Here is a 57,671-nt window from a genome sequence, read left to right as displayed (position 1 = left end):
GCCGATGTTGGCATCTATGCAGCGCCAATGGTTGACCAGATCGTCAGTTACCAGGCGCAGATCGTCGCACTTGCGGAAAAGAACCCCGCACTGATTGCTATAGGATTCCAATCAGAAGTTCTATTTGCTGAAAAAGCAAAGAGCTTGTTAGGTTATGTTGCGGGGCTGATACTCTCCTATGGGGATATCAACCAGATGAAGGCCTCCGACCGCAAAATGCTTTTTGACTACGTGATTTCCCAACTGAGCAACTTACAGCAGCTCTCCGGAAACATGGTCAATATGATGCAATACTCCAGCCTGGCCTCTTTGCTGAAAGCGGCTAATCCCTTTCAGAATTTCATTAATGCCGATAAGTCTATCAGCAAAAGCATCATTCAAAACGCAAAATACCTGAAATGAAACGAATAATTATACTGCTGTTTTTCGCCTCGAAAATGGCAACAGCACAGGAAGTCGTATTTGACCCGCAGCATTTCGTTTCGGTGACTGAAAATGGCGTGGTTAGAAGCTCAGCCGAATCGACACATGACCAATATCTTGGAAAGATCAATACGAATATCAATGACCTCAATACTAATGTTGGTTCTGTGGTGTTGGCCCAAACTATCATTTATAACGGGCTGGCTAATGTCAATTCTGCTTTAAAAGACGGCCTTGAAGTGAAGTACATGGCGGTGATCGTTGCAGATATGACCTCTTATATTGACCAGGCCCTTGAACTGGCAAAAGCGCAGCCCTACCTGTTACTTTTCGCGGATAATATCGCCTCGGAAATGAAGCAGCATGCCTTAATGCTTGTTACCGACATTTCCGGGTATGTGTTAAAAGAAGGGAACAACGTCCTTGCCGATTATAATGCCCGTGATCAGCTCATGCGGAAAGTTACCCAGCAATTACAGCTACTGGACAGCCTGGCCTACGGCGCGTGGCGCGCTATGTATTGGGCAAAGGAACGCGGGATTATTGCCTCCTTAGACCCTTACGCCAATTTTATCAACAGGGACAAAGCAATTGTCTCCCGGATTATTCAAAACGCTAAATACCTACAACAATGAAAAGATTATTATTTCTAATAACGATTTGTCTGTTGCTTTTTGCCCGCGCAAATGCGCAGGAAGAAATCAACGACCAGAGCCTCAGGTACCAGGAACAACGAATGGTGTTCCAGCAATGGGACCAGAATAAATTCACCCCAACATCCGGCTTTCTTGGCCTCAACCCTTATTACTGGCTAACCTGGGGCTGGTTTTATCCAAATTACCACAAAACTGATTTGCGGCCGCTAAGTGCAACCGGGCCTCAAACCCAAAGGCTGGCGCTGGTGGGCACCATGAATAGCATCGATAACAGCTATAAATTACAGTCTGATACCGTAAGGAATACGGCGCTGTCACAGATAGCTAACCAGTCTGGCGCAATAACCGATGCTGACCCGCTTTGGCTTTTATATTATGACGATGAATTTAAACCGGTGCTCAATTATTCAATGGCTACAATCCTTGCCGGGCTCTCCCCGCAGGTAAGCGCCAAACTGATCTCCGAAGGAACTTACACCTGGTACACTAATGAGTTGTCCAGATTAAAGCAGCGAATACAAGGAGCACATACTACCGATATGGATAGGGGAGCAAGGATCATGGCTTACTTCCGGCTATTGCAGGATTACAAAAAGATTTCAGGGGTATGGGCTATCCGTACCGCATCTGCCCAAAGCACGCTCAATATGGCCGCTCAACAACAAAAACTGCAAAACGGGCAGGTAACCATTACCGGCTGGACCCCTCATACCGATGTCGCCATAGCCAATAAAGTATTACAGCACCTCCAATGAAAAAGAAAATTATATTAATGTTCCTGCTGTTGCTCGGAGTAACGGCAGGATTCGCGCAGACTACACCGGCCCCCATTGATACCGCAAGCAGCAACAAAACCCTTGAATTTCTCCAGGGGGACGGGGTTTATGAAAATGGCGTTATGGTTTTTCTCCAGGGGCTTAAAGATTCCATCTGGACACATTTTGACCTTTTTATTGTCGATGCCCAGGCCCTTGCCGCCATTTTTATGATTATCTACTTCGCCATCAAGAGCTATGAAATGATGGTAGGGGATAAAAAAATGGAGATTATGCCCCTGTTAAGGCCTTTTGGCCTGGCCATGATTATTTTATGGTGGGGCACCTTTGTAAAGATGGTTGCATTTCCTACCGATTTGGTTGCAGCTCAAACTGACCAGATGTACGAGAGTGAGCAGGTAAATGTAGATAACCTGCGGCTTACCCGCGCAAACTTAATGCTGGCCGTAGCCAATTCCCTTTATACCTTCCAGGCGCAAACCGATGTGGCCGAAAAAGAAAGTGACACATGGTACGGACAGGCATGGGATGCCGTGACAAGTACCGTCAAACAAGGTATCAGCGCCGTGGTTTCACCCCTGATCGAGCTGAAAAACAGGCTGACGGTTGGGATGCAGTTGCTCTTTACGCAGATGCTGGAATTGCTCGGTATCTGGATATTACGGATTGCGGTTTATATTATTTTTATGCTGCAAATCATTTATTCCTCGATACTGGTCATTCTTGGGCCGTTTGCCGTTTCGGTGAGTATTCTCCCGGCATTCCGGGATAGCTTCAGTACCTGGATTGCCCGATTTGTTTCTGTAAACCTGTATTCAGGAATTGCTTACCTGATCATGTACCTCTGTGGCTTAATGCAGGAATACGCGATGACTTCCGAAATCAGCAAATATCAGGAACTGGTTGGACAGAATGGCACCACCGCCAACCTTGAACAAATGGCATGGTTTGCAGGCAACGGTATCCTTTCATTTGGAACGGTGATTATCGTTTTCCTGATTGGTGCCATTTGCATGTTTACCGTGCCCAGTATTTCAACGTGGATCATTTCTACCTCCGGTATCAGTTCCGCCACTTCTACATTCGGCAGAAGCGCGGGAACGGTAACAGCCGTTGCCAGAAGGGCTGCGGGTAGTTTTTTCTGATAAACCCTTTTTCTTTCCCCTGACTCCGGGCTGCATGGTGATCTGTGCGGCCCTTTTTTAACCCTCAATTTTATGATCATAAAAAACATTGAAGCCAAAATCAGGCTGGCCACTTTTATTGCGTTCGGCAGCCTTTTAACAGCGCTCGCCATCGTAGGGACAACCTGTTTCTTTTGCTACCGGCTGGTCTCCAATTCACAAAAAAGCATTTACCTGCTGGATAACAATATCCCCATACTGGCCCGGCAAACAGACCTCCAAATGAACAGGCCCGCAGAATACCGGGCTGACGTTGACCTTTTTCATTCGCTGTTTTTTTCATTAACGCCCGACGATAAGTTCATGGAATACCAAATGAAAAAGGCGATGTACCTGGTAGATGAATCCGGTATGCAGCAATACAATGACCTGAAGGAAAAAGGGTTTTTTAATTCTATCCTTTCATCAAGCTCTGTGCTGACGCTGCAAACCGATTCCATCGCCCTGGATATACCGAAAAGGTATTTCCGCTATTATGGCAAATTGAAGATCGACCGCCGAAGTTCGACGGTAATCCGCTCCCTGATAACAGAAGGCTATCTGCAGGATATACCGCGCAGTGACAACAACCCGCATGGCGTGTTGATCACCAACTGGAAAACACTAGAAAATAAGGACCTGCAAGATGTGGAGAAAAATTCATTCTAATCGTGATCCCAGGGACACGATTTATAGCGAACTCAAAAAGGAGTTCAGCCCCTATTTTGGAAAGGCAAACAGTGCCGGTAAAAATCTTTTGCAGCGTTATCCCAAATTCTTTTTTGGGTGCATGGTCACGCTGATGGCAGTTTCATTGGCACTGAGCTTTACTGTTTTCAGGCATCATGAGCCGGTCAAAGCGCAAATGCCAACCAAAACACAATCCAGTCCGATTCAGGATGGGTTTACGCAGATCATGGTGACCGCCGGGGAGATCAAACAAACACTAAAACTGAAACAACTGGTTGACAGCATTACCGCCAAAAAACAACTTACCCAGGCGGATAGTACATCGCTGGACAGCGCACTAAGCCAATTGCAGCGAATTCACAATCACCAAAATAAAAATAGGTGACCCACAAAGGGATCTCATTTCAAACAAAATCAAAAAACATGAAAATTAACTTTAAACAGCCCAAATATGTGCTGCCACTCATCGTTTTGCCTTTTTTGTGCCTGTTCTTTTTTGTCTGGCACAGCGGTTTCTCTAAACCAAAAAAGGAGGTTAAACAGGTCGTCGGCCTTAATGGAAGTGTAGGCAATGTTTCGGCCGATGTACGCAAAAAAGATCTTGCAGATAAGCTTGATGCTTACAGAAACACCTTTAAGCAATCCGATGGCCTTACCGCAGTAAACGCGATTCAAAAAGAGCCTACCAGTAATGCCTCCTTTCATGACAACTATTCCGACAAGGAAAAGAAAACGCTGGATTCAATTAACCAGGCCATGAAAGCGAAATTTAGCCAGCCCCAAACGGTTAGCAAAACCAGGGCCGTCAATCATGACCAGGAACTGGCCAACGCGATTTCCGGAATGGCAAACAGGCAAAAGCAACAGCCGCGTCCCGCAGAGCCGAAGGAGAAAGACCCGATGGAGATGTTTAAGGCACAGATGGCCTACATGGACAGCATCCAAAAACAAAACGACCCGGCTTACAAAGCCGAACGCCTGAAAAAACTGGCCGCCGAAAAAGCGGCGCAGGAAAAGGCATCCGAAGTAAACTATACAGTGGTAAAAGCTGCTACGGCCTCAGACGACTTTAATACGATAAAACCACCAACTGACGACAAATTCATTATGGCCACCATAGATGAAAATGAAACCGGTTATGCGGGATCAAGATTGCGGCTAAGGTTACTCGAGGACATCAAAGCCGGTGCCAACCTGATCCCCAAAGGAACATACATATATGCCCTCATAAGCGGGTTCTCGGAACAAAGGGTAAAGCTGTCCATTACGTCCATTTTGTCGAACGGGAAAATCTTACCGGTCAAACTGGAAATCTACGACCTGGACGGAATGCCCGGCCTGTATGTTCCATCATCCGCATTCCGGGATTTCACAAAAGACCTCGGCAGCAATACGGTGCAGGGCGTTTCCATCGATGGAAATTCAACCAGCTTCATTATGAGTTCCGTTGACAAAATGTTTCAGTCCACCTCATCTGCAATCGCAGAACTGGTACGGAAGAACAAAGCCAAGCTTAAATACAATTCCTATATCTACCTGATAGATAAGGACGCTTTAAAAAGCGCCCAAAAATCTTATTAAACCGGCAGTTAATGCCGATAACCATTCCATTTAATTCAAAAAATAATCCGATGAAAAAATTATTGTTTTATATCACTATGCTGATTTCAGTTACCGTTCATGCTCAGGACAGCCTGCCGACCGTGCAGCTACCAAAAAACCTGACCGTCCATTTCATTTCGCCCGAGCCGGTACAATACGTAGATATTTCCAGCAAGGCGCTTGCCGGGGACTTGCCGCTCAAAAACGTGGTAAGGATCAAACTGAAAGATTCCACCAAAAACTTTGAAGATGCCGTTATCACCATAGCCGGTGAGACATTCATAGCACAATACCATATTGTTCCCGGCGGCGCTGCTGCACCTACAGAAATAAACATTATGCCGGCCGATACCCGGCCACTGGATATTGCGGGTATCGGCTTTTCAAAAAATCAGTTAAAGGCAATGACCCTGAACCTAATGGCCGAAAAACCTGGCGGCAGCGTTGAAAAAGTCAGTGCATTTGGGATCAAAGGACAACTGAACCATGTTTATACCCTGGGAGATTATATCTTTTTGGATGTCAGTTATAAAAATAAGACGCGGCTTAAATATGATATAGATGAGTTCCGCTTTAAGGTGGAGGACAAAAAAATCACCAAAGCCTCTAACGTGCAATCGGTGGAACTCAAGCCGGAATATATCCTGGTGGAAACGCCGTCTTTTGAAAAGTATTACCGCAACGTCTTTGTCTTTAAAAAGCTCACATTCCCAGGAAACAAAGTCCTGCATGTTGAGCTGAGCGAACAGCAGATATCAGGGCGGATTATTACGCTCAATATCTCCTACAAGGATATCCTTAACGCCGATACCCTCCCTAACTAACCTACCATTTCTTTTTTATGACTGATTCCATAGCCTATGATTATGTAAAACTGGTGCTGGAGGAAGAGTTTTTGGCGACGTATCTGCGCTTTTCCAACCACGGCATTTTACACTATGAACTGACCAATATCCTCGAAGTATGCTCGCCTTTGATCAGGGGGCTTGACGAGGACGACCGCTTCCTGAAGTATGAAGTGATCGGCACCATCGCAGCTTATTTACAGGAGGTTTAATATGGCATTTAATCCTGTAAGGAAGATGGCAGACAATATCGCAGCCATCCGGATCGCGCTGGATTTTTCCGGCCAGCAGCTATCTGAAGCAGAATTGGAAACGTTAAGAAAATATGCCGGTTTCGGCGGCCTCAAAGCGGTATTATTTCCACCGGGAAACCAGGAGGAATGGGTTAATCTCAATGCTTCGCAGGCTGACCTGAAACTATATCCGCAGGTCATGGAATTGCATAGCCTTTTGCAGGAAAAATTAACCGTAAAGGATTATAAGACGGCCATAGATGCTGTAAAGAGCAGCTCACAAACCGCTTATTATACACCGGGATTTTTGGTGGAAGCCATCTATTCGGCGATGCAGTCAAGCAATATATTTCCCAAGCGGTTATATGAGCCGAGCGCCGGTGCAGGCATCTTTGTCGATGAAGCAATCAAAGCATTTGATAAAATTGAACAGGTAACCGCAGTTGAAAAGGATATCCTGACCGGGAAAATACTGAAAGCCATTTGCTCGGCACACCCGGTACCGGTTGATGTCCAGATCAAAAAGCTGGAGGAAACCAGCGCCACTGAAAAGGCGCAATCGGATATCGTTATCAGTAATATCCCTTTCGGGAAAATTGCGGTACACGACCCGGCCTATAACAAAAGCGGCATCTCCGCAAAGGTGCATACCTATTTTTTTGCTAAAGGGCTGGACAAGATAAAGGACGGCGGCATCCTGGCTTACATTGTCACCGATGCCTTTTTAAACAATCCGTCCAATGAAACCGCTCGAAAGTATTTATTTACCTCAGCCGACCTGTTAAGCGTAGCTGTGCTGCCGGCTAACCTGATGAAGGAAAACGCCAACGTGGAAGTGGGTATGCACCTGATCCTGGTGCAAAAAAACGATAGTAAGGAAATGCTGACTGAAGCTGAAAGCCAATTGATCGAAACCGTTGAAAAGGAAAACACTTTTGGCAAATACTACCTGAATGCCTGGCTGGCTGATAAAAGCGAACTCGTTTATGCCGATGAGATCATCGAAGGCACAAACGCCAGGGGGAAAGCTTCAAGGCTTGCCTGGCAAAACGGGAACATCGAAGAGATTGTTCCCATGCTAAAGGAACAGCTCATCGCGGGGTTTGCAAACTTAGACTTCGCCAAATGGGAAGCAATTTCCTTTGATAAAAAGGAAGGTCCGCTAAGGCAATTCACCTTCCTGCCGGTTCCGGTTATTGAAAAAAAGCAGGAAAAACCGGGCTTAAACTTCGGGCAATTGGGCTTGTTTGATGCGCCACCAGCCGGTGAGAATAAAGCTTTGGCCTATTTGGACGATCTTGACAAGCAATTCATTGATGCAGCATCGGCCCGGCTGATCAGTACCATTCGCACTACGGCCAAACCGCTGCATGACAGCATCGTCCTGCTAACGGCACAAGCGAAAGGCAATAACCGTTTCATCTATAAGCTTTATAGCAACCTCGGGGAAATTGCTTTTCCGGCCAAATGGTTAAACGGGGCGGGCCTTGGGCATGAGTTAGATGCGCTTTCTGCGAAACTGAAACATTACGGCCATGATTACCGCTATGAGGGCGATGCTACCCTGGAGCCTGCTTTTAAACTTTTACCCGACAGGCCCAAAGCTTTTACCAACCTAAAGCCGTTTTACCAAAAAGATACTCTTGTCATTTTTAATGGTAAGCTTGGACTAATAGGCGAACCGCAGAATTTTGAGGCGAAATTTGAACCCCTCGAGCAGCAGCCGGAGTTGCCGTTTTATGAGGACTACCTCGTTCTTAGGGATATTTACCTGGAGCTTTCTGAAAATGAAACTGAACACAAAATACAGTTCCCGGAATTACGCCAATCGCTGAATGTTTATTACGAAGGCTTTGTTGCCAAATATGGCGAACTCAATAAAAACAGCAACCGCAACCGGATTTTTAATGACGCCGCTTTAGGTTTTAAGATCCTTTCTTCCCTTGAAATAAAGGAACAGGATAAATTCGTGAGGTCGGATATATTTTACGGCCCGCTTTTTCAGCAAAAGGAATTGCTGAAAACGGATAATCCCTCGGAAGCGCTGGCCCGGTGCCTGAATGACCTGGGCAGGGTTGACCTTTCCATGATTACACAGGCCACCGGGTTGACCGAAGACGAAGCTATCCTTCAACTGGATAAACAAATACTGCTAAACCCGAAAACGCTGGCATGGGAAACCACGGACAATTATTTATCGGGAAACGTAGTTGAAAAGTTAAAGATCGCTGAAACAGCTGGGGAAGCAGAACCGGAAAACCTGCAATTTGCCCGAAGCCTGGCGGCTATCCGCCGTGTTCAACCAGAAAAAATCCCTTTCGAGTTACTGGATTTCAACCTCGGCGAGCGGTGGGTACCTGTTGAGTTTTACCAGCGTTTTGCCTCTGATCTTTTTAAGCTGGATACTAAAGTCAATTTCTTTGGTTCCATTGATACCTATAAGGTCAGCTATGCAAAAAAGGGAAATACGGTTACCAACGAAGAGTTTTCGGTAAGCCCGAAGGAAAGCCCGAAAGTCACCGGAAGGGGTTTGCTGGAATATGCACTGCTAAATACCAACCCTCATTTTACTTATGAGGTGGATATGGGTGACAAAACCGTTCGGGTGCCGGACACCGAAGCTATCCAAACCGCGCATCGCAAAATTGACAATATCCGCGCTCGCTACCTCCTTTGGTTATTAGAACTGCCTAATGAGGATAAACAGCACTTAGAAAAGCTGTACAATGATACCTACAACTGTTACCGGCTAAGGGAGTATGACGGCAGCCACCTGACGTTTCCGGGGCTGGATTTACCAGCGCTTAAAATTCCGGCGTTATTCAGCTCACAAAGGGATGCCGCCTGGCGGGTCATCCAAAACAACGGCGGCTTAATAGACCATGAGGTCGGACTCGGCAAAACTTTGACGATGATCATTGCCGCAATGGAAATGAAGCGGCTTGGAATTGTCCACAAACCAATGATCCTGGCGCTGAAAGCCAATATCCAGCAGATTACAGATACGTTCCGGCTGGCTTACCCAAAAGCGAAATTGCTCGCTCCGGGCGAAAATGATTTTGAACCTGCTAAACGCAAGCGGATTTTTCACGAGATAAAAAATAATAATTGGGACTGCATCATTTTAACGCACGACCAATTTGGGAAAATCCCGCAGGCCCCGGAAATACAGCGTCAAATACTGCAAATAGAGTTGGACAATACGGAACTTGATCTATTTGCGGTTCAAAATTCCGGTGATGAAATTACCCGCGAAATGCTGAAAGGTTTGGAAATCCGTAAGGAAAACCTGGAAGCGAAGTTGCAGGGTATCATCGAAGCAATTGATCAGCGAAAGGACACAGGCATCAATTTCAGGGAACTGAATATCGACCACCTGTTCATTGATGAATCGCATAAGTTCAAGAACCTCACCTTTACCACCCGGCATACACGCGTCGCAGGATTAGGAAATCTTTTGGGCAGTCAAAAAGCGCTCAACATGCTTTTTGCCATTCGCACTTTACAGGACCGCCAGGATAACGACCTATGTGCTACCTTTCTGTCCGGCACACCGATTTCCAACAGCCTGACGGAAATGTATTTGATCTTCAAATACCTCCGTCCCCGCGAACTCGAAAGGCAACAGATTTCAAACTTCGATGCCTGGGCAGCGGTTTACGCCCGGAAAACGGTCGATTTTGAGTTTACGGTAACCAATGAGATAAGGGCGAAGGAACGTTTTCGACACTTTATCAAAGTGCCTGAACTGGCGCTGTTTTATAACCAGATAACGGATTATAAAACGGCCAAACATATCAATTTGGATAAACCCGAAATTGATGAGGTACTGGTAAATATCAAGCCGACCACAGACCAGCAGGAATTTATCAAAAAGTTGATGGGTTTCGCCAAATCCGGTGATGCCACGCTTATTGGCAGACGGCCGCTGACCAGGCAGGAAGACAAAGGCCGGATGCTCATCGCCACCAACTATGCCAAAAAAATGGCGGTGGATATGCGCCTGGTCGACCCCCAAAAATATGGGGACGACCCCGGCAACAAGGTAAATATCTGTGCAAAGAACGTTGCGGAAATTTATCACGAAAGTGCACTTCACAAAGGTACGCAGATCATCTTCAGCGATATCGGAACGCCTAAGACCGATGAATTTAACGTTTACGATGCCCTGCGGGATAAATTAGTTAACGAGTTTGGAGTTCCGGCAAACCAGGTAACCTTTATCCACAACTGGTCAACGGATAAACAGCGCAAAGAGCTATTTAAAAAAATGAATGCCGGGGAGATCAGGATTCTGATTGGCAGCACAGAAAAAGCAGGTACGGGTTTAAATGTACAGGAACGGATCGTAGCCATGCACCATCTTGATATACCCTGGAAACCATCGGAGCTGGAACAGCGCGACGGAAGGGGTGCAAGGCAGGGTAACTGGCTGGCCAAAATGTTTTACGGCAACAAGGTCCGCAACTTTATTTATGCGGTAGAACAATCACTGGATAATTATAAGTTCAACCTGTTAAAGAACAAACAGATCTTCATTAGCCAGATGAAAAATAATGAACTGGCCGTCCGCACCCTCGATGAAGGCGCGATGGACGAGCAAAGCGGCATGAATTTTTCGGAATACATCGCCATTTTATCAGGTGACACTTCTCTACTGGAAAAAACTCGCGTCGAAAAAAAAGTAGCGGAACTGGAGGGTTATAAATCAGCCCATTTTAAGGAAGTTGCCCGAAGCCGATACCTGCTGGAAGACCTGGAAAAGAAAAGCCGTGATACCCGGTCAACCCTTGATATGGTTCATACGGATGAATCGGCTTACAAAAAGGTGCTAAAATATGACGGGGATGGCACCAAGCTGAACCCGTTAAAGCTGAAAGATATGCCGCAGGCAGATGCGGTAGCCATAGGGCAAAAACTAATTGACCTTTATACCAACTGGTCGCCGGAAGATTACAACAAGCCGGAACTCCATATAGGTGAGCTGTATGGTTTTGACCTTTATATCAGACGGAAATTGCAGACAATAGAAGGCGTTTTGTCGGGACGTATAGACTTTGTGACCTCGATGTACGCGGAAAGCCGTGCGACAGGGATAAAATACATGCAGAACGGCGGCGCGCCTACTATTGATAATCCGAAACTGGCCGCACGATACTTTCTAAGCTCCATTGACCGGGTAATCGGTATGGCCGAGCGCTATGAAAAAGAGCTGACCGACCTCAATAAGCAAATCCCTGAAATCCTTGAACTCACCAAACGGCAATTCGACCAGGAATTTGAGTTGGCTGCGCTGAAAAAAGAACTGGATAAACTGGAACTGGAAATCAGCCGCAAGATCGCTGAAAAGGATAAAGAACAGGCAGGAAAGCAAATTTTTGATGAACAGGAAGTTTCGGAAGAAACAGATGAAGAAAACCTTGAAATAGCAACCAGCCAGTTAAAACGTTAAAAAACAAACTCGATTTTATGAAAAAAGTATGCACCTACGCAAGGCCGCGCCCGGTTATTGAATTGGAAGGAACAGCCTTTTACATTGATGCCGACAACCGGAAATTGATACAGGTCGGCGATCCTGAAAATGAAATGGACTGTCTTGAAATGCGGTCCTGTGGCGACCACCTTGAATTGTGGTATGACCCCTTAATAAAGAATATATATAGAGGCGATCACGGTGAAACACCGCCCGAACATATTCAGGTATATTGGTTCGATTCCATCGATGCCCTTGACCCAGCCGGCGCATCCCGAAGGCTCGACGAATTGAACCCGGACTGGCGTTCCGAGCTACCCAACAATGTTAAGGGGATTGATATTGCCGGGAGACAGTTTTTTGTGGATAAAGAAGATGGCTGCTTTCGCGAGATCAACAACCTATGGAATTCAATAGGCTTTTACCATATCATGCGTAAAAACAAACGGTTTGGGCTTTATATCAATTTAGATAACCACAACGTTGCTTTCTCCTACGACCTTCCGCTCAAACACTCCCTGGACGAATTGCCCGGTCATATTGTATTTGCAAAACTTCCCAAGAGCGCAAAACTTAAAAAGGTTATCAAACGGTATATACGCCAAACCAAAAAGGAGCCTAAATACATTTAGCTAATGTCTTCCATTAGCTTGATCCGCCCGTAAGCCACTGGCGGGGATTTTACCAAATATTCTTTTATCGTGGAAGAACGGCGAAGCCCTCCTTCCAGCCATTAAAAAACAAATATTATGGAAGAAACGCGTGAGCAGCAAAAACTGCACGGCTTTTTGCAATGCGCCATCTATTTTTCAATAATTATAGAAGCGGCCATTTTTATCTACCCCAATGCCCCTTTCTGGGGCATTTTTATTTCACCGCTTCACAAGCTTAGTCACCTGCTGATTTACTCGAAACTGGTTTATAGCAAATTGGCGACGTTTGGCCTCATCTGCCTGGTCAGTATAGGTACGCTGGCAAAAAAGAAAACAGACCTCGACCCCAAAAACCATATCGTCTATCCGCTGGCGCTCGGTCTGTTTTTATTTTTCGGCAGTATAGCTTGCCAGGGACGGGCCTCACCGCTTGCATTTGATTATACGAGCTGGTATAACCTGCTTTATATGGTCTGCTCCTTTATCGGCGCGCTCATGGTGAGCGTTTCGATGGACAATATCTCCAAGTTCATCAGGTCGGGGCTGGGCAAGGACAAATGGAATACAGAAGCAGAGAGCTTTATGCAGCCGGTCAAACGATTGGATACGCCGTATTCAGTCAATATTCCGATGCTGTTCTACTATAAAGGCAAAGTAAGGAATGGCTGGATAAATATCTGTAATGTATTTCGCGGCACGATGGTTATCGGCACCCCCGGATCGGGTAAAAGCTTTTCTATCATCAACCCATTTATCCGGCAATTAATCGCCAAAGAGTTTGCGGTTTGCTTATACGATTTCAAATTTCCCGACCTCGGACAAATTGCTTATTACCATTACCTCCTTGCCAAGCAAAACGGTAAACTGAATGGATTTACCTTTCATGTCATCAACCTGAACGATATTGAAAAAAGCCGCCGCATCAATCCCTGGCGGGCAGACTATATCCGTTCATTGGCGGATGCCGCCGAGACAGCCGAAGCATTAGTGGAAGCTTTAAAAAAAGGAGACCGCTCCGGGGGAAGTGACCAGTTCTTTACGCAATCAGCGGTTAATTTCCTTGCCTCCTGCGTTTACTTTATGAGTAAATACAAGGATGGTAAGTATTCAAGTTTTCCACATGTGCTTGCCCTGCTGAACCGTTCCTACGAGGAAATTTTTAATGCCCTCACCTCCGAACCGGAACTTAGGTCTTTGCTGTCTCCTTTTATGACTGCCTATAACGCAAAGGCGTTTGATCAATTAGAAGGGCAAATAGGCACGCTGAAAATATTTATCAGCCGGCTGGCCACTAAAGAAACATTTTGGGTATTCTCTGGAAATGATTTCGATTTAAAAATATCAGCCAAAGAAAATCCGGGAATGCTCGTACTGGCCAATGACCCGAGTACACAGAATATCAATTCTGCCTGCTATTCCATCGTGCTTAACAGGCTCACTAAGCTGATCAATTCCAAAGGGAATCTGCCGTCTGCCCTTATCATCGACGAAATTCCTACAATTTTTACTCATAAGGCGGAAAATTTAATAGCAACCGCGAGGAGCAATAAAGTCGCCTTTGTAATGGGTTTACAGGAGTTGCCGCAATTGCAGCAACAATATGGTAAAGATACCGCAGCTACTATTACCGCCGTAGTCGGTAATGTATTGGCAGGTTCTGTCCGCAACAAAGACACATTGGAATGGTTGGAGCGCCTTTTCGGAAAATCTAAACAATTGGGTGAGGGTTTATCCATAGACCGCAATAAAACATCCACTTCCCTTAATGAAAAGCTGGAAGCGCTGATCCCGGCAGGTAAAATTGCGTCCCTTAATTCCGGTGAAATGGTCGGCGTTATTGCCGCAGATGCGCAGGAGAAATTTACCGGGGCTTTTGACACCTCTGCGATAAACTGCCGCATCAATTTAGATATGGCAGAAATCGCGCGCGAAGAAAAGGCTTATAAGACCTTGCCGGCCTTTTATGATTTCGGCGGGAAGCTGCATGAAAAGCTCACACAGAATTTCAACCATATCACCCATGAAATTCAGGAAATGGTGCTTGCATTTAAGCCGCCTACACCGCCCGTACCGATTAAAGCCTCGATGAAAAAATGATTACCGATAACAGTGAAGTACAGCTCCCCGATTATGTGCTGGTTAATCCCCGGCTTACAGATGATCCTGTTTTCAGGCAGGGACAGATCGGTGTCATCACGGCAGCCATCCTGAATACCGACGAGTTCATTGTAGGGTTCGATGATGCCCAGGTAGGGTTATATAGTGCCAATGCGCTCTTATTATTGAAGCCACCTGAAAGTATTTATGAATACATGCACGAACATGCGTTGCTGTTGTCCAATGACGATTTTAGGGAACTAAAAAATATAGCCCTTTTATTGGACTATGGTTCTAAACCGTATATGCGTACTTCGATGGAATTAGTTCAAAAAAATCAAAATATCCTTGATGCCGCTACAACCGGCTTAGACGAATACATAGGATTAAACCAAAGCAAAGGACTCAAACGCTGATTCCTGATCTGCGTGGCCGCTTGCAAACCTGCATTCCGGTCTTCACACCTTATTTTTTTACAATTGAATCGCTGAATATGAAAGAGCAAGACGCTATGGGTTTGGTCGTGATGGTCAGCCCGGTCCTCTGGACTTCTGATTATGCAGGTAGTATCGGTAAAATCGAATTTACAGATTTCACGGATGACAACATTTGGATAAGATTTGAAGATGAGGAAGTTGATTGTTTCAGTTCCAAAACCGTCTTTGTCCTGAAGAATGCTGACGAACTAAACGAATTAGCTGAAAACAAACAGGGATGGTTATGGCCGCCGTTACCTGAAAATCTTAAAATACTGGCTGCACTGCAGGCATTCGGATCGGACAAACAAATGAAAGCCGCTTTCAAGCTGTTGCAAGACGACCCCGAACTTCACCGGTTGGCCACTATCCGGCTGAATGAAGTCATTGACCTTGCCCCACCACGAAAAATAGGCAGGTAAAAATTTAAATATTAAATATTATGGAAAATGGAACTTTAACCGGATCGCTTGTTTTAGTGCATCCGGATTTTAAAAATGACCCTGTGCAAATGCAGGGACAAGTTGGGGTTATGACCTATCCGAGAGAATTGAATGAAATGTATGTCAGTTTTCCCGGTGGTAAAGAAGGAATATACTCCTGGGATACCTTGTTTAAGCTTAAAGATAAGAAGGAGATATTTGATGACCTGATGGCCAACGGCTCGTCAATGGAACAAAACGACTTTAAGGCCATGTACAAAATTATGCTGCTCCAGGACAGGGGAACTTCCAGGGGCACCTATGACGCCCTCGAAATTGCCCGTGATAATCCCGGAATTTGGGAAAGGGCACTGGATAACGTCAGGCACACCGAAAAGATCGGGCAGGAAAAAGTTTATGCCAGATGAAAACACTGATCAGCATCTGCCTGGTCTGCCTCCCCCTCAAACACCTTACTATAAATTCGGGCTATGGTTACCGCGTCCACCCGCTTACGGGCAAATACGCCATGCACTATGGAATAGACTTTAAAGCCAGGCATGATACCGTTTATGCCGTCCTTGACGGTTTTGTAAGTTCCATTGGCTTCGACGACGGCCTCGGCATCCATATCCGGCTAAGCCACGGCGATTTCGAATCAGTTTACGGCCATCTCAGCAAAATTCTGGTGGGGCCGCAGGATACCGTTTTCGCAGGCGAACCGATAGCGATTACCGGTGCAACGGGAAGGGTCACGGGCGAGCACCTCCATTTCTGTATCTGCTACAAGCACAAATACATCAATCCAATTAAATTTTTATATGAACTGTTAAACAAAAACGATTATGAACGACAAAAATTTCAAAGCGCTTCCGATCCAGTTGTCGAATAGACTGGTAGCGGAAATCAAAGAGGGAAACTCTCTTTTTCAAAAACCGGTAAAAGAAAACGGGATGCCCGCTTTCGTAACACCAATTAACCCGACAACAGGAAAGGGCTACAGCGCCATGAACGCGCTTATTTTAGGGATGCAGCGCCATGATGACCCGCGTTGGATGTCGGCTGATGCTGCACGCTATGCAGGCAACTGGGTAAAAAAGGATGAAAAGGGAACGCTCATCGAATTTCCGAAAACAAAGGATATCCAGGCCATTCGTACCGCCGAGGGTGGAAGAATTAAGGATGATGCAGGCGTCACCCAAACAAAGACGGTGACTTTTGAAAAGCCGCAGCAGGCCAAACCCTTCCTTTTTAATGGTGAGCAGCTAAAAGACATGCCACCATTGGAGGACTTTCTGAAAAAACAAAATGAGGCACAACCGCTGTCACCCATCGAACGTGCTGAAAAAATGATCGCTGATAGTAAGGCCACCATCATACACGGCGGCCAGGAAGCTTACTACGACAAGCTTAGGGACGTAATTTTCCTGCCGGAAAAGGAAACTTTTGAAAATGAAACCAAGTACTACCAGGCTGCCATCCACCAGTTGGCACACTGGTCAGGGCATGAAAGCCGCCTGAACCGCCCAATGGACGGAAAGCTTGGCTCACTGGATTATGCCCACGAAGAAATGCGTGCCGCGATTGCCGGTATCCTGATAGGCGGTGAATTAAAGATCGGCCACAACTTCGGGCAGCAGGCTGCCTACATGAACAACTTCGTTAAAATATTGAAGGACCAGCCATTTGAGATCGCCAAAGCTTCAAGGGATGCCCAGCGGATTTCTGGCCTGCTTTTAGGTGTCACCCAAAAACGCGAACAAAAACAAGGCAACGGTACCAATGCAGGTTTTCAAAAGGGCGACGAGATCGCCTACATGCATAATTCCTATAAGGTTATCGATATGTATAAAACTAAAAGCATCAAAGTTGAAGATGCCTCCGGCACCCGCAAGATCGTAAAGCCAACTGACGGCTTGTACTCATCCCTTTTGGAAGCTAAAAATAACCCACGGGAATTGGAAATAGCGATGGACGAAGGACAGGGCCAGTCGCTGGAAAATAAACAAAACCATAAAATAGGCAGATAATATGCATATCGTAAATTTTGATGAAAACGATCTCCCTGTCGAGGATATGGAGACCATAGGGCTGGCCGCTAACGGCCAGCTCCTTTTAAATGTGGATGACCTGAAAGCCCTGCTTTCAGGCCGCCGCACAGGGCTGCTCGAGTTGCATGACCTTGAAGCTGAAAATATCAAGATCAAATCCATCAGCGCCAAAATTTCGCTGCGGCACAACGAGCAGGGAAAAGTAGACCTGCTGATCCATCCAATATATCGCAGGGGAACCACCCCTGATTTCCTCGATGACAACGAAGCCAGGCAATTGCAAAAAGGCGAAGTTGAAAACTTCCTGAAAATCACTATTGACAATAAAGGAAATAAAAAGGAAATGCTGGTCGAGTATGATTCCGACACAAGGGAATATATCGTATCCGATACCGAAAAGGTACTTGCGCCGGATATGGTAAACAACGAATTCCTTACCGCCGCCCAAAAAGAAAATTACAGGAAAGGCAAACAGGTGCAGTTGGCTGATGGCACTAAATTCAATTATTCCGCAGTCGATCAGCACGGCATCCGTTCTGACAAGATCGCGCTTGTTGCATCCATATTGATCGATGGCGGCCTGACCTATATGGTTTACAAAGGACTGAACGCACTGTTTAACAAAAAGAGGGATGAAAAAGCTGCCGAAAAACTAAGTCCCGGTTATTACAATGCCATAAAAGATGTTGAAAATCAACGTGGTTTCGTGCCTAACCAGGAAAGCCGTTCCTATACCCGCAGTGGCGGCTCGCGCTAATGAACGAACTATTGACAAGGCTGGGTGTCCCTATGGATATCCAGGCCTTTTTCAATATTTCTGAGGAGTTGTCTTTTCAGTACGGCGATACCAATGAACATTACGGCGAAGGGTTCCATAAAATCCCAACAACGGTTAACCTATGGATGGCCGGTGAAGAAACTGCTTTGGAAGTAATTGTTACCTATTGTGCGATGGAGGCAATAGCTTTTATAACCATCAACCGCCAGCGCTACCCTAAACTGGAGGAACTGGCTTTTGTCGCTATTGGCAACAAATTACAGGAAGAACAGGCAAACTGGATCAGGCAGAAGTTCCAAAAACGAAAATTCACGCTAGTATTTGGTTGTGACCTGCTTGGGCATCTGACCGATATCAAATTAGGCGCGGGCCTGAAGAATATCCCGATACGGATTCAGCATAGTAATTTCAAGGTACTTATCTATCGCCGGGATAAACTACGGGTATTCGATGAAGACGTTATCAGCTTTCATGCTTTTCAGCTTGCCTTTGGTATTCGCGGTAAAATCCGGACGCGAAAACCCATTAAATCATTAACATTCTTAGACCAATTGAAAAATGACACATACCGATGATATTATATTAAAACCGGCATTTCTTTTTGCTTTTCTTAAAGCATTGCCGTTAACCTTATTGGGCCTTACACTGCTTTTACTGGCATGGTGGCTATCTCCCTATTTTATCATGTTTAGTTTTGTAGTTTGCCTTGCGGCCTGGTACAGAATCATTTATATCCGAACTATCGAATACCTGGTTACCGCCGAATACATCCGCATAAGCCGGGGTATATTTTTTAAGCGGGTAGACCAACTGGAAATGTATAGAATTAAAGATTATGTGATGATGCAGCCGCTTTCCCTTCAATTATTCCGCCTGATGGATTTGCTGCTTAAAAGCACAGACCCTGAAAACCCGATGATATGGCTGCGGGGGATACCTGAATCCGGAATAATTGATACCATCCGCGATAGGGTACAGGAAGCGAGGAAACATAACCAAATTTATGAAGTAAATTAAAAAATACTTGGATATTACTAACTAAATTAGTAATTTTATATTAACAATTTATACCATGAAAGCCATCGTACGAAACGTTTTATTGGCCTGTCTGATTTCCACTTTTGCTTTTTTCGGCGCAGTTGGTCGCAGGCAGCACGTAAAGAAGATCGGCAACACAATTATGGTTGTAAAGCCTACTGTTGCCCAAAATGCCGAATCACGGAAGGAAACGTTAACCTGTTTAAGTATTGCTTTGCTGGCATGGGTGCTTTGCTTCTGGCGCTGCGGGGTGATCAACCGCAGGCTGAATGCCGAGCGGGAATACCAGCAGCGGTTTAATGAATACATGCGCAACAGCGCGTTTCACCGGGAATTCTAAATATTTAATATTATTTTATAACTTGCGAATTCAAATGCGGGCAACCTGCCCGCTATTGTGATAAGGTTTAGGTTGAAGGTCCCTGCGGCGAGCGTTAGGGACTTTCTATTTTTACAGCCTTTCTTATCTCCCTTACCGGCATTTACCCCGCCGTGCAATATTAAAAAACAGACATGATGACAACTGAAAAAACATTGTTGATCATTGGTTCGGCTCCTTTCATCATCGATACAGCACAGCGGGAATTACGCCGGTTTAACCGGCCAGAATATAAAATTCCGTTTGATCACCTCAAAAATGAAGGCCCTTTCTATTCCGGTCGGTATACAGGCAAAGCCATCGGCGTATACGAACGGATCGACCTGGACAAAATCCGGGATGTGACAATAGACCTGATCATACCTTCCCTTATCATCGAGAGCAACGGTTTGATAACCGCAGTACTTAAAAACGATCTGAACCGCATGAGCCAGAAAGAAGGATGGGGATTTTTCCTGGGTGATGAAAGCCTGGCAATGCGGCTGTCCGGTAAATTACCCCATATCGACCTTGCTGGTACCGACTTTACCATAGACTGGCGTCTGAAGGAACTCCGTGAAACGGAATTGCCCTGGAAGCACATCAGTTTGCAGAGCTTGGAAATGTCCGATAACGGTGAAGAATACCTTTGTTTTTACAATACCGAAACCCACGAATTATTTGAACCTGACGAAAACCTCCTGGAGTTGCCGGAAAATGTGGTCGTGCTTGAAATTCCTTGTGAAGCAAAGCTCGATCCCGTTGCCGTCGCAAGGGAATATGGCATAGGAGAAACTGATTTGTTAAATGACCACCCTTTCAAATGAACCTGAAGGCAAAGGTAACCCCGCTATCAGAAACGGGGCTGCCGGAATACATTCAGAACAACACAAGGCTTGCCGCGGGAAATTCTCTGAACACTGAAAACCAATCGTATAAACGCGGCCGGTAGGAACGGCGTGTGATAAACCTCTTTCCGGATCAATTCCAACTACGGAGCCCCCGTTGCTTAGCGCAATAATAACTCATCTAATGATAATTACTATAATCCGACTGTTTATGAAAAATGCAAGTTTACTGAATAAAGACCTGGCGCTTTCAGAAGAGCAATTCGGTGAGGCTGTTACCAACGATTTCATTGGTACGGACTTTATCGACCGTCTCGAATGGGCCATGCTGATGATACAGCAGAATTTCAATCAGATGCGGCTGGCCGAATACCTGCCACTCGTAACACGTAACCATTTCGACAAAGCTTATCTGATGGCTGGCGGCGACGATGCGTTAAACAATCGTGTAAGATTCTTCAGGCCCTTTACCGATCTACAGGCTACGCCGGAAATTTTCCCTGATCTGAACATCAAAGTAATGACATTCGAGGAAACGATACAACTCAACAAGGTCAAGCAGCTTGATATCCGCACGAAACAATCTCTAAGGTCTAAACTTCAATATGCTTATGAAATTTCGTCCGCGTTTTACAATAAGAAAACCGAGGCATTTTATGGTTTTAAAAGCGGCTACGAGTTTAATAAGGGCTTTTTTGCAATAGGTACTAAGGTCGAAAACGCGGATAAATTGTCTTTTACAGAAATACCGAACCCGATCTCACTGCATCCTAATTATACGATGCCTCCCAATGCGGTTACCTTATTACCTAAAGAACAGATCGTTGAGGTAATGAGACTGATCGCTATGTCCTATCAAGTCGCCATGTCAATGTATTACGAATGGTCTATCTATATTAAAGAATATGACAACATAGGCCTGATCGTGCCAATAGAGCCTCAAATACTTTCGGAGCTGTATAAAACTTCACTCATGAAGTTTGAAAATAAAAAGCAGATGGTCCATTTCGTAAAGGAACACTATCGAAGGAAGGTTGCAACGCCCGATGAAGATTACACTGTTTTTGTCAATCGCTACTTGCGTGGTGAACACAGGTTCAATTACCGGGGATTTTATGCGGAGGTTATCCCTCCTAAATATGACCTGGTACGCGCCAGAACAAAAAAGAAATTTGTTGATGGCTCTAAATAGATCACATCTCCATAATCCGGGGTAAAGACCCGGCTCATAACAGCATCCCGCAGTAGCCGGGTATCGTATCCAATTTTTAATTTATAGTCCATGGCGATAGAAATAATCACTAAAGACGATCTCGAAGCCTTTCGACAAACACTGTTGAATGACATTAGGGCTTTGTTGGCCAACAATAAAACCGAAACTAAAGAATGGCTTAGATGTGCAGATGTCAGGAAAATGCTTAAAGTTTCCACAGGAACCGTTCAGAATTTACGAATCACCGGGAAGCTAAAATCCCAAAAAATAGGTGGAATACATTTTTATAACCTCACCGACATTCAAAACATGCTTAGTGGAAAATTGATTAAATGATGCCTCAGACTTACATTATTTCAGAACTCTATGGTAAGATGACTGAAGATCCCCGTGTAACAGTATGGCATATCAGTCTGTATGTTACCATGCTTATTTTATGGCAACAAGCCGGTTTCAAAAAGCAAGTGAAAATTTCACGAAAAAAATTAATGACAAAGGCTCACTTTGGCAGTATAACAACATACCATAAATGTATTAATCAACTTTGCGATTTTGGATACATTCTTTACCGGCCTACCTATGACTGTTATTCAGGTAGCGTTATTGAGATTATCCCTTAGTATTCAATGGGCTGCTTCGCTTAACTCTTCTCTTCAAAAATGCCGTTCCGGCAAACTTCCCAATCCCTTTACTAATTGTTTAAAAGGCAGCATAAGACGATATTGATCTTATGCTGCCTGTGGTTAACTACACTAACACCGACCCTTTTCTAACCAACCGTTTCTTAAGCCTGTTCATGTCTTCACTCACTTTAAAGTCAAGTGTCTTTGCATAATGCTGCGTTTGCTTTATTGTAGCATGACCCAGCATTTTCGACACCGTCTCTATCGGTACCCCGTTATTTAAGGTCACCGTAGTTGCAAATGTATGCCGGGCTATGTGATAAGTCAGCTCTACCTTAATGCCGCAGCAGTCGGCTATTTCTTTAAGATAAGAATTCATTTTTTGGTTGGTCAGCACTGGTAAAACCACGCCATTGACTATACATTTAGGGTGCTTATCATATTTTTTAATAATTCTCATTGCCTCCTTTAACAAGGGAATTCTTGATAATGCATTTGTCTTTTGCCGGTTAATAAAAATCCACTGCTCCCCGTCTACACCCTTTTGGATGTCTCCCCGTTTTAAATTTTTGACGTCAATGTAAGCAAGCCCGGTATAGCAACTAAAAAGGAAAATATCCCTGACATTACTTAATCTCACGTTTTCAAAATCCTTTTCGGTTATCCGTTGCAGTTCTGCGTCCGTCAATGCGGTTCTCTCCAGGGGCTTTCTCGTTAATTTGAAATTGGAAAATGGATCTCCCGGAAGCCATTTGCTCTTCACACAGATCAGCACTATTTTTTTAAAATTGACTAAATATTTCATTGTGGTGTTGTGATCGCAATTCCGAACGGTTTTTAACCAGAAAGCATACTGGGAAATAAACTCATGGTCAAGATCCTTAATATCTCTATCGTCAGTCCCATGCTTCCACTTTATAAAATCCCTCGTGTGGTTATAAGAAATATTGTAGCGCTGCATGGTGCTTGCGGCGAAGTCAACTCCTTGTAATGCTTTCATCTGGGCATTATGCACACTGAATACCTCCAGGATTTTTTTACGTTTTTCAACATTACCGGTAAGAATATCCTTTATCGCCTGTGCGGAAACTTCACGATCAGCTTCGATAAGTGATCTTTTAGCCTGGAAAATTTGCAGCTCTAATGCGTCCAGGAAATAATTTAATTCTCTGGCATCTTCCTTCGTCCCCATTGCCCTTGCACCAGCAGAGTTCCACTTGGTAGGGTCACATTTTCGCTTGGAAGATAGCTCAACTGATTTACCATCTACCGTAATCTTAAGGTAGATGTAAAGGGGGCCTTTTTTCTGATTTTTGGACTGTTTCAAATAAAAAAGCAGTCCGAAGCTTTTTTCTAACATAAACTAACATTTAAAGGTTAAACAAATGTCGGTTTAGATCATCATCCAAACAAGATGTCCACGCGCTGTACATGCTCATTATCAATTCTTTATGCAGTTTTCATTGCGTCTTTTTTCGAGTTTGAAATGACGCAATGAATGACGCAATAGAATTATGTGTTTTAATGCGAGTTTTGGTAAGGTAGTAAAACAAAAAAGGCCCTTAATCTACGATTAAAGGCCATTTTGATGTTTTTGATAACATAATCAGCGGAATGGACGGGACTCGAACCCGCGACCCCATGCGTGACAGGCATGTATTCTAACCAGCTGAACTACCACTCCGTTTGGGACTGCAAATATAGGGTTCAATTTTCAATCCACAAATAAAATGTGAAATTGTTAGGCTATGCTGCCTTCCTGCAGTTTTTCGGCGTTCTCCGCAAATTGCAGGGCCTCCATTATTTCCAGCAAACTGCCGTTCATTACCTCGGGTAAGTTGTAGATAGTGAGGCCGATACGGTGTTCGGTAACCCTTCCTTGCGGATAATTATAGGTGCGTATCTTGGCCGACCGGTCGCCGGTAGATACCATCGTTTTTCTTTTCTTCGATATCTCTTCCAGGTGTTTTTGCAGCTCCATTTCGTAAATACGCGAGCGCAAAACCGCCAAAGCCTTGTCGTAATTCTTCAATTGCGACTTCTGGTCCTGGCATTGGGCCACAATACCGGTCGGGATGTGCGTTAACCTTACAGCCGAATACGTAGTGTTTACCGATTGCCCGCCCGGCCCCGATGAGCAGAACAGGTCCTTACGGATATCGTTCACATGGATGTCCACATCAAACTCGTCAACCTCGGGCAATACCACCACCGATGCCGCCGAGGTATGTACCCGGCCCTGTGTTTCGGTATCGGGTACACGCTGTACGCGGTGCACACCCGATTCATATTTCAACGTACCGTAAGCGTCTTCTGCCAGTACGTTGAAGATGATTTCCTTGAAGCCACCGGCAGTACCTTCGGTACAATCCACCAGTTCGGTTTTCCAGCCCTGCTTTTCGCAAAAGCGGATGTACATGCGGTACAAATCGCCGGCAAACAGCGCAGCCTCATCACCACCTGTACCACCACGTATTTCCACAATGGCATTGCGGCTGTCTTCAGGGTCTTTCGGTATCAGCATCAGGCGTATCTTTTCCTCCATCTCGGTTTGCCGGGGCAACAGTTCTTCCAGTTCGGCCTTGGCCATCTCGCGGAAGTCCTCGTCCTTTTCGGTAGCCAAAATGTCGCGGTTGGCGTCAATGTTGCTCATTACCTTGGCGTATACATTGTACTCCTCCACAATTTTGGTCAGGTCCTTATATTCTTTATTCATTTGGGCAAAACGCTTCATGTCCTTCATAATATCCGGACTGCTCAGCTCGCGCTCCACATCTTGCCAGCGTTCTTTTATCGCTTCTAACTTATCTAACATTCTTTTATCAATTTCACAAATACCCTCCCGCCATCCGGCAACTAAATATGGGTATTTATGGGTGTTTTAAATTTTATTTTTAGCCCCTATTATCAAATATATCGCTATTCACCAATTTACTCTTTTCAAAGTCTCCCCAACCGGGGGAGATTTAGAGGGGGCTATATGGGTAAATATGGGTGTTTTAAATTTTATTTTTTTATCATATCCGTCAAACAATGACTTAATGACCCAATGACTAATGACAATAGAAATGGGTAATTATGGGTATTCAATAACTAAACACATAATAACCAACACCTCAATAACATCTCCATCAATTATCATACAAAAGTACGGAATTTAGACAAATAATTGATAATCCCTACTGTTGGCCAAGGAGGTATACGAAATATGACGGGATGGCACAAGTTATTTGCACTCGAACAACCTGTACAGATAATTTTACTCAATCGAAGACAGCTACTGAACTTTCAATAGATTAAGTGGTGAGCCATAAAGGAAATACGGCTTTGTATCCTCAACAACAGGTATATTGTTAAATGTAAATGCCGGGGAAGATAGTTGCGGGTATGCATCCTGATATTGCCAGTAATTTACATATATAGTACCTAAACTTACACCGTTTAAGCTTAAGCTATATGAATAGATAGGGTTGGGAGATCGGCTGCTCAAACCACTCATGATGGCATTGTCCGAAATAAACAAACCATTATAATTTGACGCAGTACTCGTATCTGTTATAGAAACCTGTAGGCGCGATATGCTTGGCCTAAATACTTTAGTTACATTGTTGTCAATATAGGTAATAGTAACACTATCCCGTTTCGACTTAACCATACTACTGCCATCCTTACCAATAATTTCGAAATCGATTGGTGCAGGGTCGGTAATTTCATTGACGCCTTGCTTTTTGCACGAACTAAAAATGATTAACATTCCTATAACTTGTACCATAAGTTTTTTCATAAAATTTTGCTTAAGGGTGAATATTATTAGTCATTTCATAATTATATTGATAAAACTCAAGTTCAGGGCCATTCCAAACACTCCAGTCAGTGTAGCCATACCATCCATTGCTGTTATTTGCAACCCAATAATCGTTCCAACCCCAATTCATGTGCATAATTAGCGACTCCCCTCCCATTGCCGGTTGATCGACCGTAGCACAAGTAGTCCAATCCACTTGTTCAAATCCGTCGCAAACCCAGGCATGCCCGTCATTATACCAATCCCACCAAAGAAATGTATGGTTGTCTGTTGAAGCATATAAAATAACTGGCTCATGAGACTCTAAATTATTTATTGTAGCCTGATAATCATAATCAGCTTCGTTTGAGGATGAATAGTGGAATATGTTAACAAATGATTGTGCAGCGGAAACCCCATCCGGGTGTGAGCCACTATCGTCATACACCATATCAAGCGACACACCAATATCGTTAATTAATCTGGCCAACTCTGTGGTACCATTATTTGTATAATCTAATGGCATAATGCTCCAGTTGTAGCTCGATGGGTATTGCCAATAATACATCACCTGGGCCATGGCAGTTGCCACACAGCCCGTAGGTGTATGATAATTAGAATAAGACCCTGCGGGACAAAGTGCATTATACGGATAACCCTGCCCCCATTGAGTTTGTAGCAAAGGGCCAACCAATGTAATATAAGTTTCATCCTGACAGGGTGGCGGTGTTGGTAAGAGTTGTAAAATACGCGGACTGCCCGGGTTACCATTATCATAAGTTAATTGAAACTCGCTCCAATGCTTGGTAACCTGAACGGGGGCTTTTAAGGTGCTGTTTTTCCTCAATAGTTGCATATTCTTGTGGTTCAAACTGAGCCAACTGATCAAGCCTGAAGGCAGTTTACCTGATTTTATAAAATATCCTCTATCTGAATAGGCCATAATAGGTTCCACCCTCTTGTCAGCGGGTACAATAACAAATCCTCCGCCAACATAGTTAAAGATATAGTAAGATGGATTAATTGCATCAGGAACTGCTAAGGTATCCAATATCTCTTTTTTGCTGAAGCAACTGTTAATAAATTAGCTGCGTTTTTACTTGATATTTTACTCACTAATGAGCTGTTGCCTGCTTGGGTAGCTACATTTATTGCAACTGAAAGGCTTACAAAGTTGGAATCCGTCGGTGGGTTACCAATGGTTAGTTCATTTTGTGCATTTGGGCTCTTTTTGCAAGAGTAGATTATTACCAAAATGAATAGAAAAACAACAAAATTTATAGCTTTTAGATATTTAAGCATGGCATTAGGGTTAGGGCTCCGTTTTTTTATTCCACCAAGTTAATAAATAATAATTTATTATTTCGAATAAATAAAAATATTTTTTTATCATAAGTGTTTAAAAAATTTAAAATGAATAAATGACAACAATAAATCCACAACTGTGCAACAAGCAACTAATAAACGTATTTTGCATGCCAATTAGGCATATCATTTTATTGCCTGTTTATTTATAGGTAAATGCAGCAGCCCGGCTTAAAATTCAACAAAACGCGTATAGCCCCAACACCCAGCGGCTATTTGCACCTGGGCAATGTGCTTTCGTTTGTGCTTACCGCCGGGCTTGCCCGGCAAAGCGGGGCCAAAATATTACTCCGCATTGACGACCTTGACCGCGACCGCGTTAAGCCCGAATACATTCAGGATATTTTTGATACCCTCAACTTTTTGGAAATTCCCTGGGATGAAGGCCCGCGTAATGCCGAAGAGTACCGAAAAGAATGGTCACAAATGCACCGGCTTGAGCTTTATCAGGACGCATTAAAAAAACTCGAACAAGGCGGCCACCTGTTCGCCTGTACCTGTTCGAGGGCGCAATTGCAGCAATATGGCAATGTTTATCCGGGTACCTGCCTGCACAAAAACCTGCCATTAAATACACCCGATAGCAATTTGCGGTTAATTACCGATGGCAGCGAAATTGTTGTGAATACCTTATCGGGAAAACAAATTGCAATGTTGCCTGCCGAAATGAACTATTTTGTCGTTAGGAAAAAAGATGGGTTACCCGCATACCAACTGGCTTCGGTTGTGGACGATATTTATTTTGGTGTGGATCTGGTGGTCCGGGGCCTCGACTTGTGGCCCTCTACCCTGGCCCAACTACAACTGGCCGCTAAATTGGGTAATAACGCTTTCGCGGATAGCACCTTTTTTCATCATCCTTTATTAATGGCACCTGATGGCCAAAAACTATCCAAATCAGCGGGCGATACCTCTATAAAATACTTACGCGAACAGGGCAAAAGCCCGGCAGATATTTATACCATCATAGCCAATCTCTTCGGCAAAACGCAGCGGGTTAACAACTGGTCTCAATTTTCAGAACTATTACCGACATCAGACGTCTGACCTCAGTCCTCCGTCTTCTTCTCGAAATATTTCAAATAAAGCTCCTCCCCATCAAAAACGGCGTAGCTAAAATGGTTCAGCCAATCGCCCAGGTTAATGTAGCGGCTTTTTTCGTTCAGTTTAATATCCAAAGGCAAATGGCGGTGCCCAAAAATCAGGTAGTCAAAATATTGTGTTTGCAGCACCTCGCGCGAGTAGGTTACCAGCCACTCTTGTTCCAATATCTTCCGTACTTCGTTTTTGGCCTGCATCACTTTGCTGTTGTGCGACCAGCGGTTGGCTACGCCCACGCCCAGGTTAGGGTGTATACGCTCAAACAGCCATTGGCAAACACGGCTGCGGAAGAATTTTTTGAGCATTTTATATTTGGCATCACCCGGGCCCAGGCCATCGCCATGGTGCAGGTAAAACTTTTTGCCGTTGCGCTCAATTTCCAGTTCGTTGGTAATAATGGTGGCGCCAAACTCCTGCTGAAAGTAATCGAACATCCACATATCGTGGTTGCCTTTAAATAGATATATTTTGATTCCCGCGTCGCTTAATTGTGCCAGCTTGCCAAACAGGCGAATATAGCCTTTGGGCACCACCGTAGTATACTCAAACCAAAAATCAAAAATATCGCCCATCAGGAAAATCTCCGATGCGTCCTGTCCAATCATGTCCAGCCAGCGCACCAGTTTATCCTCGCGCTCGCGGCTCAAGGCGTAATTGGGTACACCCAGGTGAAAATCAGAGGCGAAATAAAGTTTATGGCGGTCGCTCATGGTTTTCAAAAGTAATTATTTTGGCGGATTACACCGATTGTTTTGTGATTTCACTGATTACGGATCGTAGATATTTTTTATAATCATCAAAATAATACTTTACTTTGCTAAAGCACGGCAGATGAACCAATTAAATTAAAGATAATTATCATGATTATTCGAAAAGCTTATCTTCTTGTTTTTTCATTGCTGGCTTTGGTCGGATGCAAAAAGGAATTGTCAAGCGCGCCTACGCAGTCTACTCCGGTTACCACTTCAACCGGATTGCCGGGTACTTGGGAGTTAGCCTCCGCTACAAATGGAAATACTGGCCGTTTGACCACCTATCCCGCTGGTAACGGGCAACTTTTTGTTTTTACAACCAATACATACCAAACATTTACCAGCGGCAGCCTGGTAAAAAGCGGCACTTATACACTTGCCCAGCAGTTCTCCATCGTTCAGAAGCAAATGGTCAATACCATCATTTTTGATAGGGATACCAGCCTAATCAATATCATTTACTTAAATGGCAATCAGCTTTCACTCAGCATCGATGGTTACGATACCCCCTCAGTTAGCTACACCAGGATAAAATAGAGTTATTCCTTACATCTTCCGTCTTACATTTTCCATCTTCCATAACAATAGGTAACATTCTTAAAACCTTGTTCCAAATTTCCCGTCTAATCCTTAGGTTTGAAAATATTTAATGTCCCGATGAAAAGAATTGCCCTGATTATATTGTTGCTGTCTGCTACCCTTGCCTTTGCGCAAACCAGGCAAACCGTTACCAAAGCTTCGGTAAGCTACCAGATAAAAAACATGGGCTTCACTACTACCGGCGAGTTCGGCGGCTTTATTGGCGATATCAAATTCGACAAGGCTCATTTGGCTACCAGCAGTATCGAGGCATCGGTTGAGGCCAAAACCGTCAACTCCGAAGATGATATGCGCGATGAACACCTCCGCAAATCGGATTATTTTGATGTCGACCATTACCCCAAAATTGTGATGAAGTCGGTTTCCTTTCAGCAAAAAGGCGGTAACAACTTTATCGGCCAATTTGATGTTACCATAAAAGGCAAAACCAAAACAGTGGCCTTCCCTTTCACTTTTGTACAAAACGGCAATATCGCTGTATTTAAAGGCAGCTTTAAAATCAACCGCCTCGATTTTGGCATTGGCGATACCAGCATGATTTTAGCCAACGAAGCGGTTATCCTGGTAGAGGTAGAAACCACAGTTCCGGCAAGCTAAACTATTTTCTTCTCCGCGGCTCAGCGCTTTTGAGCAAAAAACCATTAAACTTTACGACAATACTTTCAATTAAAATAAATAAATTGATAAATACTATCAATTTTTTATACTTGTACTGTAATGACCATTGAAGAGCTATACAGCATCTATATAAAACATCCTGTCATCAGTACCGATACCCGCAAGATAAGCCCGGGCAGCATATTTTTTGCCCTTCGCGGGGATAAGTTCGATGCCAATACCTTCGCCGGGCAAGCTATTGAGGCCGGTGCCGCCTACGCGGTTATCGATAATGCCGCGTACCAAACATCCGACAAGCAAATATTGGTGAACGACGTTTTGACCACCCTGCAAAACCTGGGCAAATACCACCGTTCGCAACTAAATATCCCCGTTATAGGCTTAACCGGCTCGAACGGAAAAACCACCACCAAAGAACTTATCAACTCCGTACTATCCCAACATTTTAAAACTTACGCCACACAAGGCAATCTCAATAACCATATCGGTGTGCCCCTTACTATACTGGCTATTGATAGCAAGGTTGAAATTGCCGTGATAGAAATGGGGGCCAATCACCAACAAGAGATAGCCTTATTGAGCAATATATGCCAGCCAACGCATGGCCTCATCACAAACATCGGCAAGGCGCATCTGGAGGGCTTTGGCGGTACCGAGGGCGTTAAAAAAGGCAAGGGCGAACTGTACGACTACCTGCTACTGCATCACTGCACGGCCTTTATAAATGCCGACAGCGCCGTGCTGTTGGCTATGGCAAACGAGCGGGGTTTGACCGATACGGTGTATTATGGCACAAACGAAAACAACAGCGTTTCCGGGCAACTCATCGAAAACGCGCCCTTCCTCAAACTACAATGGAAGTTAAAAGGCGGTGCGTACCAAACAGCACAAACTCAACTCACTGGTGCGTATAACCTTGATAATATTTTAGCGGCCATTTGCATCGGGCATTATTTTAAGCTTTCGGATGATGAAATAAACCGCGGAATCGAAACTTATACGCCATCAAACAACCGCTCCCAAATTGTAAAAACCCAAACCAATACACTAATCTGCGATTATTATAATGCCAACCCGAGTAGCATGTTGGTGGCTATCGATAATATCGGAAAATTGGATGCCACACATAAAGTTCTTATTTTAGGGGACATGTTTGAATTGGGGGATGATTCGCCAGCCGAGCACGCCGCCGTAATTGATAAAGCCATGCATACCCCCGTTAACGAACGCATTTTTATTGGGAGCCAGTTTTATGCCCAAAAGGGGGGCACAAAGGCTGTATTTTATCAAAACGCCGAAGATGCTATCGCTGCATTAAAAGCGGCCCCTATAAACAACGCGGTAATTTTAATTAAAGGGTCGAGAGGTATGGCTTTGGAACGTTTAACCGGACTGTTTTGATATGATGAGGCGAAGGCGCGCAATACCACCCCGCAAACTGATGCTCATCATCTTCACAGTGTTGCTGCCCATCAATTTTTTGGTGTTGATACTAATAGGCTGGTACGATGAAGGCGCCATGCCTTATGGGCCTTCGGTCACCGTTAGCAAAGCTGCAGCCAATGTTTTACTGTTCCCTTTGCATGGCATCGAGGGCTTTTTTCATAAAGAAATATTTACGGGCGCGCTTTTTTTTATTGGCGATATCATATGCCTGATGGGTTGGTCGGTGCTGTTTTTTTATTGCTACAAGCTGTTCAAAAAAATCCGGCGCAAAGCAAGCGTAAAAAAACACAGCTGACTGGTTTCTGCCACATCCTATCGCGCCATCCCTCGTTTTTATATTGTCATCATAATGCTACAATGCATTGTTAGTTAATATTTTATTAAAATGCTACTTTGCGCAAAAAACCGGCGTGAAAAATTTAGTGTTTATGCTGTTCCTTTCGGCCTGGGTCGGCGTATCGCAGGCGCAATCGCTTAGCTTTGAAGTTAGGGCAGGCGTTGATGGCGTGAACATGAGCAGCAATAACAACGGGTTGTACCAGGCAAAAAACCTGAGCTGGCAAACACAGTTGGTCCATAATTTAACCGGATACCATGCAGGCGCTTTCGCCGATATCAAATGGGGTTGGTTTACCTTACAACCGGGTGTTAACGTTACTGTAAAAGGCGGAAAAAACGAAATATACTACGTCAATATTAGCTCAGCCAACCCATACTCGTACCACGGCACCGAAGAGTTAACGGTTGATTACTTAGAGGTACCGCTCAATTTTTTGGTGAACATACCCATACATGGCGAAGGGAAAATATTTTTTGGCGGCGGCCCTTATGTCGACTTTGGCCTCGCGGCTACAGATAACAACACGCTCGACCAAACCAACCTTACCTACAGCACCGAAACGCACAACAACCTGTCGCCCCAATTTGGCACCGAACTCAAAAACCCAAGCTACGGCTTTAATACCCTGGGCGGCATTACCTTTAATTATGGCTTCCAACTCAGCGTAGGCTACGGCGTGGCCCTTACCAACCTAAGCACCAACAACAGTACAGATGCCAAATTGCGGTCATTCAGTATTTCGATGGGGTATTGCTTTTGAATCGATCTTTCATAAAAAACCCCTTCGCCATAACAGCGAAAGGGCTCCATTAATTAATACATCAAACTAAAAAAAAGCAGAAAAAACTTATTTTACGAACAGCCCATGCTGTTACCGCAATTCAAACATTTATAGCAAGTACCCGAACGTAAAGTGGTATGTCCGCAAACATTGCAGCTTGGCGCGTCGCTTTGGGCACCCATGCTCAAATCCACACTGTATTGTTTCTGACTGCCGCTGCCGCTATCAACTGCTACTTTCTTAACCGGTTCGTACACATTACTCATATCGGGGTTCAGGTCTTCGTCGCCCATTTGCGGGTTGCCTGCAAAACCGTTTTGCTCGGTGATCACATGCACCAAATCGGTGCGGTTTTGGTACTCATAGCCCAGCATCCTGAAGATAAAATCAATGATGGACGTAGCGCTTTTGATATTCGGATGCCCGCCCACCATACCGGCCGGCTCAAAGCGGGTGAAGGTGAATTTCTCTACATATTCTTCCAACGGCACGCCGTATTGCAAGCCTATCGAAACAGCAATTGCAAAACAGTTCATCAACGAACGGAACGTTGCGCCTTCTTTATGTATATCCACAAATATTTCGCCTAAGGTACCATCTTCATACTCACCGGTGCGCACAAACACGGTTTGCCCGTCAATACTGGCTTTTTGCGTAAAGCCTCGGCGTTTGTAAGGCAGGCGTTTCTTCTGTACCACGCGGCTCAACTGACGCATAAAATCGGTATCCTTGCTTTGCTCCATAATGGCTATGGCCGCTTCCAATACCTGGTCGGGGGTAAGGTCGCTTAGCTTTAAGCTAGCGGCTTCGCCCAAAACTTCTTCAACGGTTTCCAGCTTTTCGTCGGAAAGTTCTTCTTTCGTATCCGATTTTGTAGACAGCGGTTGCGATAATTTACAACCATCCCTGTAAAGTGCATTGGCCTTTAAGCCCAATTGCCATGATAGCTGGTAACAATCCTTTATTTCTTCAACCAGGGCCTCATTAGGCAGGTTAATAGTTTTCGATATCGCTCCCGAAAGGAATGGCTGCGACGATGCCATCATTTTGATGTGGCCGTGTGCGTGTATATAACGTTCGCCTTTGGCGCCGCATTTGTTGGCGCAATCAAATATCGGGTAGTGTTCCTTTTTCAGGAAAGGCGCGCCTTCAACAGTCATGGTGCCGCAGATGTACTCATTGGCATCGGCAATTTGCTGGCGGTTGTATCCTAAGGCGCGCAATAAGTTAAAATCGCCGGAGTTATATTGCTCGGTAGTAAAGCCCATGCGTTTCAGGCAATCTTCGCCTACGGTCCATATATTGAACGCGAAACCTATCTCGAAAGCCGAAACAACGGCTTTGTCCAATTTTTCCAACTCGTCATCGGTAAAGCCTTTGGCCTTCAACGAATCAAGATTGATATGTGGTGCGCCTTTTAAAGTAGCCGCACCTTTGGCATAATTGATGATGGCGGTAACCTCGTGCTCTTTGTAACCCAAATTGCTTAAAGCGGCAGGCACCGCCTGGTTAATAATTTTAAAATAACCACCACCCGACAATTTCTTGAATTTCACCAGCGCGAAATCAGGCTCAATGCCGGTCGTATCGCAGTCCATTACCAAACCTATGGTGCCTGTTGGGGCAATAACAGTGGTTTGCGCGTTGCGGTAACCATATTGCTCGCCCATTTCAACGGCCTTGTCCCAGGCGTTGCATGCGGCAGAGAGTAGATAATCAGGACAATACTTAGGGTCGATGCCCGGAGGCGCTATTTCCAAACCTTCGTAATTCTCCACCGAGTTATAAGCCGCGTAGCGGTGGTTGCGCATTACACGCAGCATATTGTCTTTATTATCATCATACCTGCGGAAAGTACCCAACTCGCGGGCCATTTCGGCCGATGTAGCGTAGGCCGTACCGGTCATGATGGCGGTAATGGCGCCGCCAATGGCACGGGCTTTATCGCTATCGTATGGGATGCCGTTTACCATCAATGCCGAACCTAAGTTGGCAAAGCCTAAACCTAAAGTGCGGTAATCGTATGATAATTGTGCCACTTCTTTCGAAGGGAACTGTGCCATCAATACCGAAATTTCCAATACTATGGTCCATACGCGGCAGCTGTGCTCAAAACCTTTTACATCAAATACGCGGGTTTTTTCGTCGAAAAAGTGCGCTAAGTTGATAGACGCCAAATTGCAGGCGGTATTGTCCAAAAACATATACTCCGAACATGGGTTCGAGGCGTTGATACGGCCACCGGCAGGGCAGGTATGCCATTCGTTAATGGTGGTATCATATTGTACACCCGGGTCAGCGCAGGCCCAGGCAGCAAAAGCGATATCGTCCCAAAGTTTTTGTGCCGATACCGATTTGATGGCCTTTCCGCTCATGCGGCTGGTCAAATCCCAGGTGGTGCCTTGCTCTAAGGCTTTAAAAAAGGTATTGGGTATGCGCACCGAGTTGTTGGAGTTTTGGCCCGATACAGTAGCATAAGCTTCGCCTTCGTAATCCGATGGGTAACCGGCTGCTATCAGCGCGGCTACTTTTTTCTCTTCTTCAACTTTCCAGTTTACAAATTTCTCTATTTCGGGGTGGTCAAGGTCCAAACAAACCATTTTAGCGGCGCGGCGTGTTGTTCCGCCCGATTTGATGGCACCGGCTGCCCTGTCGCCAATCTTCAGGAACGACATCAAACCCGATGAATAGCCGCCGCCCGACAATTTTTCGCTTTCACCGCGGATTTTGGAGAAATTGGTACCCACACCCGATCCGTATTTAAAGATACGTGCTTCGCGTACCCAAAGGTCCATCACACCGCCTTCATTTACCAGGTCGTCTTCCACCGAAAGGATAAAGCAGGCATGTGGCTGCGGGCGCTCGTAAGCCGAGGTTGATTTTTCAAGCTCTTCGGTTACAGGGTTCACAAAATAATGCCCCTGCGGCTTGCCGGTAATACCATACGAAGTATGCAAGCCTGTATTGAACCATTGCGGCGAGTTTGGCGCGGCCAACTGACCAACAATGGTATAAACTATTTCATCATAAAATATATCGGCATCTTTTGCTGTCGCGAAGTAGCCATAGCGTTGGCCCCAGTCTTTCCAGCAGTTGGCCATGCGGTGGGCAACCTGTTTAATGCTTTTTTCGGAGCCGGTGATACCATCGGCCAAAGGCACACCCGCTTTGCGGAAATACTTTTGCGCCAAAATATCGGTAGCCACCTGCGACCAGCTTGAGGGCACTTCAACATCGTTCATCTCAAACACGGCATCGCCCGAAGGGTTACGGATAACCGACGAACGTTTATCGTATTTAAACAGGTCATATACATCAACACCTTCTTTACTGAAGTACCTGTCTAGCTTCAAACCTTTTCCGGTTTGTCCTGCCATTTTTTTTGCGTCGTTTTTGCCCATATCTGTATTTTTTTGAAGTAGATGAACGCACCCCAAATATTAGAGGTGTTTTAATCCAAATTTATCTTTCTCATTAACGCAATACTATTCAGAGTTTTCCACACCCTGTTGACTACCCGTATACTTACCCTATAACGGTGCTTAAATAATTAACGTACAATGGCTTATTGCTGTTGAAAACTATAAAAACAGTAAAAATGATGCCGATCATTTTAATACATCTATTCCGATTAGTCAATCAACATTTTGATTAAAAATCTACAAAAAAAACCAATCTGATTTTTGGCTAAATCAAAAGCGGATACGGCTAAATCGGTCTCCTTGCCCCTGCCGACATTTGTTTCAACAAAAAAAACATAACAAAATGAAAATCATTGTAACAGGTTCTTTAGGGAACATCAGCAAACCACTCGCAAAAGAGTTGGTTCAAAAAGGGCACTCGGTAACAGTTATCAGTAGCAAGCCCGAAAAACAAGCAGCAATTGAAGCATTAGGCGCCAACGCGGCCATCGGTTCAATTGAGGATGTCGATTTTTTGACTGCCACCTTTACTGGTGCCGACGCGGTTTATTGTATGCTGCCGCCATTTGATTATTTTAATCCCGACCTCGACATTATGGAAACTACCCGCAGGCAGGTAAGCAACTATGCCGCGGCCATAAAAGCTTCGGGTGTAAAACAAGTGGTACACCTGAGCAGTATCGGAGCCCACACCGATAAAGGCAACGGGTTGCTTGCTTTCCATCACCTCGCCGAAAGTATTTTCAAGGAACTGCCCGCGGACATCATCATCAAGCACATACGTCCTGTAGGTTTTTATACCAACCTCTACGACTTTATGAATACCATTAAAGGAAAGGGCTTTCTCGGATTATTTTTAACACTCCGTTTTTCGGGTATAGCAAGTTTGTTAACCGGAAAAACAGGTGTTATCGCGGCAAACTATGGCGCCGAAGATAAAATGCCTTGGGTATCGCCTGTTGATATCGCCGCCGCTATTGCCGAAGAATTGACCACACCCTTTGTGGAAAGGAAATTCCGCTATGTAGCCAGCGAAGAACTGACTTGCAACGAGATTGCGAAAATCTTAGGTGAAGCTATTGGCAAACCCTATCTTAAATGGTCGTTGATGAGTGATAAAGATATGTTGGGCGGTTTAAAAATGTTCGGCATGCCCCAATCCAGGGCACAGGGCGTCGTTGATATGAATGCCGGCATGCACAACGGCTTGGTGAACGAGGATTATTACCTAAATAAGCCAAAAGTAATGGGCAAAGTAAAGATGAAAGATTTTGCCAGGGAATTTGCAGCTGTTTACAATCAATAAACCTTATATTGGACTATGATAAACGTACAACCATATCGTATCAAAACGATTACAGAGTACCATAGGTTAACCGGGCTTCCAAAGCCCGAGCATCCTTTGATCAGTGTAATCAATATTGAATCCTTAAGACCGCAAGACATTCAGGAGCCGATTAGTTTGATTTTCGATTTTTATTGTATTTCGTTAAAAAGGGACTTAAACACCCACATAAAGTACGGCCAACAAACTTGCGACTTTGACGAAGGGGTACTGTTCTGTATGGCGCCGGGGCAAATTTGGGGTGTGGAGTTTGATAAAGACTCAACAAAAACACCTTCCGGATGGATGATACTTATCCATCCGGATTTTTTATGGAACACCCCGCTGGCAAAAACCATTAAACAATACGAATACTTTAGCTATTCCGCTAACGAAGCCCTGTACCTTTCGGACAAAGAAGAATCCATGATTACGGGCATTGCAAAATATATTGAACAGGAGTACCATTCCAATATCGACAAATTTACCCAGAACGTGATCATCGCCCAGTTAGAGGTGATATTAACGTATGCCGATCGCTTCTACCAGCGGCAGTTCATCACCCGTAAGGTGATAAACCATGAAATACTGGCGCGTTTGGAGGACATGCTATCCGCCTATTTTAAAAGCGGCGCCTTAGCAACGCGCGGTTTACCCACCGTGACCTTTATTGCGCAGAGCTTGAACATATCGCCCGGGTATTTAAGCGGCCTGCTCAAAACGTTGACCGGACAAAGCACCCAGCAACATTTGCATGATAAATTGATTGAGTTGGCAAAAGAAAAACTATCCACCACCAACTTAACTGTAAGCGAAATCGCTTATCAATTGGGCTTTGAACACCTGCAATCGTTCAGTAAGCTGTTTAAAACAAAAACCAATGTTTCGCCTTTAGCATTCCGAAACTCCTTCAACTAACTAAATTCTATTAGGCTTACGTAACAATTTTTGTTAAACCATCATCTAAACCAACAGTCGAACCAATACATTAAGAATGAAAAACATGAGCCTTTTAATAATTTATTGGAACTATTACTTTGGCAACCTGGATAGGTTGTTTATGCAGGTGTGCATGGCCGGGGTGTATTAACAAGTACGCCTTATCAGGCGTAGGCTTCTGATAGGGCAACTAAATGACAACACTTTTAATATACTACCCAATTTCTTCTATAAAAATCTCATGTAAAATTTCGTTTGCTAAATCATACATTGCTTTATTCTTATATTTTACATCGTATCCTTTGGCAATACATTCGAATGTATCATCATGAAAAGTAAAAATATAATGTTTATAGTTGTCAAAAGATGAAGGATTATGGTAAGGGTGGACGCTATTTAACTTAATTAGCTCTTCAAGCCAAGGCGACTTCTCTATGTACTGGCCTGAATAATATTTCAGACCAAATTTATATAAAGTATGCCCCACCAATGTTTCATCATTTGGTAACCCAAATTTGTAAGAAAGTACGTTCTTGAATTTTACAATTCCGATTCCTTTATTGATAAGGCTATCTCTTCCTTTGGCAGGGTCAATTTTATCATCAGTGTTATTTTTATAAAACAATAGATACAAGGCAGAATCGCTAAATAGTATTTTTGGTGAGGGTGCTCCATTATCTATATTAATATCTTTTAACAAGTTTATTTCCATGATTTTATTCGTTTCTCAAATCTGCTAAACTGAATTTAAATTAAACAATTATTCTTAACAATCGTTGCTCTTATACCCTATCAAACGGCCAGGTCTGATAAGGCGGAACATACAGAAACAAAAAGGCCTTCCCGATAGCTATCGGGAAGGCCTTTCATATTTTAAAGGAGAGTTTATTCAACCACAGTCACCTTCAGCATATTGGTTTTGCCTTGTTTGGCAATCGGGATAGCGGCCGTGTTGATCACAATATCACCATTCTCGATCAGGTTTTCTGTTTTCAGGATGCTGTTTACATCGCTGATGGTTTTATCGGTACTTTCCAGCTTATCATAATAAAAAGCTTTTACACCCCAAACCAGGCTCAGCGCGTTCAGCAGGTTACGGTTTGATGTAAAGATATAAGTAGCCGCCTTTGGCCTGTGGCTCGAAATTTCGAAAGCGGTATAACCCGAAACCGTCATGGATACAATACCCACAGCGTTGGTTTCTTCTGAAAGATAAACAGCCGAGCTGCAAATGGCGTCGCCTATCAGGTTGCCCGGCAATGGCGATTTGTCTTTAGGCGTGTTAAAAGGGTAGCCTAATTCTTCCACATTATGTACAATCTTGGCCATGGTTTGGATAACGATAAGCGGAAACTCGCCTACCGATGTTTCGCCGCTTAGCATTACCGCGTCGGCGCCGTCCAATACCGAGTTGGCCACATCGTTCACCTCGGCCCGTGTAGGGCGAGGGGTAGTGATCATCGATTCGAGCATCTGTGTAGCAATGATGACCGGTTTTGATGCCGCACGGCATTTACGGGCAATCATTTTTTGCAGCAATGGTACTTCTTCTAATGGCATTTCAACACCCAAATCGCCGCGGGCAACCATCACACCGTCGGTAACCGCTATAATAGCATCGATATTGGCAATGGCCTCCGGTTTTTCAATTTTAGCAATCACGCGCGATGACTTTCCGCTGCGGCTGATGATGCGTTTCAGTTCAACAATATCTTCGGCGGTACGCACGAAAGATAAACCAATCCATTCCACATCGTTTTTCAAAGCGAAATCAAGGTTTATTAAATCCTCTTCGGTTAAACTTGGTATAGATACTTTGGTATTGGGCAGGTTAACCCCTTTGCGCGATGTTAAAATACCGCCGTGCACCACTTCGCAAACTACGGTGTCTTTTCTGTTGGTGGTAATTACCTTCATTTGCAGCTTGCCATCATCCAGCAAAATAATTTCGCCGGCATGTACATCCTGAGGGAAAGTATCATAAGTAATGTATATCTGGTTATCGTCGCCAATGCACTCGTTGGTGGTAATGTTGATGCGTGTACCGTTCACTAAATGTATACCGCCATCCTTCACCAGGCCGATGCGTATTTTGGGGCCCTGTAAGTCGGCCAGAATACCCACATTGATCTTATATTTATCATTTATCTCGCGAATGGTGTCGATAGCAACCTGGTGGTCTTCGGCTTTACCATGCGAAAAATTTAGGCGGCAAACGTTAACGCCTGCTTTGATCAATGACAGCAAAACGTCTTTTTTTACCGACGCAGGACCGAGTGTGGCAACAATTTTAGTCCGGTTGTTTGAAACTTTCATTTGAGTATTTTTGGTTTTTAAGGAAATCAAGCTAATAGTGTACTAAATACACCATGTAAATGCGGCGCTAAAATAACAGATTTTCTCGTGATTTTATTTTTTTTGGATCAACCTTTACAGCGGCCACTATTTCGGGCACCCGGTTAAGGCCTGTAACAAGCTCTTCAAGCTCATTTTCATCAATATAATTTTTTATCATCAGCAAATAATCGGTCTTGTTCATCTCGGGTATCAGGTAGCCTTCCGTACCTTTGTTCGATATCAAAAAAAACTCGGCGCCGTTATCGCGCTGGTTGTATTTATAAAACGAAAAGAAAGCCTTGCCCGGGCCCGGCAACAGGTCGAGTTGCAGGTCGTCGGTTTTTGCAAAATCAAAATTCAGCGCCCTGTTTATCAAAAAACATAAACGATAGTCTTTTAATGATGAGGTGATGGCAATCAGCTCAAAATCGAGGTCTATCTCAAATTTCAGTACTTTTTTGTTCAAAATAACACTACCTTTAATAGGCAGTAAAAATACAAATGAAACCACCAAACACAATATTTTATTATCGTGTAAAACAAATCGAAAAATAAACCAATACTTGTTTACATTTGCGAACCAAAAATCAAAAAAATTAAAATCATCCGGGGCATTAAAAAATGTTATTAATTGCCCAAAAGATTTTAGATTTGATAATTGACAGAATTTATTTTTCTTTGCACAGAATTTATTAATCATTAAACTATTAAGAGTATGTCTGATATCGCTTCAAGAGTAAAAGCTATCATCGTAGAAAAATTAGGTGTTGACGAAACAGAAGTAACACCTGAAGCAAGTTTCACCAACGATCTTGGTGCTGACTCTTTAGACACCGTGGAATTGATCATGGAGTTTGAAAAAGAATTTAACGTGGCTATTCCTGACGATCAGGCTGAAACTATTGGTACAGTAGGGCAAGCGATCGCTTACCTTGAAAAAAACGTTAAATAAGCTCCTTAAAACAGCTAAATGGAGTTTAAAAGAGTTGTAGTAACCGGGCTTGGAGCACTTACTCCGATAGGCAACAGCGTTCCTGAATATTGGGAAGCGATGATTAATGGGGTGAGTGGTGCCGCCATGATCAAAAGTTTTGATACCACCCATTTCAAAACAAAGTTTGCCTGCGAGGTAAAGAATTTTGATGCAGATGGTTTTTTAGGTCGTAAAGACGCCCGGAAGCTTGACCCCTTTGTTCAATACGCCTTATTTTCGACCGAAGAAGCCGTTAAGGATGCCGGTTTGGACTTTGAAAAACTCGATACCAGCCGTATCGGTGTAATTTGGGGTTCGGGCATTGGTGGCCTTAAAACTTTTTTAGACGAAGTAACCAACTTTGCCAAAGGCGACGGTGTCCCGAAATTCAACCCCTTCTTTATCCCTAAAATGATTGCCGATATTGCCCCCGGGCATATCTCCATCAAATACGGGCTGCGCGGGCCAAACTTCACAACCGTTTCGGCTTGTGCCTCATCCAACAATTCGCTTATCGATGCATTTAACTATATCCGTTTGGGTAAAGCTAACATGTTCATCAGCGGTGGTTCAGAAGCTATCATAAACGAAGCGGGTATTGGTGGTTTTAACGCCATGCACGCCTTATCGACCAGAAACGACGACCCATCGACCGCATCGAGGCCATTTGACCTTGACCGCGATGGCTTTGTTGCCGGTGAAGGCGCAGGTACCATTATTTTGGAGGAACTGGAGCACGCCAAAAAACGTGGTGCAAAAATTTATGCCGAAATGATTGGCGGAGGCATGAGTGCCGATGCATACCACATGACGGCCCCACACCCCGAAGGACTTGGCGCTGCCCTGGTAATGAAAGCAGCTTTAGAAGATGCGGGCTTAACCCCTGCCGATATTGATTACGTGAACGTTCACGGAACATCAACCCCGATTGGCGACCCGCAGGAAATAAAAGCGATACAGGAAGTTTTTGGTGAAAATGCTTATAACATCAACATCAGCTCAACAAAATCGATGACAGGCCACTTGTTGGGTGCTGCCGGCGCTGTTGAAGCCATTGCTGCTATACTGGCCTTGCAAAACAACCTCGTTCCGCCAACCATCAACCACTTTACCGACGATCCGGCTTTCGATCCGCGCATCAACCTCACCTTTAACAAGGCTCAGGCCAGGCAGGTAAACATTGTACAAAGCAACAGCTTTGGCTTTGGTGGCCACAATGCGTCGGTTATCTTCAAAAAGTATCAGGCTTAATCGTTTTGAATGCCACTTATCCGGTTATATAAGTTACACTTTTCTCCTAACCGCAAGTACGTTAAGTCATTAAAAAATTTGCTCGGCTTTGTTCCGGGCAATTTAAGTTTATACAGGTTGGCTTTCAGGCACCGGTCGGCCGCGCAAAACGTAAAAAAAGGTGTAAAAAACAGCAACGAGCGCCTTGAGTTTTTGGGCGATGCCGTATTAGGCAGCGTTGTTGCCGAAACATTATTTAAGCTTTACCCTTACGAGGATGAGGGCTTTTTAACCGAACTGCGCTCAAAAATTGTAAGCCGCGTAAACCTGAACCAACTGGCCCGCAAATTGGGTTTTGAAGACCTGATAGAGTACGACAGCCGCATGGTGAACTCCACCCGCCAGGGTAGTTTACTGGGCGATGCCTTTGAGGCACTGATAGGCGCGGTATATTTAGATAAAGGCTACGATTTTACCAAAGACTTTTTGGTGAACCACATCATCAAATCGCATATCGACATCCACACGCTGGAGCAAACCGAAACCAACTTTAAAAGCAAGCTGATAGAATGGTGCCAGCGCCATAGTAAGGATGTTTCGTTCGACCTGTACCCCAACCAGGAAGGCGAAAACACCAAGCTATTTACCATGCAGGTAAGCATCGATGGCGAAGTGCTGGGCACGGGTAAGGAGTTCAACAAAAAGAACGCCGAAAAATTAGCCGCCGAAAGGGCTTGCGAAGCCTTAGGCATTTAATTGAAATAAATAAAAACGTTTTTGCGCATTCCTCGTTTTATCCATAACTTTAATTATGGCAAAAAGAGAACGCGACAGCAGTATTGTTTACTTTTTATTAGGGATTTATACCCTGATGATAAACTGGTACTATAACCATAACCTGCTGTACCTCTTGCTGAGCTATCTTTTTTGGCCCCTTTATATCGTTTATGAGTTGCTTACCGGTGGCCTGGCACATGGTATGTGGAAGATTATACCGCTTTCGTATTTTAAGTAAGTCCGACATTTACATTATTTTTTCGGTAGTGGGTTGTCAGAAAAAGCCTTTTAAATTGTTGTTGCAACACTACTTTTTGTTAAACGTCGCTTAAAGTTTATCTCTGCATGGCTTGTGGTTTTTATAATTGTCGTTTATATTTAACCAACAAATGCCACCACCATGAAATTCCTATCCCTCGAACCCTTTGTGCCATCGGGCAGTAATTACGAAGGCTCCAAAGCTTTGTTTATCGAACTGGGTTTCCATATCAATTGGGAACAGCCGGGGTATGCGGGCTTTCAGCGCGATGAATGCCGTTTTATCTTGCAGCATTATGATGTGCCGGGCTTTCCCGAAAACTTTATGCTGAGCGTAAAGGTGGATAGTGTGGACGATTTCAGACAAATGGTGCTGGATAAACAATTGCCCGAAAAATACGGCATCCGCATGAGCAGGATCATACCGCAACCTTATGGCCGCGAGGTGAATTTGATTGATATTGCGGGGGTGTGCTGGCATTTTGTGGAGCAGTAGGATTGTAAGTCCTGAACAATTGATGATTTAGATTATTTACATCATGGATTTAAATAAAAAAATAGAAGAAATAATTCCGATCAATGATCATGAACATAGGAATGAATTTTCTAATAGTCATTTGATAAATCAATTAAATGAACACGAGAAAAAAGTTGTTGAAGATGCATTAATTGCCAAGTTGCAGATTTATCCAGAGGACACGCTAATTATAGAAACACTTTCGTACATGCATTCAACAGAGGCAGTTCCTGATATGTTGAAGTCATTGGAAAAATGCGAGATCGGATTGCAGAAAATTATAATAGCCTCAGCAATATTCAACTTAACCAAACAAGATGAAATGACTGATGTAGCGCTTGCTGAGTTTAAAAAACTGAGTAAAAAATGGGATCTTGTTTTCGCCTTTTCTTATTTGAGTCTATTTAGAGATGACAGAATTAATAACATGATTAAAGACTATTGTAGCAATCCCGATTTCTTGATTTCGTATAATGCAAAAGAGGCGTTGAAATTCATCGACTGATTTGGCATTCCAGTTAGTCTGAATTTTTAATCTAAACATAGCTTATTTGTACCCGCTTAAACCTTTATCCCCCTTTCAACTCTAAACAATATGCACAAACCTTTAGCCCATATCAACCGTCGCGCGGCGTTGCGCAGCTTGTTTTTTATCTGTTTTGTTTTTATGGCGATGGCCACATCAGCGTATCAACCAACGGGCGACCCGGTGACGAGTGTGGTGCACTGGACTGTTGACGGTGTTGACCGCGAGGCGATGGTGTACATCCCGGCAACGGCAAAAACAACGGCTACACCGGTGGTTTTTCTTTTTCACGGACATGGGGGTACCATGCAAAACATGTTTAAAGGCCGCGGGTTTGAGAAGATTTGGCCGGAGGCTATTATTGTTTGTCCGCAGGGTTTGAATACCCCCGGACAGCTTACCGACCCCGCCGGCAATGTGCCCGGTTGGCAAAGAGGCCCCGGCGATATGGGCGACCGCGATATCCATTTTTTTGATACTATGCTGAAAAGCCTGCAGCAAGATTATAAAGTTGACGACAAGCGTATTTACGCTACTGGCCACTCCAACGGGGGTGGGTTTACCTATTTGCTATGGGCCATGCGAGGGGATGTTTTTGCTGCCGTAGCGCCTTCATCGGCAGTGGCGGGCAAGATCGTCGGCCGGCTGAAACCCAAACCTGCCCTGCATATTATGGGCCAAACCGACCCGCTGGTAAAACCCGAATGGCAAAAATTAATGTGCGATAAAGTACTACAAATAAACGGTTGCAATGCAAGTCAGGGTCAGAGTTATGGCGCGCAATATGCTACGCTGTACCCTTCCACTACCAATACCCCAACCGTATTGTATGTACACCCCGGCGGCCACGTTTACCCACAGGAAGCGACTGCCGTAGTGGTAAAGTTTTTTAAGAGTATGGTGAAACCGTAGGAGGCGGATGGTTCCCATTCGGGGATTGCAACTCTAAAGTTCTCAGGGTCGGGGATTATAATTCCGACCAACGTACGGCTTCATTATCTTTGGTCGCCCTTACTTATAAAAGCTTTTAGATCGTCTTCCTCTGTTGAAATCTCATCTGATTTTATTTTGGCAACTTTGCAAAATAAAATATACAACCAACGGCCAAAACTTAGGGCAGACCAATTCAAACAATTAACTAAGAATACCCAAAATGGTGTGAAAACAATGCATACTATAAAGCCCTCGATACCAAATGTAGGTTTATCATTGAATTGAATAGGGAACGCGTGGAATAAAGATAGAAAAGCTATAAATATAGAAAGTGGAATTGCAGCAAAAAGAGAATATAGATATAGTTTAAAGAAAGGTATGTTTTTCATTGTAATAATGCTTTTTCAAATCTAATAATTCCCGACATTTATTGTTAAACTGACAATAATAATTAATAAATTGCCTCCTTAAACCGCAACACCATGCTTTCAGTAAAACCCTTTCGCAACATAACCCGGCTGTGCCTTTGTTTTTTGTCGCTGTGGCTGATAACAAATACCGCTTCCGCGCAAAGCGCCGATAAATTCTTCCCCAAAAGCGATCTGATGCCCATCGGCTCGTACTATTACCCCGAGCAATGGCCGCACCAGTATTGGGCGCGCGACATCAAAAAAATGGCTGAGGTGGGTTTCGATTTTACGCATTACGGCGAGTTTGCCTGGGCCTTTATAGAGCCGGAAGAAGGGCATTTTGATTTTACATGGCTGGATGAGGCCGTTGAACTGGCGCATCAAAACGGCATCAAGGTGATCATGTGTACCTCATCGCCTACCCCACCCGCATGGCTGGAGCAAAAGCATCCCGAAGTGCTGGTGGTGAACGAAGATGGTATGACGATGCAGCATGGCTCAAGGCAGCAATGCAGCTGGAGCAGCCCGGTTTATCGCGATTATGTGGCCAAAATGGTGACGGCACTGGCCAAACATTATGCGGGCGATAAGCGCATTTGGGGTTACCAGTTAGACAATGAGCCATCGCACTACGGACAATACGATTACAGCCCCGCCGCGCAGGTACGCTTCCGCGAATGGGTGAAGAATAAATACAAAAGCATCGATACGGTGAACAAAGTTTGGGGCACGGCCTTTTGGAGCATCCGCTACAGCAGTTTCGACCAGATACGCATCCCCAATGGTAAAGAGCTGATCGCGCAGCCAAGTCCGCACGCGGTGTTGGATTTTAGACGTTTCTCATCCGACGAGGTGACCGATTTCCTGGGCCTGCAATATAATATCCTGCGTAAATACATCCTGCCCGAGCAGTGGATAACCACCAACCTGATGCCCGAGCACGCGCCTGTTGACCCGACCCGCATGACCAACCTTGACTTTGCAACCTATACCAAATATTTGGTTGCGGGGTATGATAAAGGCCTCGGTCCGCAAGGTTTTAGGATGGGTTCGCCAACCAGCATCGCTTTCGCGAATGATTTGTTCCGTTCCATTAACGGTACTACCGGCGTAATGGAATTGCAGCCCGGGCAGGTAAACTGGGGAAAGTTTAACCCTATACCGATGCCCGGCGTGGTGCGTATGTGGATATGGCATGCCTTTGCGGGAGGCAACAAGTTTGTGTGCAACTACCGCTTTAAAGAACCCTTGGTGGGCGGCGAGCAATACCATTACGGCATTTTAGGTCCGGATGGGGTAACACCAACCACGAGCGGTTTGGAGTATATTAAGGTAATAAAGGAACTGAAAAGCATAAAACCCTATTACCAGCCCGACGCGCAGGTGCCGGCAGCTTACCATAACCGCCAGGCGGCTGTGCTTTGGAGCGCCGATAACCGTTGGGAAGAGGATAACCAACCCCAAACCTACCAATGGGATTATGAGTCGCACGTGATGCGTTACTATGGCGCGCTGAAAGAAATGGGCGCGCCCGTTGATGTGATAACTGAAGCCAAAGATTTTGCCAAATACCCGGTAATGGTAGCCCCGGCCTATGAGTTGCTGGATGCCAAACTGGTGGAACGCTGGAAAACTTACGTGGAGAACGGCGGGCACCTGGTGCTTACCTGCCGCACCGGCCAAAAGGACCGAAACGCTAAGCTTTGGGAAATGAAATGGGCCGAACCGATTTACAACCTGATAGGCGCGAAAGTCCCTTTTTACGATTTGATGCCCGATACAGTACAAGGCACGGTAAAAATGCTCAACAAAACCTATAAATGGAACACCTGGGCCGATGTGCTGGACCCTATGCCCGGCACCGAGGTTTGGGCCAAATACAGCAACCAGTTTTATGCCGGAAGGGCAGCGGTTATAAACCGCAAGCTGGGCAAGGGCACGGTAACCTTTGTTGGGCCGGATACGCACGATGGTTCATTAGAAAAAGATGTGCTAAAAATGGTATACCGTGAAGCGGGCATCCCTGTGGCCGACTTGCCAAAGGGTGTCATCATCGAATGGCGCGATGGTTTTTGGGTGGGGGTAAATTATAGTCCTAAGGCGTACCAGGTACCTATCCCGGCAACGGCAAAAGTATTGATCGGCAGCCGCACGCTGAATACCGCCGATGTGGTGGTTTGGAAAGATTGAGCAAAAACCGCATATTTGGGTAACGCAGAAGAAATTGACGACGAACAAATTTTAAACACCCATGTACAGATGAAGAAAACCCTTACCCTGCTTGCCCTGTTAACTTTTTCTATTGGCGTATTCGCGCAAAAGGCCGACTCTGTGATGCTGCGAAAAATTTACGATGAGGCTTTGGTTAACGGCCAATGCTACCAGAATTTGCATTACTTGTGCAAAAATATTGGTCAGCGTTTAAGCGGCTCGGCAAACGCGCAAAAGGCGGTGGACTGGGGCAAAAAGCTGATGGAAAGCTATGGCTTTGATAAGGTGTTTTTGCAGCCTTGTATGGTGCCTCACTGGGTACGCGGCGCAAAGGAGCAGGGCTTTATTGTTGAGGGAACAGAGAAAACGCCTGTAGCGATATGCGCATTGGGCATGTCGGTAGCCACACCTAAAGCGGGGCTTACTGCCAATGTAATTGAGCTGCATAGTTTGGACGAATTAAAAACATTGGGCGAGGCCGGGATAAAAGGAAAAATTGTGTTTTTTAACCGTCCGTTTGACCCACGCTTCATCGAAACCGGAGCGGCTTATGGCACCGCCGGCGACCAGCGTTTTGCCGGGCCTGCAGCAGCGGCAAAATATGGCGCGGTGGGTGTTATTGTACGTTCGCTTACCGAGGCTCTGGATAATTATCCCCATACGGGTACAACCAATTATATTGACGGCGTGCCGAAGATACCTGCTGCGGCCATCTCTACCATAGCGGCCAACGAGTTAAGCGCTGCGTTAAAAAAGTCGCCCGGTACCAAATTTTACTTTAAAACCAACTGCGGGCAACTGCCCGATGCACCATCGTTTAACGTGGTAGGCGAACTGACAGGAACTGAGAACCCCAATAAATTTATCATCGTAGGCGGGCACCTGGATTCGTGGGATTTGGCCGAAGGTGCTAATGACGATGGTACCGGTGTAACCGGCGCGTTAGAGGCAGTGCGCATTTTAAAAGCGATGAACTATCGCCCAAAAAACAGCCTGCGTGTGGTGTTTTTTATGAACGAAGAAAACGGCGACCTTGGTGGTGATAAATATGCTGAGCTGGCCGCCCAAAATAAAGAAGACCATATAGCAGCCATTGAAACCGATGGCGGTGGTTTTACTCCACGCGGATTCGGCTTTAGCGGCTTGCAGCCGGGTGCGCTGAAGGTCATCAACCAATACTGGAAGCCGTTGTTGGAGCCTTATGATGCCGACAAGCTAACCAATGGTGGTGGTGGCAGCGATATTGAACCTTTACAGGGAAAAGTACCCGGCGTAGTGCTCATCGGCTTTAAAGGCGACTCGCAACGATATTTTGATATACACCATACACCCAATGATGTGTTCGAGAATGTAAACAAACGTGAACTGGAACTGGGTTCGGCAGCCATGGCATCGCTGATGTATTTAATAGACCAACACGGGCTGAAGTTTTAAATCACGAATTTTAAACAATCATAACCTAAAAAACGAGCTTTATGATGACGAGTAATTGGGCTTATATTATCTTCTTTATTATCTCGACTGCACTGTCGGTACTGGTGATACGCACACTTTTCAGCATTCCGCATATTTTGCGGAATCAACGTGTGCAAACACGCTTGTTAGCCGAGATAGCCCGTAAACATGGTGTAGACAGCAAGGATGTTGAAGAAATACTGTCGGAAAAAGTAGGATTTTAATCAACCCCTGGCTAATCAATTTATTTTTTTACCTCAAGTCAACATAGCGTTAAGTATGTTTGTGCTATACTTTATCAACATTGGAAGAAGGAGAAACGGGTAAACCCATTAAAAAAGACCGTTACGCGGCCCTGCGTTATAAAGAGTTTCGCTGGTATTTGAGCATGCGTTTCTTTTTTACGTTTGCTTACCAAATGCAGGCCGTTATCATCGGTTATTATATTTACAAGTTAACGGGGCTTAAGTCGGCTTTGGGTTTTATTGGTTTGGCCGAGGCTGTTCCTGCCATTAGTATCGCCCTATACGGCGGCTATATTGCTGATAAATCGGAGCGCAAACGGTTAATGCTCATTATCTTTTCGGCCATGTGGCTGGCTTCGGCGGTATTGCTGCTGGTTACCATGCCGCAAGCCAAACGTTACATCAGCAATGGTGTGGAACTGTTTTTTATCTATGCCATGATATTTGTGGTAGGGCTGGGCCGGGGTTTTTACGGGCCAACAGCATTCAGCATCATGGCGCGTATCATCCCCAAGCATGAGTACCAAAACTCCTCCATCTGGAACAGCACCACCTGGCAGTTCGCTTCGGTAGTTGGCCCTATGGTGGGCGGTTTTTTGTTTGCCTGGGCGGGCGTTACGGTAACCTTTTTGGTGATACTCATCTTTATCAGCATAGCGCTCATATCCATCTTATTTTTAAACAGGCACCACCCTGAATATGTGCCTAAAGAAAGCATATCCGAAAGCCTGATGGAAGGCTGGCGTTTTTATAAAAGCAGCCGCATGCTGTTGGGCGCGCAAACCCTTGATTTGTTTGCCGTATTGTTTGGAGGCGTAGTGGCCGTGCTGCCGGTATTTGCCAAGGATATTTTGAGCGTTGGCGCCGCCGGTTTTGGTATGATGCGCGCAGCAGATTCGGTAGGGGCGGTAATCACGATGTTTATTCTGACACGCTACTCGCCCATGGGTAAACCCTGGCGAAATTTGCTCATTGCCGTAACCGGTTTTAGTATATCCATCATATGTTTTGGCTTATCTAGAAACTTCTACCTGTCGTTGTTCTTCCTGTTTATGTTAGGCTCGTTCGATAGTGTGAGCATGGTGATACGGTCGACCATTATGCAGGTGCTCATCCCCGAAAAAATGCGGGGCAGGGTATCGGCGGTAAACTCCATGTTTATCAACTCGTCTAACGAGATTGGAGCCTTTGAATCGGGTATGGCGGCGCAGTTTATGGGCACTATACCATCGGTGCTTTTTGGTGGCGGCATGACCTTATTGATTGTTACCGTAACCTGGCTCAACACAAAAAAGCTTGTTCCCATGAAAATGGAAGAGATACACGCGCCGGAACCCGCGGCATAAAAACTGTCATTTCGACGAGGTACGAGGAGAAAACTTTACGGGCATTACGGGCTCCGGGAGTCTGTTTTGTAAAGTTTTCTCCCTACGGTCGAAATGACACGGGGGTTTGGTTGTTGTTTACAAAAAGTTTTTGGTACGACCCCAAAACAGGTAGAGCAATGAGCCCAAGATGGGTATCAATAGGATAATGATAAACCAAAGCAGTTTGGTGCTTTGGCTAAAACTTGAATTTTTAAAGATATCCATCAAAGCGTACACCACGAGTATCAACTCGATGATGAAAAAGATGAGGCCAACAACACCGCTGACCATTGAAGTAACAAATTCCATGACGATTGAATTAAACTGTGAAAGTTAGGATTGTACAGTAATGTTTATAAAGACAATCGAAACCCAAATAAGTTTAATTTAAAGCAAATGTTTCGGACGCCGTATACTTTTCGCCTATCTGTTGGCGCCACATGGCATAATACAAGCCTTTTTGCTCTAACAATTCCGGGTGCTTGCCAGCCTCGATAATATGGCCTTTTTCGAGCACATATATCCTGTCGGCATGCATAATAGTGGATAAGCGGTGGGCGATGAGAATGGTAATATGGTGTTCATCCAGGGTCGATACATCGCGGATGGTCTCCGTAATTTCTTCTTCGGTTATCGAATCGAGGGACGAAGTGGCTTCGTCGAACACCAAAATATCGGGGTTGCGCAGTAAGGCACGGGCGATGGACAAACGTTGTTTTTCGCCGCCCGATACCTTCACGCCGCCTTCGCCGATAACGGTATCAAGGCCATGACTGGCGCGGGCCATCAGGGTTTGGCAGGCTGCTTTTTGTAATACGTTCAAGCATTGCTCGTCGGTGGCTTCAGGGCGAACAAATAACAGGTTCTCGCGGATAGAACCCGAAAATAGTTGGGTATCCTGCGTAACAAAGCCTATTTTTTCGCGGAGTTGATCGAGGTCTATCTCGCTGCTTTCGGTATTATTGTATAACACCTTACCTTCTAATGGTTGATAAAGGCCAACCAACAGTTTAACCAGCGTGGTTTTACCGGAGCCCGAAGGGCCAACAAAAGCGATGGTTTCGCCCGTATTTACCTTGAAACCTATCCCGTTAAGGGCATTGCGCGTAGCGGTAAGGTGTTTAAATACTACATCCTTAAACTCCAGTGTTTTTACCTTTTCGATGAGTACCGGTTTTTCAGGTTTAACATCGATAGGCGTGCTCAGTATACGAACGAAGTTGCCCATTGATACTTCAGATTCGCGCCAAGCCAAGATCACATTACCGAGTTCCTGTAAAGGGTTAAACAAAAAGAAAGAGTAAAAAAGAAAACTAAAATACTGCCCCGGAGAAATGCTGCGCTCAAATATCAACAGCAGTAAAACCACGATCATAACACTTCTCACAAAGTTTACGGTTGTACCTTGTACAAAACTCATACTCCTTACAAATTTTACTTTTTGTAGTTCGAGGCCTAAAATTTTGTAAGTGGTTTTGTTCAAACGATCAATTTCCTGATCGGCCAAACCAAGGCTCTTTATCAATTCGATATTACGTAGCGACTCGGTGGTAGAGCCTGCTAACGCTGTTGTTTCACCTACAATTTTACGTTGTATGGTTTTGATACGCTTGCTCAACAAAACACTGACAAGTGCAATTATCGGTATAGCTCCAAAATATACCAACGTAACTTTGTAGCTTACCGTTAACGAATAAACGATGACAAAGCCCATGCCTATTATACTAACAAATAATACACTGATAAAAGCGGTAATAAACTTTTCGGAATCGAGGCGCACCTTTTGAAGTATCCCTAAAGTTTCGCCACTTCGTTGGTCTTCAAAAACCTGATATGGCAGTTTAAGGGAATGTTGTAACCCATCCGCATACATTTTTGCGCCAACTTTTTGAGTAATGATATTTGTATAATAATCCTGGAAGTTTTTAGCTATACGCGATACCATTGCAGAGCCGATTGCCAGACCGACCCATTTCAGTATAACTGATACAAACTCGGCATGGCTTAACGAATCGCGTTTTTCTATAGCCTGGTCAACTATTTTACCGGTGAAAAAGGGGTCCATTAACGAGAAACCTATGTTGAATGCCGCAAGCAGCAGCGCGAGCGCCACGATCCAGCGGTGTTGTTTTAAATAGGATAAGAGTGTCTTCATTGGTAACAAAAATAAAAAAAGGGAATGGCTAATCAGCTCATTCCTGTGTCAATTTAATTACTTGTATATCAATGCGATTGATTGTTAACACTTAGATTATCTGAAACATTTCGGAAACAATCTCTTGTAATTGAATCTTATTTGATGGACTTTAAACAATAGTCTATCGATCCCATTGAAGTGAACAAAATTATGAAAAACTATCTACTGATAATGTTTCGTTAGTTCATCTTCGTGTCATGATATCAATCCAACTGTTGTTTTGTAACACTTACTGCCGGAAAGACCACCATAGTTATCAGGTTACCACTTCCCGGATAGGCTCTTCCTCTGATTTGAAACTAACAGTTCGTTGACTACCGCCATTTGAATGGTAAACGTGGAATTTAAGAGCGATAGTACAGTTGCTTACCGCAACAGATCAATCCTCATTTCCGGATTTTACAGGGCTATAACAGCATGCCTATTAACATCATTTGGCGGCTTTTATTGGTAATCGTTCTTGCATTTCGCCCGGTGCATTTGTTTTTGCTTATCAATATGGGTGTTGCTACGCTACTGAACTGAGGTAATAGCGAAGGTCTATTGTAGGCCAGCCATTTTCGCGTTCGCAAAATATGCTGTCGCAGTATTTTATAATTAATAAAGAAATTTAATTTCTCTGTTAATTATTTAATTATTTTTTCCATTTTGTGACTTATAAAAAACTACATTTATTTATTGGGAAACATTATTTACTAATAATCAATACGTTTAGTCGTTTTTCATAAACAAACATCTTCCTTATTTTTTTACTGTTTAACCTATTAAAATATGACCAGTACTGTTACCCAACGTATTGCCGGAAGGCTTTTTTTGTTTTGCTTGGCCGCTGTTTTAAGCGCTGCCCCGGTGTTTGCCCAGGTGCCAATAGGGCCGCCTGTTATCACATCGATTGTACCTGCTAACGGCCAGGCTACTGTTAATTTCATCCCGGCGACACCTTTTTTGTCGGCGGCTGCTTATAGCAACACTTTTGGCGCATATATTGATGTGTTAACAGGTTTAGGTGTAAACAGCGATGGAAGCGAATTTGACCCCTATACTAATCAAACGATAATTCCAGCGCCCACGGTTGCCCAAGCGTTACCTTTTTTAGATAAAAGCCTAACATATTTGACTTTAGATGCTTCGACTGGTCAATTTACTATGTTTGATTTTTCTACAATTGACTTTACCGACAACGAGGTTGATTTTTATGGTAATACAATCGGCTTTATTGACCCTAGCCAAATTGTTTGCTTAACAACAAATAACACCTATGTATTTTTAAATGACATTTATAGTGGTAATACTAAGCAATACGACCTCTACACTATGGAGCCGATAGCGGCTTTAACAGGAGTTCCCTTCACCGTTATGCCGACGCCACCAAACTTTAGCGCGATTAACGCAATGCAGGATGTAAGTGGAACACCTGGTCCATACCCAACATCTATTGCCGGCTATAGTGTAACAGCAACGCCCGGCGGGGCCACCGTTAGCGGTCAAAACTCACCATTAACTGTTACTGGTTTAACCAACGGGCAGACCTATAGTTTTATTGTTACAGCTACTGATATCAAAGGTGATACAATATCATCAGGCCCATCAGAACCTGTAACTTTCAATGTGCCAGTTATTAACGCGAGCGGCCCAACCACTTTCTGCGCCGGGGGTATCGTTACTTTAACAGCTAACACCCAGACAGCGGATTATTACACCTATTTATGGAATACGGGCGAAACTACGAAAAGTATCAATGTCGGCACGTCGGGCGTATATTCTGTTACTATTTCTACTAACAATGTTTACAGTTATGTAAAAAGTTACAGTTCTACATCGGCACCGGTTACTGTTAACGTTTCGGCCTTTCCTGTAGGGGCTATTACAGCTTCGGGGCCAACTACTTTTTGCCAGGGCAGTTCGGTTACTTTAAAGGCAATGGGCTCTGATGCGGGTAGCGTGGTTAATTGGGGCGATGCGCTTAATTTGGATGGCTATAGTGGTTTTGTGGATGTGCCGCCAACAAGCGCTATTACAAACCTCGGCAAATCGGGTTATACTTTAGAAGCCTGGATAAAGCCAAGTGATATAAACGATATCAAATCGATTGTGCGAAAAGACGGCGATTACAACTTTTACCTGAACCAGGGTACTGTGGCCGCCGAGGTGTGGGTGAACGGCACCGGCTATCCCACGATGTATAAATATACCGGCACAGTGCAAAACGTAACTATTGGTACATGGACACATGTTGCCGCCACCTGGAACGCAACTACCGGAACCATGAGTATCTATATTAATGGTGTAGCTATACCCACAACAAAGGTTATAGAAACGGTTTATGCTTCGGGCAATTTCCTGATCGGAGTAAGCCAAACTTATGGGCAACCTTTTGCAGGAGAGATAGACGAATTACGTATTTGGAATACGCCAATTACACAAACGCAGATAACAAATAGCATAGGCACCCTTATTCCGAACAACTCTCGCCGGTGGATGGACTTACACTAAATTGTGGTTTTAAGCTTTGCCAATATTTGGGGAGAATATTTATTTCCTCGAATGAGGTGATATTATAGTAGTTTAAGTTGGCCATTTAACCTAAGTTTACTTCAGCAAATTAATAGTGTTTGGTAAATATAGCCAAAATACTATCAATTAAATTAGAAACAGTAAAATAAACCTGCTATAAAACGGACGTTTTTTATGTCATGGCCTGCAATTATTTTGCCTGCTTTTGGCAGAAGATGCTTTGCCGGTAGGGGCGAGAGAACCTGCGGCCTCCACATCCCAAATGTGGCGCGGTTGTTTTGTAATTGGTTGATTATCTTTTTTTTATGTCGTTTATTAATTGTTGCTGTGAAACATAGGTTTTTTTATCGTCGTTGGGCGAGAGGTGAGTAAAACGTTAAATTTAGACTGCGAAAAATTGCGTAGTCTAAATAATAGACCACGAAAAATGGTATATGTATGTTTAGTGTTTGATTGGCGTATCGTTGTATTGAAACGCAATATCCCTCTAGAGGCCCCAGTTATTAGCGTATATTTAGATTACCCTTTAAGGAGAGAGATGAAAATACACACTTATTCCCTTAATAAATAAAAACAACTAAGTGTTCACTAACTGTATTTATATCCTGTGGATGGCATCTTCAAGTAAACTCATTATCGTAGTTTCTTCGGATCGGGTCTTTTTAATTTTGATTGATGATAAGGGTCCCTTAATCAGCTCATTCCCTTATAATTTGACATTCAGTTTGCTTTTAAACCGTCATGATGTCTTTTTCCTTCAATTCCAGTAGTTGGTCAACTTTGGCAATATAGGCATCAGTAAGCTTTTGGCACTCGGCCTCACCAACTTTT

The 57,671-nt window shown here is 44.4% G+C and carries 57 protein-coding genes, 1 tRNA gene and 1 pseudogene (1 of these 59 running past the window's edge); 44 read left to right on the top strand and 15 right to left on the bottom strand.

Annotated elements, in window-relative coordinates:
• The 24 genes from QZX97_RS17265 to QZX97_RS17150 all read left to right on the top strand — a co-directional run.
• Nucleotides 1-402 carry the 3' portion of a hypothetical protein gene (locus tag QZX97_RS17265; protein WP_295648366.1) on the top strand. Its footprint begins 264 nt before the window's first position, so the window shows 402 of its 666 coding nt (coding positions 265-666); its start codon lies beyond the left edge, outside the window; it ends in the stop codon at nucleotides 400-402.
• Nucleotides 399-1,058, top strand: coding sequence for a hypothetical protein (locus QZX97_RS17260; RefSeq protein WP_295648369.1), 660 nt, complete (start codon nucleotides 399-401; stop codon nucleotides 1,056-1,058). Before QZX97_RS17265 ends, QZX97_RS17260 begins: the two co-directional genes overlap by 4 nt.
• Nucleotides 1,055-1,834 (top strand): hypothetical protein, encoded by a 780-nt coding sequence (locus QZX97_RS17255; protein ID WP_295648372.1) that lies wholly within the window; start codon nucleotides 1,055-1,057, stop codon nucleotides 1,832-1,834. Before QZX97_RS17260 ends, QZX97_RS17255 begins: the two co-directional genes overlap by 4 nt.
• A complete protein-coding gene (locus QZX97_RS17250; protein WP_295648374.1) occupies nucleotides 1,831-3,000 on the top strand; it encodes a plasmid transfer protein in 1,170 nt (389 codons plus the stop codon). The genes QZX97_RS17255 and QZX97_RS17250 overlap by 4 nt, the downstream gene beginning before the upstream one ends.
• A gap of 72 nt (nucleotides 3,001-3,072) precedes the next feature.
• A complete protein-coding gene (traK, locus tag QZX97_RS17245; RefSeq protein ID WP_295648376.1) occupies nucleotides 3,073-3,687 on the top strand; it encodes a conjugative transposon protein TraK in 615 nt (204 codons plus the stop codon).
• Nucleotides 3,665-4,093 carry a hypothetical protein gene (locus QZX97_RS17240; RefSeq protein WP_295648379.1) on the top strand — a complete coding sequence of 143 codons (429 nt, stop codon included), beginning with the start codon at nucleotides 3,665-3,667 and terminating at the stop codon, nucleotides 4,091-4,093. Before traK ends, QZX97_RS17240 begins: the two co-directional genes overlap by 23 nt.
• Nucleotides 4,094-4,131: 38 nt before the next feature.
• Nucleotides 4,132-5,289, top strand: a complete 1,158-nt coding sequence (gene traM / locus QZX97_RS17235; protein WP_295648381.1) for a conjugative transposon protein TraM — start codon at nucleotides 4,132-4,134, stop codon at nucleotides 5,287-5,289.
• 50 nt (nucleotides 5,290-5,339) lie between these two features.
• Nucleotides 5,340-6,134, top strand: coding sequence for a conjugative transposon protein TraN (gene traN, locus QZX97_RS17230; protein ID WP_295648384.1), 795 nt, complete (start codon nucleotides 5,340-5,342; stop codon nucleotides 6,132-6,134).
• A 17-nt stretch (nucleotides 6,135-6,151) separates the two neighbouring features.
• Nucleotides 6,152-6,367 carry a hypothetical protein gene (locus QZX97_RS17225; protein ID WP_295648387.1) on the top strand — a complete coding sequence of 72 codons (216 nt, stop codon included), beginning with the start codon at nucleotides 6,152-6,154 and terminating at the stop codon, nucleotides 6,365-6,367.
• A 1-nt stretch (nucleotide 6,368) separates the two neighbouring features.
• Nucleotides 6,369-11,840 carry a helicase-related protein gene (locus tag QZX97_RS17220; protein ID WP_295648390.1) on the top strand — a complete coding sequence of 1,824 codons (5,472 nt, stop codon included), beginning with the start codon at nucleotides 6,369-6,371 and terminating at the stop codon, nucleotides 11,838-11,840.
• A gap of 17 nt (nucleotides 11,841-11,857) precedes the next feature.
• Nucleotides 11,858-12,493, top strand: coding sequence for a hypothetical protein (locus QZX97_RS17215; protein ID WP_295648393.1), 636 nt, complete (start codon nucleotides 11,858-11,860; stop codon nucleotides 12,491-12,493).
• A 117-nt stretch (nucleotides 12,494-12,610) separates the two neighbouring features.
• Nucleotides 12,611-14,611 carry a type IV secretion system DNA-binding domain-containing protein gene (locus QZX97_RS17210; RefSeq protein WP_295648395.1) on the top strand — a complete coding sequence of 667 codons (2,001 nt, stop codon included), beginning with the start codon at nucleotides 12,611-12,613 and terminating at the stop codon, nucleotides 14,609-14,611.
• Complete coding sequence (locus QZX97_RS17205) at nucleotides 14,608-15,027, top strand: hypothetical protein (protein ID WP_295648398.1); 420 nt, start codon at nucleotides 14,608-14,610, stop codon at nucleotides 15,025-15,027. The genes QZX97_RS17210 and QZX97_RS17205 overlap by 4 nt, the downstream gene beginning before the upstream one ends.
• A gap of 77 nt (nucleotides 15,028-15,104) precedes the next feature.
• Complete coding sequence (locus QZX97_RS17200) at nucleotides 15,105-15,509, top strand: hypothetical protein (RefSeq protein ID WP_295648401.1); 405 nt, start codon at nucleotides 15,105-15,107, stop codon at nucleotides 15,507-15,509.
• A gap of 20 nt (nucleotides 15,510-15,529) precedes the next feature.
• Nucleotides 15,530-15,937 (top strand): hypothetical protein, encoded by a 408-nt coding sequence (locus QZX97_RS17195; RefSeq protein WP_295648404.1) that lies wholly within the window; start codon nucleotides 15,530-15,532, stop codon nucleotides 15,935-15,937.
• Entirely contained in the window at nucleotides 15,934-16,401 is a 468-nt protein-coding gene (locus QZX97_RS17190; protein WP_295648408.1) for a M23 family metallopeptidase, read from the top strand. The genes QZX97_RS17195 and QZX97_RS17190 overlap by 4 nt, the downstream gene beginning before the upstream one ends.
• The gene (locus QZX97_RS17185; RefSeq protein ID WP_295648410.1) at nucleotides 16,355-17,539 is read left to right on the top strand and encodes a zincin-like metallopeptidase domain-containing protein; all 1,185 of its coding nucleotides are present in this window, start codon (nucleotides 16,355-16,357) and stop codon (nucleotides 17,537-17,539) included. The genes QZX97_RS17190 and QZX97_RS17185 overlap by 47 nt, the downstream gene beginning before the upstream one ends.
• A gap of 1 nt (nucleotide 17,540) precedes the next feature.
• Nucleotides 17,541-18,317, top strand: a complete 777-nt coding sequence (locus tag QZX97_RS17180) for a DUF4099 domain-containing protein (protein WP_295648413.1) — start codon at nucleotides 17,541-17,543, stop codon at nucleotides 18,315-18,317.
• Nucleotides 18,317-18,913 (top strand): hypothetical protein, encoded by a 597-nt coding sequence (locus QZX97_RS17175; RefSeq protein WP_295648416.1) that lies wholly within the window; start codon nucleotides 18,317-18,319, stop codon nucleotides 18,911-18,913. Before QZX97_RS17180 ends, QZX97_RS17175 begins: the two co-directional genes overlap by 1 nt.
• On the top strand, nucleotides 18,897-19,355 hold the full coding sequence (locus QZX97_RS17170; protein ID WP_295648419.1) for a PH domain-containing protein: 459 nt from the start codon (nucleotides 18,897-18,899) through the stop codon (nucleotides 19,353-19,355). Before QZX97_RS17175 ends, QZX97_RS17170 begins: the two co-directional genes overlap by 17 nt.
• Before the next feature lie 55 nt (nucleotides 19,356-19,410).
• On the top strand, nucleotides 19,411-19,716 hold the full coding sequence (locus QZX97_RS17165) for a hypothetical protein (RefSeq protein WP_295648420.1): 306 nt from the start codon (nucleotides 19,411-19,413) through the stop codon (nucleotides 19,714-19,716).
• A 173-nt stretch (nucleotides 19,717-19,889) separates the two neighbouring features.
• The gene (locus QZX97_RS17160) at nucleotides 19,890-20,561 is read left to right on the top strand and encodes a hypothetical protein (RefSeq protein ID WP_295648422.1); all 672 of its coding nucleotides are present in this window, start codon (nucleotides 19,890-19,892) and stop codon (nucleotides 20,559-20,561) included.
• 232 nt (nucleotides 20,562-20,793) lie between these two features.
• On the top strand, nucleotides 20,794-21,774 hold the full coding sequence (locus QZX97_RS17155) for a hypothetical protein (RefSeq protein ID WP_295648425.1): 981 nt from the start codon (nucleotides 20,794-20,796) through the stop codon (nucleotides 21,772-21,774).
• Between the two features lie 90 nt (nucleotides 21,775-21,864).
• Entirely contained in the window at nucleotides 21,865-22,131 is a 267-nt protein-coding gene (locus QZX97_RS17150; protein ID WP_295648428.1) for a helix-turn-helix domain-containing protein, read from the top strand.
• Between the two features lie 411 nt (nucleotides 22,132-22,542).
• Here QZX97_RS17150 and QZX97_RS17145 read toward each other — a convergent pair whose 3' ends face one another.
• The 6 genes from QZX97_RS17145 to QZX97_RS17120 form a co-directional block, all read right to left on the bottom strand.
• Nucleotides 22,543-23,778 carry a site-specific integrase gene (locus QZX97_RS17145; RefSeq protein WP_295648434.1) on the bottom strand — a complete coding sequence of 412 codons (1,236 nt, stop codon included), beginning with the start codon at nucleotides 23,776-23,778 and terminating at the stop codon, nucleotides 22,543-22,545.
• 250 nt (nucleotides 23,779-24,028) lie between these two features.
• A tRNA-Asp gene (locus QZX97_RS17140) sits at nucleotides 24,029-24,102 on the bottom strand.
• A 57-nt stretch (nucleotides 24,103-24,159) separates the two neighbouring features.
• On the bottom strand, nucleotides 24,160-25,233 hold the full coding sequence (gene prfA / locus QZX97_RS17135; protein ID WP_295651288.1) for a peptide chain release factor 1: 1,074 nt from the start codon (nucleotides 25,231-25,233) through the stop codon (nucleotides 24,160-24,162).
• Nucleotides 25,234-25,695: 462 nt separating this feature from the next.
• Complete coding sequence (locus tag QZX97_RS17130) at nucleotides 25,696-26,172, bottom strand: hypothetical protein (RefSeq protein ID WP_295651291.1); 477 nt, start codon at nucleotides 26,170-26,172, stop codon at nucleotides 25,696-25,698.
• Nucleotides 26,173-26,212: 40 nt separating this feature from the next.
• Nucleotides 26,213-27,253 (bottom strand): C10 family peptidase, encoded by a 1,041-nt coding sequence (locus tag QZX97_RS17125; protein WP_295651294.1) that lies wholly within the window; start codon nucleotides 27,251-27,253, stop codon nucleotides 26,213-26,215.
• Entirely contained in the window at nucleotides 27,241-27,504 is a 264-nt protein-coding gene (locus QZX97_RS17120; protein WP_295651297.1) for a hypothetical protein, read from the bottom strand. Before QZX97_RS17120 ends, QZX97_RS17125 begins: the two co-directional genes overlap by 13 nt.
• A 219-nt stretch (nucleotides 27,505-27,723) precedes the next feature.
• Here QZX97_RS17120 and QZX97_RS17115 point away from each other — a divergent pair, with 219 nt between their 5' ends.
• Complete coding sequence (locus tag QZX97_RS17115; protein ID WP_295651300.1) at nucleotides 27,724-28,614, top strand: glutamate--tRNA ligase family protein; 891 nt, start codon at nucleotides 27,724-27,726, stop codon at nucleotides 28,612-28,614.
• A 2-nt stretch (nucleotides 28,615-28,616) separates the two neighbouring features.
• Here QZX97_RS17115 and QZX97_RS17110 read toward each other — a convergent pair whose 3' ends face one another.
• On the bottom strand, nucleotides 28,617-29,378 hold the full coding sequence (locus QZX97_RS17110; RefSeq protein WP_295651303.1) for a UDP-2,3-diacylglucosamine diphosphatase: 762 nt from the start codon (nucleotides 29,376-29,378) through the stop codon (nucleotides 28,617-28,619).
• Between the two features lie 150 nt (nucleotides 29,379-29,528).
• Between QZX97_RS17110 and QZX97_RS17105 the strand changes: the two genes are divergently transcribed.
• The 5 genes from QZX97_RS17105 to QZX97_RS17085 all read left to right on the top strand — a co-directional run bounded on the left by QZX97_RS17105 (nucleotide 29,529) and on the right by QZX97_RS17085 (nucleotide 33,184).
• Entirely contained in the window at nucleotides 29,529-29,957 is a 429-nt protein-coding gene (locus QZX97_RS17105; protein ID WP_295651305.1) for a hypothetical protein, read from the top strand.
• A 120-nt stretch (nucleotides 29,958-30,077) separates the two neighbouring features.
• Complete coding sequence (locus QZX97_RS17100) at nucleotides 30,078-30,617, top strand: YceI family protein (RefSeq protein ID WP_295651308.1); 540 nt, start codon at nucleotides 30,078-30,080, stop codon at nucleotides 30,615-30,617.
• A gap of 120 nt (nucleotides 30,618-30,737) precedes the next feature.
• Entirely contained in the window at nucleotides 30,738-32,039 is a 1,302-nt protein-coding gene (gene murF, locus QZX97_RS17095) for a UDP-N-acetylmuramoyl-tripeptide--D-alanyl-D-alanine ligase (RefSeq protein WP_295651311.1), read from the top strand.
• A gap of 1 nt (nucleotide 32,040) precedes the next feature.
• Nucleotides 32,041-32,379, top strand: a complete 339-nt coding sequence (locus QZX97_RS17090; RefSeq protein WP_295651314.1) for a hypothetical protein — start codon at nucleotides 32,041-32,043, stop codon at nucleotides 32,377-32,379.
• 115 nt (nucleotides 32,380-32,494) lie between these two features.
• Nucleotides 32,495-33,184, top strand: a complete 690-nt coding sequence (locus QZX97_RS17085; protein WP_295651317.1) for an outer membrane beta-barrel protein — start codon at nucleotides 32,495-32,497, stop codon at nucleotides 33,182-33,184.
• A gap of 92 nt (nucleotides 33,185-33,276) precedes the next feature.
• On the opposite strand, the gene QZX97_RS17080 is transcribed toward QZX97_RS17085, so the two are convergent.
• Nucleotides 33,277-36,606, bottom strand: coding sequence for a vitamin B12-dependent ribonucleotide reductase (locus QZX97_RS17080; protein ID WP_295651320.1), 3,330 nt, complete (start codon nucleotides 36,604-36,606; stop codon nucleotides 33,277-33,279).
• Between the two features lie 364 nt (nucleotides 36,607-36,970).
• Between QZX97_RS17080 and QZX97_RS17075 the strand changes: the two genes are divergently transcribed.
• Together QZX97_RS17075 and QZX97_RS17070 are read left to right on the top strand one after the other, a co-directional pair.
• Complete coding sequence (locus tag QZX97_RS17075; protein ID WP_295651324.1) at nucleotides 36,971-37,933, top strand: NAD(P)H-binding protein; 963 nt, start codon at nucleotides 36,971-36,973, stop codon at nucleotides 37,931-37,933.
• Nucleotides 37,934-37,948: 15 nt separating this feature from the next.
• Nucleotides 37,949-38,869, top strand: a complete 921-nt coding sequence (locus tag QZX97_RS17070; RefSeq protein ID WP_295651326.1) for a helix-turn-helix transcriptional regulator — start codon at nucleotides 37,949-37,951, stop codon at nucleotides 38,867-38,869.
• A gap of 235 nt (nucleotides 38,870-39,104) precedes the next feature.
• On the opposite strand, the gene QZX97_RS17065 is transcribed toward QZX97_RS17070, so the two are convergent.
• The 3 genes from QZX97_RS17065 to QZX97_RS17055 form a co-directional block, all read right to left on the bottom strand.
• Entirely contained in the window at nucleotides 39,105-39,602 is a 498-nt protein-coding gene (locus tag QZX97_RS17065; protein WP_295651329.1) for a hypothetical protein, read from the bottom strand.
• Between the two features lie 173 nt (nucleotides 39,603-39,775).
• Complete coding sequence (gene pyk, locus QZX97_RS17060) at nucleotides 39,776-41,206, bottom strand: pyruvate kinase (protein WP_295651333.1); 1,431 nt, start codon at nucleotides 41,204-41,206, stop codon at nucleotides 39,776-39,778.
• Between the two features lie 67 nt (nucleotides 41,207-41,273).
• Entirely contained in the window at nucleotides 41,274-41,693 is a 420-nt protein-coding gene (locus tag QZX97_RS17055) for an IPExxxVDY family protein (protein WP_295651336.1), read from the bottom strand.
• Nucleotides 41,694-41,942: 249 nt separating this feature from the next.
• On the opposite strand from QZX97_RS17055, the gene QZX97_RS17050 reads away from it, so the two are divergent.
• The 7 genes from QZX97_RS17050 (at nucleotide 41,943) to QZX97_RS17020 (ending at nucleotide 46,420) form a co-directional block, all read left to right on the top strand.
• A complete protein-coding gene (locus tag QZX97_RS17050) occupies nucleotides 41,943-42,179 on the top strand; it encodes an acyl carrier protein (RefSeq protein ID WP_295651338.1) in 237 nt (78 codons plus the stop codon).
• 18 nt (nucleotides 42,180-42,197) lie between these two features.
• Nucleotides 42,198-43,451: a beta-ketoacyl-ACP synthase II gene (gene fabF, locus QZX97_RS17045; protein WP_295651340.1), complete on the top strand. Its 1,254-nt coding sequence runs from the start codon at nucleotides 42,198-42,200 to the stop codon at nucleotides 43,449-43,451.
• Between the two features lie 9 nt (nucleotides 43,452-43,460).
• The gene (gene rnc, locus QZX97_RS17040; protein ID WP_295651343.1) at nucleotides 43,461-44,186 is read left to right on the top strand and encodes a ribonuclease III; all 726 of its coding nucleotides are present in this window, start codon (nucleotides 43,461-43,463) and stop codon (nucleotides 44,184-44,186) included.
• A 55-nt stretch (nucleotides 44,187-44,241) separates the two neighbouring features.
• Nucleotides 44,242-44,445, top strand: a complete 204-nt coding sequence (locus tag QZX97_RS17035) for a hypothetical protein (protein WP_295651345.1) — start codon at nucleotides 44,242-44,244, stop codon at nucleotides 44,443-44,445.
• Nucleotides 44,446-44,607: 162 nt separating this feature from the next.
• A complete protein-coding gene (locus QZX97_RS17030) occupies nucleotides 44,608-44,961 on the top strand; it encodes a hypothetical protein (protein WP_295651349.1) in 354 nt (117 codons plus the stop codon).
• Nucleotides 44,962-45,004: 43 nt separating this feature from the next.
• Nucleotides 45,005-45,487: a hypothetical protein gene (locus QZX97_RS17025; RefSeq protein ID WP_295664833.1), complete on the top strand. Its 483-nt coding sequence runs from the start codon at nucleotides 45,005-45,007 to the stop codon at nucleotides 45,485-45,487.
• A gap of 90 nt (nucleotides 45,488-45,577) precedes the next feature.
• Entirely contained in the window at nucleotides 45,578-46,420 is an 843-nt protein-coding gene (locus QZX97_RS17020; protein ID WP_295653084.1) for a prolyl oligopeptidase family serine peptidase, read from the top strand.
• Nucleotides 46,421-46,503: 83 nt separating this feature from the next.
• On the opposite strand, the gene QZX97_RS17015 is transcribed toward QZX97_RS17020, so the two are convergent.
• Nucleotides 46,504-46,830 carry a hypothetical protein gene (locus tag QZX97_RS17015; RefSeq protein WP_295653087.1) on the bottom strand — a complete coding sequence of 109 codons (327 nt, stop codon included), beginning with the start codon at nucleotides 46,828-46,830 and terminating at the stop codon, nucleotides 46,504-46,506.
• Nucleotides 46,831-46,923: 93 nt separating this feature from the next.
• On the opposite strand from QZX97_RS17015, the gene QZX97_RS17010 reads away from it, so the two are divergent.
• The 4 genes from QZX97_RS17010 (at nucleotide 46,924) to QZX97_RS16995 (ending at nucleotide 52,108) form a co-directional block, all read left to right on the top strand.
• Complete coding sequence (locus tag QZX97_RS17010) at nucleotides 46,924-49,041, top strand: beta-galactosidase (protein WP_295653090.1); 2,118 nt, start codon at nucleotides 46,924-46,926, stop codon at nucleotides 49,039-49,041.
• A gap of 15 nt (nucleotides 49,042-49,056) precedes the next feature.
• A complete protein-coding gene (locus QZX97_RS17005) occupies nucleotides 49,057-50,496 on the top strand; it encodes a M20/M25/M40 family metallo-hydrolase (protein ID WP_295664831.1) in 1,440 nt (479 codons plus the stop codon).
• 41 nt (nucleotides 50,497-50,537) lie between these two features.
• Nucleotides 50,538-50,741: a hypothetical protein gene (locus QZX97_RS17000; RefSeq protein ID WP_295653096.1), complete on the top strand. Its 204-nt coding sequence runs from the start codon at nucleotides 50,538-50,540 to the stop codon at nucleotides 50,739-50,741.
• An 80-nt stretch (nucleotides 50,742-50,821) separates the two neighbouring features.
• The gene (locus QZX97_RS16995) at nucleotides 50,822-52,108 is read left to right on the top strand and encodes an MFS transporter (RefSeq protein ID WP_295653099.1); all 1,287 of its coding nucleotides are present in this window, start codon (nucleotides 50,822-50,824) and stop codon (nucleotides 52,106-52,108) included.
• 117 nt (nucleotides 52,109-52,225) lie between these two features.
• Here the strand turns inward: QZX97_RS16995 and QZX97_RS16990 are convergent, their stop codons facing one another.
• Complete coding sequence (locus QZX97_RS16990; RefSeq protein WP_295653101.1) at nucleotides 52,226-52,438, bottom strand: PLDc N-terminal domain-containing protein; 213 nt, start codon at nucleotides 52,436-52,438, stop codon at nucleotides 52,226-52,228.
• Between the two features lie 73 nt (nucleotides 52,439-52,511).
• Entirely contained in the window at nucleotides 52,512-54,284 is a 1,773-nt protein-coding gene (locus QZX97_RS16985; RefSeq protein ID WP_295653104.1) for an ABC transporter ATP-binding protein, read from the bottom strand.
• A gap of 813 nt (nucleotides 54,285-55,097) precedes the next feature.
• Between QZX97_RS16985 and QZX97_RS16980 the strand changes: the two genes are divergently transcribed.
• A complete protein-coding gene (locus QZX97_RS16980) occupies nucleotides 55,098-56,819 on the top strand; it encodes a LamG-like jellyroll fold domain-containing protein (RefSeq protein WP_295653107.1) in 1,722 nt (573 codons plus the stop codon).
• Nucleotides 56,820-57,571: 752 nt separating this feature from the next.
• Here the strand turns inward: QZX97_RS16980 and QZX97_RS16975 are convergent.
• Nucleotides 57,572-57,671: pseudogene (locus tag QZX97_RS16975) on the bottom strand (ribosome recycling factor); the annotation flags it as partial.

The organism is uncultured Mucilaginibacter sp. (assembly GCF_903893715.1).
Taxonomy (GTDB): domain Bacteria; phylum Bacteroidota; class Bacteroidia; order Sphingobacteriales; family Sphingobacteriaceae; genus Mucilaginibacter.
Note: the sequence above shows the minus strand (reverse complement) of the source record. Positions and strands in the feature narration are given on the sequence as shown.

Coding starts and splice junctions, on each gene's coding strand:
- QZX97_RS17260 (WP_295648369.1), top strand. CDS start 399: ATGAAACGAATAATTATACTGCTGTTTTTCGCCTCGAAAATGGCAACA.
- QZX97_RS17255 (WP_295648372.1), top strand. CDS start 1,055: ATGAAAAGATTATTATTTCTAATAACGATTTGTCTGTTGCTTTTTGCC.
- QZX97_RS17250 (WP_295648374.1), top strand. CDS start 1,831: ATGAAAAAGAAAATTATATTAATGTTCCTGCTGTTGCTCGGAGTAACG.
- traK (WP_295648376.1), top strand. CDS start 3,073: ATGATCATAAAAAACATTGAAGCCAAAATCAGGCTGGCCACTTTTATT.
- QZX97_RS17240 (WP_295648379.1), top strand. CDS start 3,665: ATGTGGAGAAAAATTCATTCTAATCGTGATCCCAGGGACACGATTTAT.
- traM (WP_295648381.1), top strand. CDS start 4,132: ATGAAAATTAACTTTAAACAGCCCAAATATGTGCTGCCACTCATCGTT.
- traN (WP_295648384.1), top strand. CDS start 5,340: ATGAAAAAATTATTGTTTTATATCACTATGCTGATTTCAGTTACCGTT.
- QZX97_RS17225 (WP_295648387.1), top strand. CDS start 6,152: ATGACTGATTCCATAGCCTATGATTATGTAAAACTGGTGCTGGAGGAA.
- QZX97_RS17220 (WP_295648390.1), top strand. CDS start 6,369: ATGGCATTTAATCCTGTAAGGAAGATGGCAGACAATATCGCAGCCATC.
- QZX97_RS17215 (WP_295648393.1), top strand. CDS start 11,858: ATGAAAAAAGTATGCACCTACGCAAGGCCGCGCCCGGTTATTGAATTG.
- QZX97_RS17210 (WP_295648395.1), top strand. CDS start 12,611: ATGGAAGAAACGCGTGAGCAGCAAAAACTGCACGGCTTTTTGCAATGC.
- QZX97_RS17205 (WP_295648398.1), top strand. CDS start 14,608: ATGATTACCGATAACAGTGAAGTACAGCTCCCCGATTATGTGCTGGTT.
- QZX97_RS17200 (WP_295648401.1), top strand. CDS start 15,105: ATGAAAGAGCAAGACGCTATGGGTTTGGTCGTGATGGTCAGCCCGGTC.
- QZX97_RS17195 (WP_295648404.1), top strand. CDS start 15,530: ATGGAAAATGGAACTTTAACCGGATCGCTTGTTTTAGTGCATCCGGAT.
- QZX97_RS17190 (WP_295648408.1), top strand. CDS start 15,934: ATGAAAACACTGATCAGCATCTGCCTGGTCTGCCTCCCCCTCAAACAC.
- QZX97_RS17185 (WP_295648410.1), top strand. CDS start 16,355: ATGAACGACAAAAATTTCAAAGCGCTTCCGATCCAGTTGTCGAATAGA.
- QZX97_RS17180 (WP_295648413.1), top strand. CDS start 17,541: ATGCATATCGTAAATTTTGATGAAAACGATCTCCCTGTCGAGGATATG.
- QZX97_RS17175 (WP_295648416.1), top strand. CDS start 18,317: ATGAACGAACTATTGACAAGGCTGGGTGTCCCTATGGATATCCAGGCC.
- QZX97_RS17170 (WP_295648419.1), top strand. CDS start 18,897: ATGACACATACCGATGATATTATATTAAAACCGGCATTTCTTTTTGCT.
- QZX97_RS17165 (WP_295648420.1), top strand. CDS start 19,411: ATGAAAGCCATCGTACGAAACGTTTTATTGGCCTGTCTGATTTCCACT.
- QZX97_RS17160 (WP_295648422.1), top strand. CDS start 19,890: ATGATGACAACTGAAAAAACATTGTTGATCATTGGTTCGGCTCCTTTC.
- QZX97_RS17155 (WP_295648425.1), top strand. CDS start 20,794: ATGAAAAATGCAAGTTTACTGAATAAAGACCTGGCGCTTTCAGAAGAG.
- QZX97_RS17150 (WP_295648428.1), top strand. CDS start 21,865: ATGGCGATAGAAATAATCACTAAAGACGATCTCGAAGCCTTTCGACAA.
- QZX97_RS17145 (WP_295648434.1), bottom strand. CDS start 23,778: ATGTTAGAAAAAAGCTTCGGACTGCTTTTTTATTTGAAACAGTCCAAA.
- prfA (WP_295651288.1), bottom strand. CDS start 25,233: ATGTTAGATAAGTTAGAAGCGATAAAAGAACGCTGGCAAGATGTGGAG.
- QZX97_RS17130 (WP_295651291.1), bottom strand. CDS start 26,172: ATGTTAATCATTTTTAGTTCGTGCAAAAAGCAAGGCGTCAATGAAATT.
- QZX97_RS17120 (WP_295651297.1), bottom strand. CDS start 27,504: ATGCTTAAATATCTAAAAGCTATAAATTTTGTTGTTTTTCTATTCATT.
- QZX97_RS17115 (WP_295651300.1), top strand. CDS start 27,724: ATGCAGCAGCCCGGCTTAAAATTCAACAAAACGCGTATAGCCCCAACA.
- QZX97_RS17110 (WP_295651303.1), bottom strand. CDS start 29,378: ATGAGCGACCGCCATAAACTTTATTTCGCCTCTGATTTTCACCTGGGT.
- QZX97_RS17105 (WP_295651305.1), top strand. CDS start 29,529: ATGATTATTCGAAAAGCTTATCTTCTTGTTTTTTCATTGCTGGCTTTG.
- QZX97_RS17100 (WP_295651308.1), top strand. CDS start 30,078: ATGAAAAGAATTGCCCTGATTATATTGTTGCTGTCTGCTACCCTTGCC.
- murF (WP_295651311.1), top strand. CDS start 30,738: ATGACCATTGAAGAGCTATACAGCATCTATATAAAACATCCTGTCATC.
- QZX97_RS17090 (WP_295651314.1), top strand. CDS start 32,041: ATGATGAGGCGAAGGCGCGCAATACCACCCCGCAAACTGATGCTCATC.
- QZX97_RS17080 (WP_295651320.1), bottom strand. CDS start 36,606: ATGGGCAAAAACGACGCAAAAAAAATGGCAGGACAAACCGGAAAAGGT.
- QZX97_RS17075 (WP_295651324.1), top strand. CDS start 36,971: ATGAAAATCATTGTAACAGGTTCTTTAGGGAACATCAGCAAACCACTC.
- QZX97_RS17070 (WP_295651326.1), top strand. CDS start 37,949: ATGATAAACGTACAACCATATCGTATCAAAACGATTACAGAGTACCAT.
- QZX97_RS17065 (WP_295651329.1), bottom strand. CDS start 39,602: ATGGAAATAAACTTGTTAAAAGATATTAATATAGATAATGGAGCACCC.
- pyk (WP_295651333.1), bottom strand. CDS start 41,206: ATGAAAGTTTCAAACAACCGGACTAAAATTGTTGCCACACTCGGTCCT.
- QZX97_RS17050 (WP_295651338.1), top strand. CDS start 41,943: ATGTCTGATATCGCTTCAAGAGTAAAAGCTATCATCGTAGAAAAATTA.
- fabF (WP_295651340.1), top strand. CDS start 42,198: ATGGAGTTTAAAAGAGTTGTAGTAACCGGGCTTGGAGCACTTACTCCG.
- rnc (WP_295651343.1), top strand. CDS start 43,461: ATGCCACTTATCCGGTTATATAAGTTACACTTTTCTCCTAACCGCAAG.
- QZX97_RS17035 (WP_295651345.1), top strand. CDS start 44,242: ATGGCAAAAAGAGAACGCGACAGCAGTATTGTTTACTTTTTATTAGGG.
- QZX97_RS17030 (WP_295651349.1), top strand. CDS start 44,608: ATGAAATTCCTATCCCTCGAACCCTTTGTGCCATCGGGCAGTAATTAC.
- QZX97_RS17025 (WP_295664833.1), top strand. CDS start 45,005: ATGGATTTAAATAAAAAAATAGAAGAAATAATTCCGATCAATGATCAT.
- QZX97_RS17020 (WP_295653084.1), top strand. CDS start 45,578: ATGCACAAACCTTTAGCCCATATCAACCGTCGCGCGGCGTTGCGCAGC.
- QZX97_RS17015 (WP_295653087.1), bottom strand. CDS start 46,830: ATGAAAAACATACCTTTCTTTAAACTATATCTATATTCTCTTTTTGCT.
- QZX97_RS17010 (WP_295653090.1), top strand. CDS start 46,924: ATGCTTTCAGTAAAACCCTTTCGCAACATAACCCGGCTGTGCCTTTGT.
- QZX97_RS17000 (WP_295653096.1), top strand. CDS start 50,538: ATGATGACGAGTAATTGGGCTTATATTATCTTCTTTATTATCTCGACT.
- QZX97_RS16990 (WP_295653101.1), bottom strand. CDS start 52,438: ATGGAATTTGTTACTTCAATGGTCAGCGGTGTTGTTGGCCTCATCTTT.
- QZX97_RS16985 (WP_295653104.1), bottom strand. CDS start 54,284: ATGAAGACACTCTTATCCTATTTAAAACAACACCGCTGGATCGTGGCG.
- QZX97_RS16980 (WP_295653107.1), top strand. CDS start 55,098: ATGACCAGTACTGTTACCCAACGTATTGCCGGAAGGCTTTTTTTGTTT.